The following is a 57,627-nucleotide window of genomic DNA, read 5'->3' on the forward strand; positions in this document are numbered from 1 at the left end:
AATGGATTGTATATTTTGTAAAATTGTTAATGGAGAAATTCCGTCAAATAAAATTTATGAAGATGATGATATAGTTGCATTTAACGATTTATCACCTCAAGCACCGATTCACTTTTTAGTAATTCCTAAAAAGCATATTGAGTCTTGTAATTTTGTAAATAAAGAAAATTCAGAAGTGGTTGGAAAAATATTTGAAAAGATTTCCGAACTTGCAAAAGAAATGGGATTTGATGAGTCAGGTTATAGAATTATTAATAATTGTAACGATGACGGTGGGCAAACAGTTAAGCATCTTCATTTTCATGTCCTGGCAGGACGTAGTTTAAATTGGCCACCGGGTTAAAATTTAATTTTAGTTAAAAATTTTTGAGTTTATATAAATTATATAAAAAAATGTTATGAATTTACTTGAATTTATATTGATTTTGTTGTATAATATGTATGATTATTTCTCAAGGCAGAGTTTGTCTGTATAAAGAGAGGGGGGATATCATGGCAGAAATCAGAGTTGGCGAAAACGAATCTTTAGATAATGCGTTGAAAAGATTTAAAAGACAATGTGCACGTGCTGGAGTGCTTTCAGAATATAGAAAAAGAGAACATTACGAAAAGCCAAGTGTAAAGAGAAAGAAAAAATCAGAGGCAGCAAGAAGAAAAAAGAAAAAATTCTAATTTAATAGCTGTATTAAAAAGTAACTAAAGTCCTTTTATTTAAGGGCTTTTTTTATTGCGAAGAATCGTGGAATGGTATGGGTATTATTGAATTTTATTTTAAAAATTTTCTAAAAAATATTGTTTTTATTATAAACTTTTGATATAATATAATTAACTGTTGTTTAAGGAGGGCTTATGACAAAGAGAGAACAAGAACTTTTAAATATAATTAAAGAAAATCCTTATATTTCTCAAAATGAATTGGCTGATTTGCTGGGTATAAAGAGGTCGTCTGTTGCAGTTCATATTTCAAATTTAATTAAAAAAGGATATTTAGTTGGTAGAGCTTATGTGATTAGCTCTAATTTATCGAAAGATGTTTGTGTCATTGGTGGTTGCAATATCGACTTTATCGCAAAGAGTTTCGATAAAATAAATATGAAAGATTCAAATCCCGGCACTTTGGAATATTCTTTTGGTGGTGTCGCTAAAAATATTGCTGAAAATTTAAAAAGAATGGGAATAGAAAATAAATTTATCAGCGTTTTTGGTGATGACGCTTATTCGAGAGAAATTAAAGAGTATTTAACTAAAGTGGGGATAGATTTTTCAAACAGTAAATTTTTAACAAATAGAGGAATGTCAAACTACATTTCAATTTTAGATGAAAATAATGATTTATTTACAGCTATTTCTGCAATGGAAGTTTTAGAAGAAATTAATATTGAATTCATTTCAAAACATATTGATTTAATAAAAAGCTTTAAGTTTATCGTTATGGATACAAATTTAAGTGAAGATGTGCTTGAATATATTTGCAAAAATTGTCCTAATTCAAAGATAATTGTGGATTGTGTTTCAAGAAAGAAATCTTTAAAAATTAAAAATTTACTAAATTATATTTATCTTATAAAGCCAAATATCTATGAGGCTGAAGAATTAACTGAAGTAGCTTATAATGATGAAAGAGATTTAAAAAATATTGTAGATGTCTTTTTGAAAAAAGGTGTTCAAAAAGTTTTTATCTCAATGGGAGAAAAGGGAATTCTTTATGCTGATAAAAATGATAGTGGAATTGTAAAGATAAATGAAACTGCAAAGGTTGAAAACACTTCAGGTTGTGGCGATGCGTCTATGAGTGGAATCATCTTTGGTGTAGTTAATGAAAAAAATATTTTAGAATGTGCCAAACTTGGCAATGTTGCCGGATTTATAACGGCACAATCAATGGATACAGTTAGTAAACATATTAGCGAAAAAAATCTATTAAATTTTGGAGGAAGTTATGAAATTAGAAAAATATTTAACAATTAGTGAAGAAGTACAAAATGCAATTAAAGAAAATAAACCGGTTGTTGCTTTAGAATCAACAATTATCTCACATGGTATGCCATATCCTAAAAATGTTGAAACAGCTCTTGAAGTTGAAAAAGTTATTAGAGAAAATGGTGCTATTCCTGCTACAATAGCTATTGTAAACGGAGAAATTAAAGTTGGTTTAACTAAAGAAGAAATCGAAGTAATCGGTAAAGCAGGTCTTAGCGTAACAAAAACTTCAAGAAGAGATTTACCTTATGTTGTAGCTAATAAATTAAATGGAGCAACAACAGTTGCCGGAACTATGATTTGTGCTGAACTTGCAGGAATTAAAGTTTTTGCAACAGGTGGAATAGGTGGAGTTCATAGAGGAGCAGAAACTACAATGGATATTTCAGCTGACCTTGAAGAATTAGGACAAACAAATGTTGCAGTTATTTGTGCGGGTTGTAAATCAATTTTGGATATGGGACTTACTTTAGAATACTTAGAAACAAAAGGAGTTCCTGTTTATGGATACCAAACAAATATTTTACCTGCATTCTATACAAGAGAAAGTGATTTTAAGGTAAATAAAATAAATTCAGAAGAAGAAATCGCAAAAGTTTTAAAAACTAAATGGGATTTAGAATTAAACGGTGGAGTTGTAATTGCTAATCCTATTCCGGAAGAATATTCAATGGATAGAGAGGCTATCGACAAAACTATCCTAGACGCTTTAAAAGAAGCAGACGAAAATGGAATAAAAGGAAAAGATACAACACCATTCTTACTTGACAAAGTTCAAAAACTTACACAAGGAAAGAGCTTAGAAGCTAACATCAGATTAGTATTCAACAACGCAAAACTTGCAAGTAAAATAGCAATAGAACTTTCAAACTTAAGATAAGAACTCAACCCATCCACGATGCTTTGCATCGGGTGGGTGCCCGGGAACCTTGTTGTTTCAAAATAAATTACAAAAAAAGTCGGAATAAATTTCTGACTTTTTTGTTTGACAAAATACATTAAAAATAGTAAAATAAACTTATCAAAAATATTAGGAGCTTAAGATGAAAAATAAATGTAAATTTAAAAATTATTATTTACCAATCGGTGCAATTTTTTTATCAATAGCATTAATTCTAAAAAGATATTCTAATATAAATGATATAGTATTAGGATTTTTATTCGGAATTTCTATTGGATTGTTGCTATTAAGTGGATTATATAAAATTAAAAAATAAAATATAGGGCGATGATGGGAGAATATATTATCTATTATAAAGAAAAAGTTGTAGGTGGAATATATGATGAATTACCTTTCCCAAAAGTTAAGAAGAAAATAAAAAGTAAAAATTTTGTTATAAATTAAAATGGATAGCATTTCGCTATCCATTATTTTTTATATTTCTTCTAGTTATAGTTTATTTACTTTGTTTTATTTTTGCTTGTGCTGCTGCAAGTCTTGCGATTGGCACTCTAAATGGTGAGCAGGATACATAGTCAATTCCAACTGCGTTTAGGAATTCTATTGTTTCAGGGTCGCCACCATGTTCTCCACAGATTCCAACGTGAAGATGTGGATTTGTTTCTCTTCCTAGTTTGAATGAAGTTTTGATTAATTTACCAACACCTCTTTGGTCTAGTTTTGAGAATGGATTAAAGTCAAATATTTTTTTGCTTTCATATTCGTTTAAGAATTTTCCGGCATCATCTCTTGAAAAACCAAATGTCATTTGAGTTAGGTCATTTGTACCGTAACTAAAGAATTCTGCTTCTGTTGCGATTTCATCAGCAAGTAGGGCAGCTCTTGGAATTTCAATCATTGTTCCAATTTTGTATTTAATATTTTCGTTTAATTCTTTTAATGTTAATTCGATTTCTTCAACGATTTCTTTTTTAACATATTTTAATTCTTCAATTTCTCCAACTAATGGAATCATTATTTCCGGCGTAATTGAGATATTTAAATCTTTTTGTGCTTTTATTGCAGCATTTATTATTGCTTTTGCTTGCATTCTATATATTTCAGGGAAAGTTACAGCAAGTCTGCAACCTCTATGTCCAAGCATTGGGTTTACTTCTTCCAATTCTAAGATTACATCTCTTAAATGACTTTCTTCGATATTCATTTCTTTTGCTAAATTTTTGATATCTTCATCTTCGTAAGGTAAGAATTCATGTAGAGGTGGGTCAAGTAATCTTATAGTTACTGTTTTTTCTTTTAATACACAGTAAATATCATAGAAGTCTTTTTCTTGCATTGGTCTGATTTTTTCTAATGCATCGATTCTTTGTTCGATTGTTTTTGAAAGAATCATTTGTCTTACAACAGGTATTCTTTCTTTGTCGAAGAACATATGTTCTGTTCTACAAAGTCCGATTCCTTCAGCACCAAATTCAACAGCTTGTTTAGCATCTCTTGGATTATCAGCATTAGCTCTAACGCCTAAATCTTTGATTTCATTTACCCAATCCATAAAGATTTTGAAGTTTCCTGTTAATTGTGGATTTAGTTTTTCGATTTCACCTTTGTAAATAATACCGGTTGTTCCATCAAGTGAAATTACTTCACCTTCTTTGACGATTTCATTTTGAGTTTTTATAACTTTTTCGATTTCATCAACTTTGATTTCACTAGCTCCGGCGATACAACATTTACCCATTCCTCTTGCAACTACGGCTGCGTGAGAAGTCATACCACCTCTAGCTGTTAAAATACCTTCAGCTTCAACCATTCCTTCAATATCTTCCGGAGAAGTTTCTTGACGAACTAAAATTACTTTTTCTCCTGCTTTAACAGCATCAACAATGTCTTTTGAGTGGAAGTAAACTTTACCACTTGCAGCTCCCGGAGAGGCAGCAAGACCTCTTGCTAATATAGGAGTATTCTTCATCATTTCAGCATTAAAGATAGGGTGAAGAAGTTGGTCTAAGCTCTTTGGTTCAACTCTTAAAATAGCCTCTTCTTTTGAGATTAAGCCTTCATTAACTAAATCTACTGCTACATTGATTGCAGCATCTGTTGTTCTCTTTCCGTTTCTTGTTTGTAATAAGTACAATTTACCTTTTTCAATAGTAAATTCCAAGTCTTGCATATCTTTATAATGATTTTCTAATGTTTTTGCAATTCTTAAAAATTCATCATAAACTTCCGGCATAATTTCTTTTAATTTTTCGATTGATTCTGGAGTTCTAATACCTGCAACAACATCTTCTCCTTGTGCATTCATTAAAAATTCTCCAAATAATTTGTTTTCTCCTGTGCTTGGATTACGAGAGAAAGCTACACCGGTACCACTTGTATTACCCATATTACCGAATACCATTGCTTGAACATTTACAGCTGTTCCTAAAGAATCGTCAATACCGTTTAATTTTCTATAAACGATAGCTCTTGGATTCATCCAAGATTTGAAAACTGCTTTAATAGCTATGATTAATTGTTCGATAGGGTCTTGTGGAAATTCTTTGCCAGTTTCTTGTTTAAAAATTTTCTTAAATTTTTCAACTAAGCTTTTTAAATCTTCTGCAGTTAATTCTGTGTCTAGTTTTACATTTTTTTCTTCCTTAATTTTGTCAAGTTCATTTTCAAAATAAACTTTTGGAATTTCCATTGCAACATCACTAAACATTTGGATAAATCTTCTGTAACTATCGAATGCAAATCTTTCATTACTTGTAGAGTTTGCAAGACCGATAACTGATTTATCATTAAGACCTAAATTAAGAATAGTATCCATCATACCAGGCATTGATATAACGGCACCACTTCTTACAGAAAATAATAGAGGATTTTCTGTACTTGAAAAACTTTTTTGTAGCTTGTTTTCACAGTCTTTAATGTGAGTTTTGATTTCTTCAATTAAATCATCAGAAATTTTTTCATCATTTTTGTAAAAATTATTACAAGCCTCAGTAGTAATAGTAAAACCAAAAGGAACATTTAGTCCAATATTAGTCATTTCGGCAAGGTTAGCTCCTTTACCGCCCAATAAAGCTCTCATATCTTTATTGCCTTCGTCAAAATTGTAAACAAATTTGCTCATTTTTTCCTCCAATTACTTATTAATTTTTAATAGATGTTTTAAAATAATATCTGCTGTTTCTTCAATAGCTTTTGTAGATACATCTATTACAGGACAACCTATTTTTTTCATTATTCGGCTAGAATATTCAAGTTCTTCAAGTATCCTATTTGAATTTGAATAAATACTATTATCAGGAAGACCTAAAGATTTTAGTCTTTCCTTTCTTATACTTTCCAACTTTTCTGGTGAATTAGTTAAGCCAATTATTTTTTTAGGCGAAACTTTGAATAATTCATCCGGAACCGGTGTTTCTGGAACCAAAGGAATGTTTGCAACTCTAATGTTTTTATTTGCAAGATACATAGACAATGGAGTTTTAGACGTACGAGAAATTCCAATAATTACAAGGTCTGCAATTAAAACTCCTCTTGGGTCTTTTCCGTCATCATAACGAACTGCAAATTCGATAGAGTCAATTCTTCTAAAATATTCTTCATTTAGTTTTCTAAGTGCTCCAGGAGTATTACCGGGAGTTGTGTTGCTTACTCTTTGAATAGCTAAAATAGACGCAGAAAGCAAATCTACATTTGTTATAGAATGTAGCTCTGAGAATTTTTTAACATAATCTAAAAGAGATGCGTCAACTAAAGAATAAAATAAAATAGAATTTTCAGTTTCTTTACATTTGTTTAATATCTCTGAAAGTTCTAAAAATTCTCTTGTATGAGAAAATCTTTCAAGAGTATATTCAACGCCATTAAACTGAGCAAGAGCAGCACGCGCAAGTTGCTCTGCTGTTTCTCCAGTAGAGTCAGAAATCAAAAAAATGTTAAGCATTTATCTTCCTCCTTACTAAATATATTATAAACTTTTAATTAAATAAATACAAGTTTTTTATCAATTTTACTTTTGAAATTAAATATGATAAAATAGATTAATAATATAAATTATTCATTTGTTTATTGTATAATATGAAAAATGATTATTTTATTTTAAAATGTGGTATTTAATATAATGTTATTTTTATGTTTAATAAAATGGAGGTGTGTTTTTTGATAAAGAAAAGTAAAAAAACAAAAACCGGTAAGTTTATAGGAAAGAAGATAGCAATATTTGTAGGAGCGTTATTTTTATCTATTTATTTACTTGGAGTTATTATTTTTTCTTTTGTAGCTTTACCTAACACAAAAATAAATGGAAATGATGTTAGTTATGTTATGATAGACGATGTGTTTAACAAAGACTGGACTGATACATCTATTAAATTGAATCGTGCTGATGGTAAAAGTGATTTTTTTAAGCCGGAAAAAATAAATTATAAAGAAGAATATTTGGCAGATAAGAAAATTTTACAAAATCAATTTGCTTGGCCGATTTCTTTCTTTACAAGCCGTAATTTAAAATTGGAAGTAAATGTAAGTTACGATAATGAAAAGTTCGAAGAGTTTTTGAAAAATACTTTGATTTTAAAGGGAGTAAAGCACCCTGAAGATGCAAAAATAATTTTTAAAGATGGACAATATATTATAAAAGATGAAATTTTAGGAACATATACTACTAAAGAAAAATTGAAAGAGGCAATTTTGATTGCTTTGTCTGAAAGAAAAGATAGTATAGATATGAGTAAAATTTCTGAACAGCCAAAAATAAAGAAAGACGATGCATCTTTGCAAGAGGCTCTTAAAAAATATGAAAAAATTTCAAAGTTAAAATATGAAATTTCCATAGGGTCAAATAAAGAAATATTAGACGGAGAAATTTTAGCTAATATTTTTACTTTTGTAGATGGTGAACTAAAACCTGATGAAGGAAAAGTAAAAGACTATATTAGAAGAATTGCGATAAAGTATGATACTTTCGGAATGGATAGAAAATTCAAAACTACCGGCAAAGGTGAAATTACAGTTCCCGGAAAAGATGGAATTTACGGTTGGCAAATTGATGTTAATAAAACGAAAGACCTTTTGATAGAGAAACTTTTAGCGTATGAATCAACTGCTATTGAGCCTGTATTTATACACAAAGGCTTGTCTTATGAAAATACTGACGATATAGGGAATACTTATATAGAAATAGATTTAACCAGACAACATATGTGGTTCTATAAAGATGGGAAACTTCTTTTAGATACTGATGTTGTTACTGGAGATGTTAGCAAAAAAGTTGAAACACAAATTGGTGTTATGAAAGTTTGGAGTCGTGAAAAGGATAGAAATCTTAAAGGCTTATCTCCGATAGGTTACGATTATGTTGCTCACGTTGATTACTGGATGCCTATAAATTGGAAAGGTGTTGGTATTCACGATGCTACTTGGAGAAATGGAAAATTTGGAGGAAATATTTATAAAACTTCAGGAAGTTATGGTTGTATAAATACACCACTAGAAAAAGTAAAACAAATTTATGAAAATGTCCAAATAAATACTCCGGTTATTGTTTATAAGAGTAATTAAATTTAAAAGCAAGTAGATAAAATCTATTTGCTTTTTTGATGCCACTAACAAAAAATAAATTACGTACAATAATTTTAATTGATAAAATGTTTACATTGTGATAAAATAATAATATAAAGATAGGAGAGTGATACTATGGGTAAGTTAGAAGAAATATATTTTAAGTCACTAAAATCATTAGATTTTTCCAGTCTTACTAAATTTTTCTTTGAAAACAGTATTATTTCTTATATTATTGGAATTGTTTTAATTTATATTCTTTTTAAATTATTAAAATTCCCTTTAAAAATTATAAAAAAGATTATTTTGAATTCTATAATTGGATATGTAATTTTATATATTCTGTTTCTTTTTAAGATTGTAATAGTACCATTTACTTATATAAGTTATTTTCTAGTTGGTACTTTTGGAATAGTAGGAATAATTTTATCATATTTATTTTATTCAATTTAGGGAGATAAAAAATGGGTTTATTTATTACTTTTGAAGGGCCGGACGGTTGTGGTAAGACTTCAATAATAAATTTATTGAAGGAATATTATAAAAATAATGAAAAGATAATTTTCACAAGAGAACCGGGTGGAACGAAAATATCAGAAAAAATTAGAGAAATTATTTTATCTAATGATAATAGTGAAATGTCAGCTCGTACAGAGGCGTTACTTTATTCAGCAAGTCGTGCCCAACATATTGATGAACTTATAAAACCGAATTTAGAAAAAGGAAATGTGATTATTTCAGATAGATTTGTTTTAAGTTCACTTGCTTATCAAGGTGGTGGTAGAGAACTTGGCGTTGAAAATGTTAAGAAAATAAATGATTTTGCAATAAATGGAGTTAATCCGGATATGGTGATTTTCTTTTATGTTGACCCTCTAACAACCTTGAAGAGAAAATCTTTAAGTGATGAGGCGGACAGGCTTGAACTTTCAGGAGATAATTTCCATAGTAGAGTTTATAATACATATATGGAACTTCTTGAAGAAATGAAAAATGAAAAATTTTTGAAAAAAGTTGATGCCACAAAGAGTATGATGGAAGTTTTTGAAGATGTAAAAAATATAATAGATGAGAAATTGGAGGAATTGCTATGAAGATGATAATTGCAATAGTTCAAGATCAAGACTTGAACCCTTTACAAGACGATTTAACTGAAAAAGGTTTTAGAATGACAAACCTTGCGTCAACAGGTGGATTTTTAAGAGCAGGAAACTCAACTCTTTTAATCGGTGTTGAAGAAGAAAAATTAGATGAATGTCTAAAGATTATTGAAGAAAATTGTAAATCAAGAGAAATTACAACCTCAGTTCTAAGCGTTACTATGCCTGGTGATGCATATATTCCATTCCCTATGGAAGTTTTAGTTGGAGGAGCAACAGTTTTTGTTCTTGATGTTGTAGATTTCGTTAGAATGTAGGTGATATTATGAAACTTATTATGGCTATTATACAAGACCACATTGTTCAAGATGTTTTAAACGAACTTTCTGAAAATAAGGTTAGAGCTACTAAATTATCTTCAACAGGGGGATTTTTCAAAAAAGGAAATACTACTGTTTTGATAGGGATAGAAGATGAAAAAGTAGATAGAGTTAAAGAAATGATTTTAAATATTTCAAAAAATAAAGAAACTGTTGATGATAAAACTGCTAATACTGTAATGTTTGTTTTAAATATGAATCAATTAGTAAGGATGTAGTTTATGAATTATGCTCTTTTTAAAGAGAAGTTGGATTCTTTGACTTTTTCTCAGAATTATATAGTTGAGGGAAGTGAAAGCTTTTTGGAAAAAGTTTCTAGTGAGCTTATAAAAAAAGTTTTAAATCCTGATGATGAATTTAAAAATTCAAGAGAAATTGAAGAAAATACTCACCCCGACTTGATGATAGTAGAACCTGAAAGGAATAATATTTCTATTGATTCTATTAGAAATATGATTGAGTATGTTCAAAAAAGACCTTTAGATTCAAAATATAAATTAGTTATCATAAAGGGTGGGCAGTTTTTAAGAACAGAATCTTCAAACGCTTTGTTAAAAACTTTAGAAGAATCTTTTGATTATGTTATAATCTGTATTTTAGTAGATTCAAGATACAAACTTTTGTCAACCATAAGAAGTAGATGTATCTTTGTTTCTGAAACGGATTTAACAGAAGTTTTTGATTACTCTGAGTATGGAAAACTATTAGAAATTTTATCAATGGCTTTAAAAGGAGATTTTTTAGCTATATATGATTCTAAGAATAAGGAGTATTTGTTAGGTTTAAAGGAAGATAGAAATTTCCTGCCACTACTATATGATTTCTTTAAAGAGTTTTATATGTTTTTAGAAACTAAAAAAGATAGTTCAAACAGAGATATTTTAAAAATATTTAAAAACAATGTTAATTTTGATAAAGAAAAATTGCTTAAAATTTTAAAATCGATAGAAATTGTTAGAGAAAATTTGTATAATAATGTAAATTTTCAACTATCTATTGAAAAAATATTTATAACAATTTTAAGATAGTTGGAGGAGCTTATGGAAAATTTTGCTAATATTATTACTCTTATGAATGTTAACAGCAGTAGAAAATTATTTTTAGCAGTAGGAGCTGTTAGTTTATTAGCAATGGGAGTAGTTATATTTTTAAAGAGAAAGAAATAGATAAATATAAAAAGGATATGATTTTAAAGTCATATCCTTTTTGAATTAAAGTAAATTTATTTTATTTTCTTTACATATATTTAGCATTTCATCAGACCAAAAGCTTGATTGCACTTCTCCAATATGTGCTTTTTGTAAAAAGAACATACATATTCTGGATTGTCCGATTCCACCACCAATTGTAAATGGTAATTCATCGTTTAGGAGCATTTTGTGATAGTCTAAGTTTTTTCTATCTTCATTTTTGCTAAGCTCTAATTGTTTTAAAAGTCTTTCTTTATCAACTCTTATTCCCATTGAAGAAAGTTCAAGAGATGAATCTAAAACGGGATTCCAAAATATTAAATCTCCATTTAAATTCCAATCATCATAGTCTGGACTTCTTCCGTCATGTTTTTTACCACTATTTAATATATCACCAATTTTTGTAATAAAAACTGCTTTTTTTGCCCTTGCGATTTTGTGCTCTCTTTCTTTTGGGGTATCGTTAGGGAACATATCTTCAAGCTCTTGTGTTGTGATAAAAAACACTTTTTCAGGTAAGATTTTTTTGTAATCTAAAAATCTTCTTGATAAAAATTCGTCCGTTCTTTTAAATACATTAAAAATCTTTTTTACAATATCTGTTAAAAATTTTTCATTTCTATCTTCGTTTTTTATAACTCTTTCCCAATCCCATTGGTCAACATATACGGAGTGAATATTATCCAAAGTTTCACAAGGTCTTATTGCATTCATATCTGTATAAATTCCTTCGCCAACCGGAATTTCATATTTTTTTAGAGCTATTCTTTTCCACTTTGCTAAAGATTGAACTATCTCAAGTTGCTGTGAATTTTCTTCTTCACTTAGTGAAAAGCTAACAGGAGATTCACTACCGTTTAAATTATCATTTATTCCCGTATTCTTTTTTACAAATAGTGGGGCAGAAACCCTCGTTAAATTTAATTCATTTGCTAAATTTGATTCAAAAAAATCCTTAATTTCTTTAATTGCTTTTTGTGTTTCAATAATGTTTAAGTCTGAGCAATACCCTTTTGGTATAATCACATTGTTCATAAAATCACTCCCTATAAATTTAAAAATATAACATAAATGATACTATAATTTACAAATATTGTCAACGCCATATTGAATTAAAATATTGAAACAAAAAAATAGAGTTGTTAAACAACTCTATAATAATTTCTCGATATATTCAAATTGAATATCCTCGTCTTTCTTTGCATAAGCCATATCTCTTTCTTTTGTAATAGCAATATCATCTACGAAAAATGGTTTAATACTTTCTGTATTTGCTTCTTCATTTACAATTTTTACTTTTACAATCTCAGATAGAGTATAACTATCTACAACAACACCTTTTCCTTCGTTAGTTATAACATAAGTTCCACAAGGTGGAATTTTTTTCAACTTTTCTTCATAGACATTTTGCTCATATTTTAAACAACACATAAGCCTACCACAAGTTCCTGAAATTTTATTTTGATTTAAAGAAAGCGACTGGTCTCTTGCCATTTTTATCGTTACAGGAGCAAATTCTCCTAAAAATCTTTTACAACAGCAAGTTTGTCCACAAGAACCGATAGCACCAACTATCTTTGCATGGTCTCTAACACCTATCTGTCTAAGTTCGATTCTGTTTTTAAATATATATGCAAGGTCTTTAACCAATTCTCTAAAATCAATTCTATTATCAGAAACAAAGTAAAAAATTACTTTTTGATTGTCAAAAGTATATTCACAATCAACTAATTTCATATCTAAGCCATGTTCAATTACTTTTACTTTGCAAATTTCAATTGCATCTTTAGCTTTTTTCTTGTTTTCCGTATGAATATAATCGTCCATACTGTCGGCAATTCTCAAAACAGGTTTTAATGAAGAAACAAGTTTTGATTCTTCGACTTCTCTCGGTGCTATTGCTACATGTCCGTACTCAACTCCACGAGAAGTTTCCACGATTACATTGTCATTTTGATTTATACTAAAGTTGCAAGGGTCAAAGTAATAAATTTTTCCGGCCTCTTTGAATCTTACCCCAACTACTTTTTTCATAGTTCCTCCTAAAAATTATACATTCATATTATATCATAATTTTCTGTTGAATACTAGATATATAGACTTAATAAAGGGAAAACCGGCGGGAGAAAATATTCAAAAAAATAACGGACAAAAAATCCGTTATTTTTGATTTTATTTTAAAACTAGGTAAACCATTAAATATTTATTTTTATTCTCTGTTTTTTAAAACTTCGCTGAAATTCATTTTGGATATTCTATAAAATTGTAATATACTTACAAACGCATAGGTTGCAATAGTTATTAGAACTGATAAAATTACTATTGTAAAAGAAATATAAAGCTCTAAATATCCTGAAAATTTAAGCATAGAGTAGTACATTATTTCTTTTACCACATATACTTCAAGAGGAATTAAAGCTAGCAAACTTATTAAGACTGTTATAGTTATCGGTCGTATATAAATTTTTGAAATTTCTCTGTTAGTATATCCGAAGATTTTTAAATAAGCTATTTGTAAAGTGTTCTTATCAGTTATTATTTTCATAAGGTTATACATAAAACCTGCCAAAAACACTGCAGATAAAAATACAAAAGTATTTATAAGAGGTCCCATAATTTCAGATAATTGTTTGGAAACATCGGTCATTGAATTTTCATCAATTGTAGTTGCGATGTATTTTTCATCAATATCCAATTTTTCATTGCTGAAATAGCCGTTAAAGAATTCTTTTTTTTGTTCTATTTCTTCGTTTAGGAATTCTTTTTTTACAAAAGCTGAAAGAGTAGATGATTTTTTGTAAATACCAACTATTTTATAAGTTTTTTCTTTATCTAACAATTTGCTTTTTATAGTTATTTCATCTCCTACATATTTTCTGAGTTTTTTTGAAAGATATTCACTTACAATGATTTCATTTTTGTTTTCCGGCAGTTTTGTATTTTGAAAATATTTTGAATTTTCACTAATTCCTAATAACAATATATCATCATCTGCTTTTCTGATAGGGTGATATACACTTGCAGATATTGTTGTATATTTTTCAGCCGTTTTACCTTCAATTTCTATCGGTGCTTTTAAGACATATTGATACTTACAAAACAAATTCTCTTTCAAGTTATTTCCATAGTTATCAAATGTTGGCTTTGCAGAAATACCGAAAATAAATAAGATTGAAGTAATAAAAATTCCAAGTATTATAGCTACATAATCACCTCTATTTGATTTTATAATAGATTTTCTAAAAGACCCCAAAAAATTTTTCTTTATTTTCGATTCACTTTCAGATTTTGATTTTATTTTATTTTTATAATGTTTTAAATTTTTTTTCAAAAAATCTAAAGGTGAAAAATTTAATTTCCTATAGATATATAAATAATTAAAAATCAAAATTATAGAAATTGGAATTATAGTTGTAATTATTAGTGCTTCCAAGTTGAAAGTAGGGGTAAAGTTAGGCAAGTTAAATGATTTGTAGTAAACAGCTTTGAATGAATCTGTAAAATATGTGTAACCTAAAATATTACCTAAAACTGCTGCCAAAAAAGTTATTATTACTGAATTTGCAATATAATTTAAAACAAGTTCCGATTTTTTATATCCATTTGCAAGTAGTATTCCGATTATTTCAGATTCTTCCTGTATTTTACTTACAATTGAAAGTGCGAATATAAAACTTAGTAAAATTACCATAAGACATAGCATTACAATCATCATAGGTCTATCTCCGCCCATGTCGTCTATCAAATAACTTATTGCATTATTGTCTTTTTTTGTAATCTGCTCCAAAACTGTTTTCGATTTATTTGCTGATTTTACTATATCTTTATTTTTTTCGTCAATTTCTTTTTCACTTAAGTTCCTATTATTAAATCTATAAGAAACTTGATATTTTAATTTGCTCTCATTAAAAATATCTTTTTCTTCTTCAGATAGCAATCCTGTTCCGAAATCCGTTGCATTAAATACTAAATCACTATGTTTTTGAAAAGATGAATTATAATCAGGAATAGAGGCAAATCCTACTATTTTAAAAGTATGTTCCTTATTGTCTTTAAAAAATTCTTTTTTAAATGTTATAGTGTCTCCGATTTTTAAATCATTTGTTTTAGCAAACAAATGATTTATGGCTATTTCATTCTTATTTTTTGCAAGAACTCCTTCATTAATTATAGGAAGATTAATATTTTTTCTATTTGTATAAAGTCTAATCGTCTTTTCATCTTTATTATCCTTATTTTCCTTAATTTTTGCATCAACATAAGGAGATTTTTCGACTTTTACATTTTCATCTTCAATAGATTTTATAATTTCATCTGTCGGATTAAATGCAAATAATAATTTTCCGTCTTCAACAACTCCTTTAGACATAAGTTCATAATATATAGTCTTTATACTTCCTGATGCAACCAACATACCGGAAGTTACGGAAATCATAGAACACATAAGGATAAAAAGCAATAAGTTTTTTGACCATTGAGTTTTTAAACTTCTGAAAATTCTTTTATTTAAGTTTCTCATACTACCACTCCAATTCTTGTGCATCCAGTACTTTTTCGTTTTCCATTTCTTGAGATATGACACCATCTTTAAGTCTTATAATTATATTAGACATCTTTGTTATCTCTTCATTATGAGTTGCAAGAATAATTGTAGTTTCATATTCTTTGTTTATTCTTTGAAGTAGGGATAAAATATCTTTAGAAGTTTTATAGTCCAAAGCACCTGTAGGCTCATCACAAAGCAGTATTTCAGGCTTTTTTATTAAAGCACGTCCGATTGCACATCTTTGTTGTTGACCGCCTGATAATTGTCTAGGATATTTATTTTTGTGTTCCCATAAACCTAAATCTTTTATTAATTTTTCAATATCCATAGGGTCATTGTGTATAAAAGAACCCACTTGAATATTTTCCGTTACATTTAAATCCGGAATTAGATTATAAAATTGAAAGATAAAACCTAAATATTTTCTTCTAAAATTTGAAAGGGGATTTTGTTTTAAACTTGAAATTTCACAATTATTTATCGTTATCAACCCACTGTCAATTTTTTCAAGTCCGCCAATAGCATTAAGCAATGTTGACTTTCCCGAACCTGATGGTCCCAGTAGAGTACAAAGTGCTCCTTTTTCTAAAGAAAAATTTATATCTTTTAAAACGGAAATTTTATTTTCGTTTGTACCATAAGTTTTATTCAAATTTTTAACAACTAAAAACATAAATACCTCCATAAAAATTTAATTTTATTACAGCCTAATTATAGCACTTTTGATATACACTATCAAGTTGTTTTATAATGGAAAGGAGTTTATATTCTGATTATTAAATAATTTTTTGCGGTATATTAATTATGTTATAGATAAAAAATATAGTATAATATAGGTGAATTATTTTTAATAAAAAAATTTTTTGATTAATATAAATTGGAGTACATTATGGAGTTTGTTTTAAAATCAAAATTTAAACCTACCGGCGATCAACCGGAGGCTATTGAAAAAATTTCGGATTCGATTAAAAAAGGAAATAAAGAAATAATTTTAAAAGGTGTTACAGGAAGTGGAAAGACTTTTACAATGGCAAATATTATTGAAAAAGTTCAAAAACCAACTCTTGTAATTGCACATAACAAAACTTTGGCTTATCAGCTTGCGAGTGAATTTAAGGAATTTTTTCCTAACAATGCTGTTGAGTTTTTTGTGTCCTATTATGATTATTATCAACCTGAAGCCTATGTTCCACAATCTGATACATATATTGAAAAGGATAGTTCCATAAATGATGAGATAGATAAACTTAGGCACTCTGCAACAATGTCTCTTTTTGAAAGACGTGATGTAATTATCGTTGCGTCCGTTTCTTGTATTTACGGTTTAGGCGATCCGATTGACTATGAAAATTTAGTAGTTTCATTAAGACCTGGAATGATAAAAGACAGAGATGAAGTTATAAGAAAACTTGTAGATATTCAATATGTTAGAAATGATATTAATTTTATTCGTGGAACTTTTCGTGTTAGAGGAGATAGTTTAGAGATTTTTCCCGTTTCATCTTCTGAAAATAGTATTAGAGTAGAATTTTTTGGAGATGAGATTGATAAAATTTCTGAAATAAATTCTTTGACAGGAGATGTAATTGGAACTCGTGAGCATATTGCAATTTATCCTGCATCTCACTTTGCTACAAGTTCAGAAAAAATTGAAAGAGCAGTCGGCACAATTTCAAAAGAATTGGAAGAAAGACTTTTAGTTTTAAATGAAGAAAATAAATTGGTTGAGGCCCAAAGACTTGAACAGAGAACAAAATATGATTTGGAAATGTTACAAGAAATTGGTTTTTGTAGTGGAATAGAAAATTATTCAGCTCATTTGAGTGGTAGAGAAAGAGGCTCAAGACCTTATACTCTAATAGATTATTTTCCTGATGATTTTTTAATTATCGTTGATGAAAGTCATGTTACCGTTCCACAAATAGGAGCAATGTACGAAGGAGATAGAAGTAGAAAACAAAATTTGGTAGATTATGGTTTTAGATTGCCGTCAGCTTTGGATAATAGACCTTTAAAATTTACTGAATTTGAAAATATGATAAATCAAATTTTATATGTTTCTGCAACTCCGGGTAAGTACGAAAAGAGTCATCACTTAGAAGAAGTTGAACAAATTATAAGACCAACAGGACTTTTAGACCCATTAATTGAAGTTAGAAAAACAGAAGGACAAATTGATGATATAATTGGTGAAGTAAATTCTGTTATAAAAAATGGCGAGCGTATTTTAATTACAACTTTGACTAAAAAAATGGCTGAAAATTTAACAGATTATCTAAAAAATGTAGGAATAAAAACAACTTATTTGCATAGTGATATTGATACGATTGAAAGAATGGAAATAATTAGAGATTTGCGTGTTGGAAAGTTTGATGTTTTAGTTGGAATTAACTTGCTAAGAGAAGGTCTCGACTTGCCCGAGGTTAGTTTGGTAATTATAATGGACGCAGATAAAGAGGGCTTTTTACGTTCTGAAACTTCTATGATACAGACTATTGGACGTGCTGCAAGAAATGTGAACGGTAGAGTAATTATGTATGCAGATAGAATTACAAAATCAATGGATATTGCTATAAGCGAAACAAATAGAAGGCGTGAAATTCAAAATAAATATAATATAGAGCATAACATTACACCAAAGAGTGTTAAGAAAGATATTAGAGAAATTATTCAGGCGACAAAGGTTGCTGAAGATATTTCTGAATACAAAACTGAAAATGTTGAAATAACAAATTATGAAAGTTTTATCGCCGACTTGGAAAATGAAATGTTATCTGCTGCAGATTCATTAGAATTTGAAAGAGCAGCATCAATAAGAGATGAAATAAAGAGATTAAAGGAAATGTGGGGATTAGATGTCTAAAAATACAATTAAAATTAAAGGCGCAAAGGCAAATAATTTAAAAAATATAGATTTAGAAATTCCAAGAGATAAAATGGTTGTTTTTACCGGTCTTAGTGGAAGTGGAAAATCTTCTTTAGCTTTTGATACGATTTATGCAGAAGGTCAAAGGAGATATGTTGAAAGTTTATCAAGTTATGCCCGACAATTTTTAGGTCAAATGGATAAACCTGATGTTGAATATATTGACGGACTTAGTCCTTCAATTTCTATCGACCAAAAAACTACAAACAGAAATCCGAGGTCAACTGTTGGAACCGTTACGGAAATTTATGATTATTTGAGATTACTTTTTGCAAAAATTGGGATTCCAAAATGTCCGAAATGTGGAACAGAGATAAAAAGTCAAAGTATTGACCAAATGGTTGACAGGGTTATGGCTCTTGAAGAAAGAAGTAAAATTTTTGTACTATCTCCCGTTATTCGTGGAAAAAAGGGAGAGCATAAAAAACTTTTAGAAAATATAAAAATTCAAGGTTTTGTTCGTGTAATCATCGATGAAAAAGAATATGAACTCAACGAAGAAATTGAACTTGATAAAAATAAAAAACACAATATTGATATTGTTGTAGATAGACTTATCGTGAAAAAAGGAATTGAGTCAAGACTTGCAGAAAGTTTGGAAACAGCTTTTAAGTTTAGCGATAGCATTGTAAAAGTTAAGGTTGTTAACGGGGAAGAAATTTTATTTTCAGAAAAAATGGCTTGTCCAAACGGACATATTTCATTTGATGAAATTGAGCCGAGAACTTTTTCCTTTAACAGTCCATTTGGAATGTGTGAAGATTGTAATGGACTTGGTAGTCATAAGATTGTTGACCCGGATTTAGTTGTTCCCGATATGAGTAAATCTCTTTTAGATGGTGCGATTGAGTGTTACAATATGACAACGGGAGAAGACGGCTACTACTATAAAATTTTTAATGAAATCATAAAATATAATGGTTTTGATGAAAATACTCCTTTTAAAAATTTGAGCAAGGAAACTTTGGACGAACTTTTTTATGGAACGAATGATAGATGCGTAAAATTTAGATTTGAAAGTAAATTTTCGAATGAAAATAAAGTTTTTAATAAGCCTTTTGAGGGAATTATAAAAAATTTAGAAAGAAGATATAATACAAATCCGATTTCGTCTTTTAGGGAAAAGATTGAAACAGTTATGACAGAAAAAACATGTGAAACTTGTAAAGGAAAAAGGCTTAATGAAAAGGCGCTTTCTGTTTATATAAGGGATAAAAATATTGCAGATATTACAGATATGTCTGTTGAAAAACTTAATGAATGGTTTTCAAACTTAGAGCTTACTGAAACTGAAAATATAATTGGAGAAAGAATTTTAAAAGAACTTAAAGAAAGATTAAAGTTTTTAAAAGATGTAGGACTTGAGTACCTGACTTTATCAAGGAGTGCAGGAACTTTGTCAGGCGGAGAAAGTCAAAGAATTAGACTTGCAACACAGATTGGGTCAGGACTTGTTGGAGTTGTTTATGTTTTAGATGAGCCGAGTATCGGGTTGCATCAAAGGGATAATGAAAAACTTTTAGGTGCTTTGAGAAATTTAACAAATCTTGGCAATACTTTGATTGTCGTAGAGCATGATGAAGATACAATTCGTCAAGCTGATTATATTGTAGATATTGGACCTAGAGCCGGTATTCATGGTGGAGAGGTAGTCGCTCAAGGAACTATAAAAGATATTATGAAAAGTAAAAAGTCAATTACCGGAGCATATCTTTCAGGAAAAAGTAAAATAGAAGTTCCTAAGACAAGAAGAAAATATACAGATACAATTAAAGTTTTTGGTGCCAGAGAAAATAATTTAAAAAATATTGACGTTGAATTTCCTATCGGTGTATTCACTTGTGTAACGGGTGTTTCAGGAAGTGGAAAAAGTAGTTTGGTAAATTCAATTTTAAATAAAGAATTGTCCAACAAATTAAACAGAAGTAAACAAAAAGTTGGAAAATTTGATAGGATTGAGGGATATGAAAAACTTGATAAGGTTATAGAGATAGACCAAAGTCCTATCGGAAGAACTCCACGCTCCAACCCCGCAACATATACAAAACTTTTTGATAATATTAGAGATGTCTTTGCAATGACAACAAAGGCAAAGATGAAAGGATATACTAAGGGTAGATTTAGTTTTAATGTTCATGGAGGACGTTGTGAGGCTTGTAAGGGCGACGGAACTATAAAGGTTGAAATGCATTTTTTACCCGATGTTTATGTTCCTTGTGAAGTTTGTAACGGACAAAGATATAATAGAGAAACATTAGAAGTAACATATAACGGAAAGAACATTTTTGAAGTTTTAGATATGACCGTTGAGGACGGACTTAAATTTTTTGAAAACCACCCGTCAATAAAAAGAAAGCTACAAACACTATATGATGTAGGTTTGGACTATATTAAAATAGGACAAAGCTCAACAGAACTTTCAGGTGGAGAAGCACAAAGGGTAAAACTTGCATCAGAACTTGCAAAACGTGGAACTGGAAATACAGTTTATATTTTAGATGAGCCTACAACAGGACTTCATATCGAAGATATAAAGAAATTGATTGAAGTTTTAAACACATTGGTTGAACAAGGAAATACAGTTATAGTTATTGAACATAATCTGGATATGATAAAAATCGCCGACCATATAATCGACTTAGGAGTTGAAGGTGGTGATGGTGGTGGAACTGTCGTTGTAACTGGAACACCGGAAGAAGTTGCTAAATGTGAAAACTCTTATACAGGACAATTTTTGAAAAAAATATTAGGGAAATAATACGTGAAATTAAATTTTGATAAACTCTTAAATTACTAATATGTTTAAAAAGGTAAACTCATTAATTTGTGTTTATCTTTTTTATTTTATATCTAAAATAAAATGATTTTATTTGCAAAAATATTATAATTGTGGTATAATATTCGGGTAAAGTAAAAGAGTTGTTTTAAATATTTTTAATTAACATTATTTAATTTAAATTATACGATTATTTACATTTTGATAACTTTAATTAAGGTAAATAATGCGTGAAATTAAATTCTCCTTTTGATAATTTCTTTAAAGTAAATTTAATTATAAACAATTAACAATATTTACACAGTCTTTTGAAATGATTTTAAAGATAAAAGATTACAAAAAAGTAACAAAAACAAAAAAGTTAAAATTTTTTTATAAAAAAACTTGACATGTTTTTTAAAATTATATATAATGTGTTATATAAATCAGATGATTGATTACACTAGATAATTTAAGGTAAATGTTTGTTTAGTTCAAATCCTTTTATTAAGTAACATATCTTTCTTATCGTTGTAGATTTAGATAAGTGAATATGCTACTTAATAAAACCAGATTGACTTGTGATTATTTTGAAACATATACTTTGTAGTAATTGTATCATTAGAGTCATTTAACTCGATTGGCTTTTGTTTTGTTAAGTAGTTTAGTTTGTAGGCTGGCCGATCGGGTCTATAAATTTTTTGGTTTTGTACATATCTTCAGTGTACAAGATTATGGAGGAAAACTCTAAATGTATTATGTGAGGTGATTTTATGAAGAAAAAAACAGTATTAGCTTTAGCATTAGCTTCAGCTATGGTAGTGCCAACAGTAGCTCACGTTGCTACAAAAGTTGTTTATGCCGAAGAAGAAAAATCTCTTGATGAGTTAAAAAAAGAAGTAGCAGAAAAAGCTAAAAAAGTAGATGAAGGCTTATCAGGAACAATATTTGAAAATTATGAATCAGAAGATAAGTTTAAAGATTTTACTAAAGAACAAGTTTTAAAATTTAAAGCTATCGTTGAAGATTTAAATGCTCTTTTAGGTAAAAAAATAGGAACATATGAAGCAAAAGAAGAAAGTGTTTATAAAGATTTTGATAAATTAGTAGCAAAAGCTTATGGTGAATCAAACTTCTTAGGTCAAGAAAGTATTACTAAATACAGAACAGCAAAAGAAAAAGCTATTGATGATAAAGAAGGTAAAGAAGTTAGAGATGCACAAAAAGTTTTAGACGAAAAGAAAGCTGCTTTTGAAAAAATAGCTAAAGATGATTACGCAGGACTAAAAACAGCTAGTGATGCAGTTCTTACTGCTCAAAAGGATCTTACAGAAAAACAACAAAAACTTTTAAAAGCACAAAATGATTTAGCAACTGAAATTAATGAAATTGAAAATTATCAAAAACTTAAAGATGTTGTTGATGCATTTAAAGATAGAGCAAACAAAGCTGTAGCTGAATTTGAAAAAGCTAATAAATTAGAAACAGAAAAGAACGCTTATGAAAAAGCAAAAAAAGACCATGAAAAATATGGAACAAAAGAAAAGATTGATGCAGCTAAGGCAGTTGCAGAAAAAAATCTTGCTGATGCAAAAGCAAAAATAGAAACAACATTAAAAACAAATACAGAACTTGATATTACTAAGGTAGATGAATATCTAAAAGAAAGCCACGGTACTCTTAAAGCAGAAGAAGTTACTTTAATCGAAGGACTTGTAGCTAAAGCAGATCTTGACGCTTATGCTGCAGCTAAAGTAGCTAAAGACGAAATTCCAACAGATCCAAAAGCAGAAGCTGATTCTAAAAATTATGAAGCTGCTTATAAAGCTGAAAAAACAGCTAAAGTAGCTTTAGATAAGGCTACTAAATCAGCTAAAGAAAAAGTTTCTGCACTTGGTATAGCTGTTGATTCAGAATTTTCAAAAGATTTTCTTTCTAAGTACAATGTTCAACAAAAAGCTCTTGAAACAATTAAAAAAACATTAGAAAAACGTCAAACTGAAGAAAAAGCTGTTCAAACTAAAGTTGATGAAAAACAAAAAGCTTTAGATGATTTAAATAAAGAATTAAAAGCTGATCCTGAAAATCCAGTAGTTAAAGAAAGAGTTGAAGTTGCAGAAAAAGAATTAAAAGATGCACAAAAAGAACTTGACGCTGCTAAAAAGGCTGTTGAAGAAGTTAAAGGAAATATAACTAAATTTGAAGCAAAATCAAAAGAATTATTTGAATCTTTCAAGAAATATAATAAAGCTGTTATAAACGGTGCTACTAAAGCAGAAATGGATATGATAAAAGCAAAATTAATGAGAGAACTTGAAGCTTATAATAATTTTGCTAAAGAAAATAACTTACCAACAATTGACATCAGCACTTCAGAAGTAGCTGAAAAATCTTGGGTTCAAGTTGACGGAGTTTGGTACTACAGAGACAAAGACGGAAAAGATGTTTACAAGAACGCTTGGGGTAAAATTAACGGACTTTGGTACAGATTTGATGAAAAAGGTGCTATGTTAGCTGACCAATGGGTTAAAGTTGGCGAAGAATGGTACTGGGTTAACGCAAATGGTAGATTATCTCAAAACGAATGGGTTTCTGTAAACAACGAATGGTACTTTGCTAATGCAAGCGGAAGAATCGCTCAAAACGAATGGTTCCTTGTAAATAATGAATGGTACTTTGCTAATCCAAGCGGAAGAATGGCTCAAAACGAATGGTTCGAAGTAGGTGGCGTTTGGTACTATGCAAAAGAAGACGGAAGAATGGCTTGCAATGAAACATTAGAAATTAACGGAACTAAATATAGTTTTGATGAATCAGGTGCTTTAGCTTAATAATTTTTAAAAAAGTTAAAAAACAAATAAAAGGACACAGTTTTTGCTGTGTTCTTTTTTATTTTTAACAGATTAATTTGTATTATTTAAATTTTTTTGTTTTTTTGGTATAATACTCATACAGCGTAAGTTTTAAATACATTGGTTGAACAAGGAAATACAGTTATAGTTATTGAACATAATCTGGATATGATAAAAATCGCCGACCATATAATCGACTTAGGAGTTGAAGGTGGCGATGGTGGTGGAACTGTCGTTGTAACCGGAACACCGGAAGAAGTTGCTAAATGTGAAAAATCTTATACAGGACAATTTTTGAAAAAAATATTAGGGAAATAAAATTCTAGACTATAATCGATAAAATTAAAAAATACTTAATAGTTTCGATTATAGTCGATAAATTTATTGATTTATGTTTTATTTTCGTTTATAATAGATAAAAGGAGATGAGCATATGAATTATATTACTAGACCTAAATATATTAATAAAATAAAAAAATTTATAGATAAGCCAATTGTAAAAGTACTAACAGGAATGAGAAGAGTAGGAAAATCAACCATTCTATCGATTATTAAAGATGAAATGTTAATTAATGTTGAAAGCGAAAGAAAGATATATTGCAATTTTGAATCTATGAAATTTCTAGAAATTAATAATTCGATAAAATTTTTAGAATATTTAAAGCCTTATTTGAAAAACTCAAACAAAAAAATGTATTTTTTTTTCGATGAGATACAGATGGTTAAAGATTGGGAAAAAGTTGTTAACGGATTGTTAGTAGATTTTGATTGTGATATTTACATTACAGGTTCAAATTCAACTTTAATTTCAGGAGATATTTCTACTTTACTTGCTGGACGATATGTAGAATTTGAAATTCAGCCATTTACATTTAGTGAGTTTGTTTGTGTTTTTAAAGAAGAAAATTTATCGAAAGAAGAATTATTTGATAGATTTATAAAAATAGGGGGAATGCCTTTTTTAAAATATTTTAATTTAGAAGAAATGCCAAGTTATAAATATTTAACGGATGTCTATAATACAGTTCTTATAAAAGATGTTTTGGAATATAATAGTATAAGAGATGTCGATTTGTTTAATAGAATTTTATCTTATGTAATTGAAAATATAGGTATGAATTTTTCTGCGAATAGTATAAAAAAATATTTTAAAAATGAAAATAGAGATGTTTCAGTTGATACAATTTTAAATTACTTGGAATATTGTAAAAAAGCATTTATTATAAAAAAAGTTTCAAGATATGATACTTTCGGGAAAAAACTTCTTAAAGTTGATGAGAAATATTATCTAACAGACCATGGATTTAGACAGGCTGTGGGATTTTCTAATATTAAGGATATTGAGCGTTCTCTTGAAAATATAGTTTTTATTGAATTGATTTCAAGAGGATATAATGTTGAAGTTGGTAGAGTAAAAGATAAAGAAATTGATTTTATCGCTAAGAAAAATGAAGAAATTTTTTATTATCAAGTTTCTTATTTAATGCCGACAGAATCAACAAGAGAAAGAGAATTTGGTGCATATAAGTTTGTAAATGATAATTATCCAAAATTTGTTTTGTCACTCGATAGTTTTGACTTTAGCCAACAAGGAATAATTCATAAAAATATAATAGATTTTTTATTGGAAGATTTAGATTAATTTAGGAGGAGAATATGGAAAAATATATGTTAATATTAACAGATACTTTTGAAGAGGTTGAGGCGCTAACTCAAGTTGATTTTTTGAGAAGAGCTGATATAAAAATTGATATGATTTCGATTACCGGAAAACTTCAAGTAACAAGTAACAGAGGAGTAACTGTTTTAGCTGATGATTTAATTGAAAATATAAGTTTAAAAGAGTATGCTGGAATAATTATTCCGGGTGGACTTCCTGCGGCTTTTGATATTAGAGATGATAAAAGGGTTTTGGATATTGTAAAGAAATTTAATGATGAGAAAAAACTTGTTTCTGCAATTTGCGCAGGGCCTTGTGTTCTTGCAAAAGCTGGTGTGTTATCTGGTAGAAATGCAGTAATATTTCCGGGAATGGAAAGTGAGTTGTTAGATGCAAATGTAAAAGAAGATGCAATTTGTATTGACGATAACATAATAACTGCAAGAGGAGCAGGGCTTGCTTTAGAATTTGCATATACTCTTATTAGAAAGATTAAAGGAAAAGTTCAAGAAAAACAAATTAGATTTGCATCTGTTGACCATTTGCTTAAGAGCTTTATCTTAAAGGAAGAAAATAAATAAATAAATGAAAAATGAAAAAATAGAATTTAATTCGATGAAACTTGAAGAGCTTGAAGATTTATTTTTGAGTTTAGGAGAAAAAAAGTTTAGAGCTGAACAATTTTTTAGATTTATGCACCAAAAGAAAAATTATGAGATAGAAAATTGTAAACAACTTCCTAAGACTTTGATTGAAAAACTTAAAGGTATTGGATATATAAATACTTCAACAATTTACACAAAGTACGAATCGAAAATAGATAATACAAAAAAATATTTGATAAAACTTTTTGACAACAGAATAATAGAAACTGTTTTTATGGACTATGGTAGTTACTGTACTGTTTGTATTTCAAGTCAGGTCGGTTGTAGAATGGGTTGTACTTTTTGTGCATCTACAAAGGAAAATTTTAAGAGAAATTTAACTTCGGCAGAAATGTTAAACCAGATTTATTTAATAGAAAATGATTTGAATTTAACTGTAAATAATATCGTAATTATGGGAATTGGTGAGCCACTTGATAATTATAAAAATGTAATTGGCTTTTTAAAACTAATAAATTCTGAAAAAGGAAAAAATTTATCTCTTAGAAATATTACAATTTCAACTTGTGGTTTGGTTCACAATATTTATAAACTTGCTGATGAAAAGTTACCGGTAACACTTACTATTTCACTTCATAATCCTTTCCAAAAGGAAAGAAGAGAGATAATGCCGATTACAGATAGTTTTTCTATCGATGAGATATTAAAGGCTTGTAAATATTATTTTGATAAAACTTCAAGACGTGTTAGTTTTGAATATACGATAATAAAAGGACAAAATGATACAAGAGAGCATGCTTTGGAATTAAAAAATATTTTAAAAGGATTAAATTGCCACATAAATATAATTCCATTAAATTCCATAAAAGAATTTGACGGAGTTGCTCCAAGTACGAAATACATTTACGCATTTAAGTCAATGTTGGAAAATTATGGAATAAATGCAACGATTAGAAAAAAACAAGGTGATGATATAAATGGAGCTTGTGGACAACTTCGACAAGGTGTTTTGAGTAAAGAAAAAAACTAGATGGAGAAAATCATCTAGTTTTTTTTTTTTGTTATTTAGAAATCTTATATTTTTTTACATTGAATGTGAATGTAGTCTTACACATACCCATCCCGCTTTTACCTCCAAGGCTACCGCTTTGACCACCATAAAATTCATTAGAAGATTTTACCTTTAAAATTTTAGGGGTTTCAAATTTTTTTTTCATTTTTTACCTCCTGCTTAATATATTTTTATAATGAAATACTTTTGTTAAAGTATTTATTATCTATACTTTTGTGATCTATAAATATAATTGTTTTATCTTTTAAATAATTTATAATATCATCTACAATTTCATTAAACAACTTTTCATCAAGTCCTGTACTAATTTCATCAAAAATATATAAATCACTATCTTTCAATAATGCTCTGGCAATCAATATTCTAGTCCTTTCTCCACCTGATAATTTATTTGCTCTATCCCCAATATTTTCATTTTCATGTTTTTGAATTATTTCATTTACTCTGGCTATTTCTATAACTTTATAAAATTTTTCATCATCTACATTTTCTAAAAACCTTATATTATCTTCTATTTTTGCATCAAATAAATAATTTGATTGAAATACAGAACTAATAGAAATTTTTTCTTTTTTGTTGCCGTTTATCAATATTTCTCCTGAACTTACAGAATATAAATCTGTCAATAATTTTGCAATAGAAGATTTTCCACTACCAGTTTTTCCTTCAATTCTTATAATATCACCTTTATTTATTACAAAATTAAAGTTATCTAATATTTTTATATCCCCAAAATTTAAGGTTACTTTGTAAAATTTGATATTTTTTAAAGGTGAAAAAATTTTTTCTTCTCTTTTTTTAATTAAATTCAAATTGTAATCAATTCTTGCTAGAGAATTTTTTATATTTAATAAATCTTTTTGATGATTTACAAAATTAAAAATTGGATCGGTAATCATACTGTTATACATCAAAATAGCAACTAATCCTCCAATTGTAAGTGAAGCATTAACAACTCTAAATCCTCCAATAAGTACTAACAAGCCAATTATAACATTAAATGATAAGTTTGTAATTAACTGAGAAATGTTTTGAATATTTATTGCCTTTTTTGATATTTGATTTGATTTATTTTGTAAATTTGCAAATTTTTTTAAAAAAATCTTTTCTTTACAAAATATTATTATATCTCTGGATCCAATTATACTATCATAAAAAAACTTGTTCGTTTCAAATTTAGCTTCTTTTTCTAATTCTATTACTTTGTTAGAATACTTATACGAATATTTAATTAGTAGTGTTGAAATAAATGTAATAGGGAAAATAATTATAGTAATAAAAATGTCATTTTGTAATAAGATTAAAATACCTATGATAAAATTTGATATTGAGAATGTAAAATCAAGTAATAAATTTATCATATTATTTTCAATTACAATTAAATCTTCAATAAATTTTTGAGATAAGGTGTTTTCTCCAATCTTTTCAATACTACTACTTTTAGCATTTAAAATAGATGTAATAATTATATTTCTTAATTCTCTAATAAAGTTTATTTCCCAGTACTTAGCCTTATTGTAAGTTAATATTTTTAGTATATATGTAATTATATAAATTAATATGTATGTTGTAGCTAATTTTATAAAAACATTTAAATTTTTTTGAACAATTAAAGTATCTATTGCTTTTTGCATTATTATCATCGGATATATGGATAACATACCCAAAACTATGTTAACTAACAGTATTAAAGATAAACTTAAACTTCTTTTTTTTATAATTTTTATGATCATAAGACATATTCTCCTGTAGCTAAAAAAAATTTAAAATACTCAATTAAAATACTAGGCTTATCTATGCTTGATATATATATTTTGTTATCGTTATATGTAAATATTGAGTTAAAAATCTTTTTATCAAATTTATATTTTACATTTTTTGATAGGCAAATAAGGTAAACTGTATTATCTATTGATTTAAGAATAATATTTTTTGTTAAAATAATTTCTTTAAATCTATTTGTTAGGAATATCATCATGTTTCTACAGTACTCTGATCTATCTAAATATAATCCGAGTTTACATTTTGAACATAAATAGTAAAATTTACAAGACTTACAGATGTTTTTAATTTTTTTATTTGTTTTTATATAGTATTTTTCTGGACCACAAGAAAAAATATTGCCTCTATTATCAGAGTAAAATATTAAATTATTAGGATTACATATATCTTCATTGATATTTTTACCATAAATATATAAAATTAATGGGGTAGTATCTATTACATAATTCATAATATTACTACTCATTAATTTGTTTAAAAATTCACAATAATTCATATAATAGTTAAAATCTAATTTATTATAAATATTATTTTCTAAATTAAAATTCATAATAGTTGAGAATAAATAATTATCTACACTGAAAATATTAACAAAATTTAGTTTTTTTAGCTCACAACTATTTTCAGGAGTTATAACAGTAGCAAGTGTTACTTTGAAATCTAAAAAATTATTTTTTTTAAATTTCAGTAAATAATTTAAATTCTCTTCTACTATATCAAAAGTACCAGAACCTCTGACAGAATCGTTTGTAATTTGAGAAAATCCATCTATACTTATAACCCATTCCTTTATATTATCTCTAAAGTATCCTTTTTCAATGAATTTTTTTATCAACGAACCATTAGTATTTATTGAAAAATATACATCTTTATTTTCATCTATTAGCCTATTGATATTTTTATGTAAGAGAGGTTCTCCTCCTAAAAGATGTAAATGATCAATATTAAATTTTTTTATAATGGATTTTATTTTATTTACATTTAAATCTGAATCTTCGGATAAATTTTTAGAGTTATAACAATGTTTACATCTAAAATTACAATTATAAGTAACATCTAATAGAAGTGTATTTATTTTTTTAATCATAAAAAAACCTGCCTATAAGATCTTTTTTAAAATTTTGTATTATTTCTATCGAATTTTTGGGAACGTCATCGAAAGTAGTTTCTATTTCATTAAGAATTTTATAATCATCTAATTCAATATTAGTAAATATTATTTCAGCCGTTTTATTTAATACAAATTCTTCATCGTTAATTATATTATGTATCACAAAGTTATTTTGTTTAATATATGTTATTATTTCATCTCTTAACTTCATATTAAATTCTCCTTTTTTAGTTTTAAAAATGTTCCAATTGTAACAGTTGAATGTTTAATTTTATTAAAATTTGAGGATTTTAAGATGTTCTCGATTCTATATTTTACATATTCACAATCTGAATAATCTAGACTATCTTTAAATTGAAATGGACAAGGTTCACATATTGATTTTAATTCACAACTTTCACAAAAAGAAAAAGCATATCGTTTTTTATTAGCTAATACAAACATGTTATCAAAAAAATTTAAGAATTTAGAAATTTTTAAATCTAAATTTTTATCAAATATATTGACGTTATATGAATTATAAGTATCTAAATCAAAGTTTGTTTTTTCATTAAGTATATACACGTTACATGGGTGGATTCTTCCGTTTGATTCTATATACTTCAATCCAGATTTATAGGCACATTTAGAGTACAGTAAATTATTTGTAAGGTTAACATCATACATATTCTTCATGAAATATATATACATTGGTCTTAAATTTAGTTCTATTTCTATTTTTTTACCATAATATATAGAAACGTTTTTTATAACCTTTTCTATTTCACTATAGAATGAAAGTTGCTTTTTATTGATTTTCATTGAATCAGAATCAGTTTGATTTACATCTAAAAAAGTACCAATTATAAATTTATTTATGTCTAAATTATACATATATCTTATAAATTCAAATAAATCGCAAACGTTATTTTTTGTTATAGTATAAGAAATTCTTATTGCTTTTTTAGGATGATTACAGTTTTTTATTGCTTTCAAGTTATCGCAAACTTTATCAAATGTTCCTTTTCCCCTTAAAAAATCGTTATTATTTTTTAAACCATCTAAACTTACATCAATTTTACCAATACCAGAGTGTAATAATTCATTATATAGTTTGTTATTCAATAAAATTCCATTTGTGGTTAAAGAAGTATATATATTCAATTTTGAACAATATTCTATAATTTCTACTATATCTTCTCTAATCAAAGGTTCTCCGCCAAGAAAATTTATTCCTTCACAATTATTCTTATGTAAAATATTTATTAGATTTATTATCTCTTTGTTTGATAATTGTCTATAGTCAGAATTTTCGGAATATTTTAATTTGTTATAACAATGTTTACAATTTAAGTTACATTTATTTGTTATATCGAGTGTTACATATTTCATAAAATCCCCCCTAATGTTTATCATTGTTTATATTATATGTTATAACATCTTTATTGTCAATGGTTTTTGTTATATTAATATTTATACTTTTTGTGTATAATTGGTTAATTTATATTTCTATCGTATATTTGAAAGCGTTTTTAAAATTTTTCAATAAAACTATTGAATTGTTTTTATAATAATGGTAAAATATATGTATAGTTTAAATATAAAATTTTTAGGAGGCGTATTATGGTAGAGAAAAACGTTACAATAAAAAATGAAACAGGTTTACATGCAAGACCTGCAGCATCTTTAGTTCAATTTGTTAAGAAGTTCGATGAAAGCATTGAAATTATTTTGGATAACAAGGTTGCAGATGCTAAGAGTATTTTTAATGTTATGAGCTTAGGTATTTCTAAAGGTACTGAAGTTACATTAAGAGTTGATGGGGAAAATGAAGAAAAAACTTTGGAAGAAGTTTTTAATTTCATTGAAAATTTAGCTGATTAATTTTTGAAATATAGCTTCTCTTTTTGAGGAGCTTTTTTTGGTGGTGCGTTATGAAAGTGTATGAGGGATTTTCTGTTTCTGACGGAATAGCTTATGGCAAGGCGATAACTCTTTGTTATGAGAGAAAATTTGTTCGTGATGAAATTTCTGATGATGAGAAAGAAAATGAAATAGCGAGATTTGAAAGTTTGTTGTCAAGTTATTTGGAGTCTGAAAGGGTAAAGGTTGTTGACAAAAAACTTGAGAGTCTATTGAATGTTCATATTGAACTTATAGACGACCCGTATTTGAAAAATACGATAAAAAGTAAAATTTTAGAAGAAAATAAGTCTTTAGAAAAGGCGATTGAGGAAACTTTTAATCAAATTTGTTTTGAGTTAAATAATCTTGAGTCTGACTATATGAGAGATAGGATTTATGATTATATTTCTATTCAAGAGGAGTTTATTAGGACTTTAACTTCAGCAAAAGATGTTGAAATTACTGAAAATAAATTTATTTTATTTATAGAAAATTTATCTCCTAAAATAATTGATAAGTATAAAAATAGATTGCTTGGAATTGTATCTACAAATGGTGGAAAGACTTCTCATGCGTCTTTGTATGCAAAAAATTTACAAATTCCTTATATGATTTGTGATTCTTTGGATTTGAAAGAATTAAAAGATGAGAATTTTGATTGTATTTTAGACTGTGATAGTGAAAAAATATTTTTAAGTCCAAATGAAGATACAATCAGTTGTTATAAAAACTTACTTAAATCATCACAAAAAGAATTTTTAGATACTAATATAGTGAGAACAAGAAATAATAGATATATTAGAGTTTGTAGTAATATTTCAAGTTTTGAAGAATTTGAAGTTTCATTAAAAAACGGAACAGACGGCTGTGGATTGTTTAGAACAGAGTTCTTGTATATGTCTGACGATTCTCCGACTGAAGAATATCAATTTGAAATTTTTAAAAAACTTGCAGAAAGTACAGATAAACCAATTATTATTAGAACTTTTGATATTGGTGCTGATAAAAAGTCTAAATTTTTTAGATTAGATGAAGAAAAGAATCCGTTTTTAGGACTTCGTGGTTTTAGAATTTATAAAGAGTTCCATAAGGAGCTTAGGAAACATTTAAGAGCCATTTTAAGGGCGTCAGCTTTTGGAAATTTAAAGATTATGATTCCTATGATAACTACTTTGGAAGAAATTTTGTGGATAAAAAATGAAATATTAAAAATCAAAGATGAATTGAAAGAAGAAAGAGTTGATTTTGATGAGGATATTGAATTTGGGATAATGATTGAAACACCGGCATCTGTTTTTCTTTTTGATATTTTAGTTAAAGAGGTTGATTTTGTAAGCATTGGAACTAATGACCTTGTTCAATATATGCTTGCTTGTGATAGAGAAAATTCCAAGATGCAACTACTTTATGATTGTTATGACCCTTCTGTTATTCGTTCTATTCATAGGGTTGTCGATATTGCACATAGAAATGGAAAGAGAGTTTCTATGTGTGGAAATTTTGCAAGTGAATTGGACGCTGTTGAGCTTTTAATTTTACTTGGAATTGATGAATTTAGTGTTACTAATGATGTTTTACAAAAAATAAAGAAGAGAATAAAATTGTTCGACCAAAATAATTATTTAGACTTCTTTGAAAATATAAATAAGTTTAAAACAGGACGTTCTGTACTATATTATTTTGACAACAAATAGAACAAACCTAGCAAATATTAAGTTATTGAAATATTTTTGTAATGTTTTTGTAACTTTTTTTGCTTTTTTTACTACATTTTGTAATTTTTGTGTTATAATAATACCGATGATTAATTAAAATAAATTTGAGGTGATATTTTGTTAGAATTTATAGAAGTAAATAAAACATATACAAATGATGTTTGTGCTTTGAAGAATCTTAGTTTTAAAATAGAGGACGGAGAGTTTGTGTTTTTAATAGGAGCAAGTGGTGCGGGAAAAACAAGTATCATAAAAATGCTTTTAAGAGAAATTAAACCTACTTCAGGACAAATAATTGTTGATAATGTAAATATAGTTGAATTGAGAAATAGAAAAATTCCACAACTTAGAAGAACAATGGGAGTTGTATTCCAAGACTTTAGATTGTTAGAGGGAAAGACGGTTTTCGACAATATAAAGTATCCATTACAAATTCTAGGTGTTTCAAAGAAAGAAATTAACGAAAGAGTAACTGAACTTTTAGAATTAGTTGGTCTTTCTGATAGGGCGAATGCATTCCCTAATCAATTATCAGGTGGGGAACAACAAAGAATTTGTATTGCAAGAGCCATTGTAAATAAACCAAAATATTTAATCGCTGATGAGCCTACAGGTAATTTGGACCCTAATACTTCAGAAGAAATTATGAGGGCGCTGTTAGATGTAAACGCAAGTGGAACTACTGTAATTGTTTCTACACATGATAAGGATATAGTTAATAAACTTAAAAAGAGAGTTATTAGTATGAATCATGGAGAAATGGTAAACGATGAAGAGCATGGAGGTTATTTTGATGAGTTCAATTAGAAGATTTTTCTCTGCAATAGGAGAGGGCTTAGTTGGTATTTGGAGAAATAAATCTATGGGTCTTGCGTCAATAGTTTCTATTTGTTCGATGCTTTTAATCCTTGGAGGAATTACTTTTGGGGTTTTTGTTGCAAATAATATTGTAAATGATATGAAAACAAAGGTTGACCAAATTGATATTATTTTGGAACCGGAAGTTGCTCCTGCTAGAGTTAGAGAGATAAAAAAAGAATTACAAAAAATTGAAAATATAAAAGATGTTAAATATGTTTCAAAAGAAGAAGCACTTTCTAAAATGAAAGAACAATGGAAAGAAAATTCATTTCTATTAGATGGAATGGAATCTGCGCTTCCTGAAAGTTACGAAGTAAAAGTTGAAAGTATAGAAAATTCAACAACTGTTGCATCAAGTATTTCTAATATAAAAGATGTTGAAAAAGTTGTTTATTATAAGGATATAGTTGACAAGATAACAAAGATGTCTCAAATTGTAAAATATGTTGGGATTTCATTAGTAGGCGTACTGTTATTAGTTAGTTTCTTTATAATGTCTATAACAATAAAACTTACTGTTATTGCAAGAAGAAAAGAGATAAGCATAAAGAAGTACATAGGAGCAACAAATATGAGTATAACGGGACCTTTTGTTGTCGAGGGAATGGTACTGGGTTTGCTTGGTGCCGGAGTATCTTTTTCTATGATATTCTTTGCTTATAAATATGTTTATGAAAGTCTTACTTGGGGAATCGGAAATATATTTTATAACTATCTTCTACCTTTAAATACATTTGGATATTATGTAGCCGTTGCATATTTTGGAATAGGTATAGGTATTGGAGTTTTAGCATCAATATTCTCAAGTAGAAAGTATATGAAAGTATAGGTGATTGATATGAAAAAGAAAAGATTTTTAGCGTTATTACTTTTGTTTTCAATGTTAGGTTCTGGAGCAGTTTCTTATGCTGACAAAGTTGAAGATTTAAAGAAAGAAAAACAAAATCAAGAACAAAATTTAGAAAATAAGAAAAAATCAATTGAAGATATGACTACTGAAAAAGATTCAGCTTTTAAAGAAATTGTTGAAAAGCAAAAACTTATTGATCAGTTAGATAAAGATCTTACAGATTTGGAAGATGCGATAAATAAATTATCCGATGAAATTCAAGCGTCAAAAGAAAAGATTAAAGTTTTAGAGGAAAGAATTAAAAAGAATGAGGACCTTTTCAAAAAAAGAGTTCGTGTAATGTACGGAAATAAAGATTTGAATTCTATTGAAGTATTATTTTCTGCATCAGATATAAGAGATTTTATTTCAAGATATTTTATGATGCAATCAATCGCTGATTATGATAAAAAATTAATTACAAGTTTAAAAAATGATAAGGCAACTTTGGTTAAAGAAAAAGAAAATCTTGAGGCTAGAAAAGAAGAAAAAGTGGCTAAAAAGAAAGAAATGGAAATAAAATATCAAACATATACTGAAGAAGTTGCAAAAAATAAACAACGTATTGCAAAGTTGGAAGAAAGTATAGAGTTTACAAAATCAGAAGTTGATAAATTACAAAATAAAGTTAAGAATTTAGATGCAAATATAAGTTTTGAGGAAAAAGTAAAAGCTGATATTTTAAGAGGAATGAATGAAAAGAAAATTCAACAAGGTATAGATAGTGGAGAAATAAAAGCACGTCCTTCAAACGGAGAAATGATGTGGCCATTAAGTGGATATTATTCAATCTCAAGTCCATTTGGATGGAGAAATGCACCTATTGGTAGTGGTGGAGAAAGACATAGAGGAATTGATATTCCTGCTCCAACAGGAACTCCTGTATATTCAGCAACTGACGGAGTTGTAATTTCATCGGGTTGGAATGGAAGTTATGGTAATGCTGTTATGATTCAATATACAAATAATATTGTTATTGTATATGGACATAACTCTAGCTTAATAGCTTCAGCAGGACAAAGAGTAAGTAAAGGACAAGTTATTTCTTTGGTAGGTTCTACAGGAAATTCAACAGGACCACATTTGCATTTTGAAGTAAGATACAATGGGTATCCGGTTGATCCTCTTAAATATTTGAATCACTAGGAGAAATTTATGATAAAAAATAAAAAATTGGTATCTTTTTTAGTTTTATTGATATTTGTGTGTTCGTTTATATCATATAAGGCTGGAAAGAATTCATCAACATTATCAATTCAAAACAGTTCGAGTGGGGGAGCCTTAGATTATGGAAGTTTCCAACCTTTTGTAGATGCTATAAAAGATAAATATTATTTTGATATTGATTATGATAAGATGAATACTGAAATAAAGAAAGCAATATTTTCTTCTTTAGGAGATCCTTATACTCAATATATGACTGAAAAAGATATGAAGGAACTTAAAAAGACTAGTACAGGTAAATTTATTGGGATAGGTGTTCAGGTTAGTGTAAATGATAAAGGAGAAGTAGTTGTTGTTGCTCCTATAAAAGGAGGTCCAAGTCAAAAGGCAGGTATTCAGTCGGAAGATGTTATTGTAAAGATTAATGACGAAGCACTAAATAAAAATGATTTGGAATCAGCTGTTAAACTTATGAGAGGAAATGAAGAAATTGGTTCAGAGGTTAAGGTTACAATTAAGAGAATTGTAGATTCTGAAGAAAAGATTATTGATTTTACTATAAAAAGAGAAGAAATAACTACTGAATCTGTAATTTCAAAACTTTTAGATAATGGAATATTATATGTTCAAATTACTAATTTTGCTGAAAAAACAGGAGTGGATTTTGAAAAAGCTATAGATGAAGGTCTAAGCAAAGGAGCAAAATCTTTAATCATCGACCTTAGAAATAATCCGGGTGGACTTTTAACGGCGGTTAAACAAGTAGCTGATAAACTTTTACCAGAGGCTACTATAATGAAAATTGTAGATAGTAAAGGAAAAGAAACTTTTGAAAAGGCAACAGGCAAAGGACTTAATATTCCAATTGTTGTTTTGATTAATAAAGGTTCAGCATCAGCCTCAGAGGTTTTAAGTGTTGCACTTCATGACAACAAAAAAGCTACATTAGTTGGAGAAAAATCTTTTGGTAAAGGAATTATTCAATCAATCTTCCCTATAAATAATGGTGGAAAGACTGAAGGAATAAAAATGACTGTTGCTGAATATTTTGGACCTAACGGAACAAAAATTCATAAAGTAGGATTGGAACCTGATTATAAGATTGAACAAAAAAATAATTCTAAAATTGGAATAGAACATTTGAATGAAGATAAACAATTACAAAAAGCGTTGGATTTATTAAAATAAACTTTGCAAATTATTGTTAGTTGTTAAATTGAAAAAAAAATGATATAATACCATTATAAAAATTTTAAATTTTTATAATGGTTTTTTTTTAGGAGGCGTTTTATGTCTTTTTATATGAATTCAGATAAAGGAAATGTTAGAAAAAATAATGAAGACAGTTTTCTTTTTGAAAGTTTTGAAAAATTGAATATATTAATTTTAGCTGATGGTATAGGAGGACACGAAAGAGGAGAAGTTGCGTCTAATTGTGCAGTTAATGTAGTTATGAATTATATAAAAGATAATTATAAATTGTATGCAAACTATTCACATTTGTTAGTTGATGCTTTTTGTGAGGCAAATAAAATTATTTATCAAATGAATTTAGAAGAAATTTCAGAAGGTGAACCAATTTCTCGAAAGACGATGGGGACAACTTTGGAAACTCTTTTGATAGACGGAGATACTTTATATTTTGCTCATGTTGGAGATAGTAGAATATATATTAAAGATGATAATTTTAAAATGTTGACTAAAGACCATTCTTTAGTTCAATATTTATATTCAAGTGGAGCGTTGACAGAAGAAGAAGTAGAGAATTATAGTGACAAAAATTCTCTTTTAAGAGCAATAGGAACAGAAAAATATATAGAAGTAGATGTTGATAGTATGAAGATAAAAACTAATGATATTTTGCTTGTATGTTCTGATGGACTTACAAATGAAATGAGTGATGATGCGATTTCAGAAATGTTAGACTTGAAATATAGTGCAAAAGAAATGGTTGATAATATTATATCTACTGTTAAAAATGGTTTAGCAAGAGATAATGTTACTGTTGGAATTTTTAAAAATGATGAGGTGATTTTATGTTAGGTTCAGTTTTAAATGGTAGATATGAGATACTGGAAAAAGTTGGCATTGGTGGAATGGCCATTGTATATAAAGCAAAAGATATTTATTTAAAGAGAATTGTTGCGATTAAAGTTTTAAAAGAACAATATCTTGAAGATAAGGAATTTATTAAAAAATTTGTTATAGAGGCACAATCTGTTGCGAATTTAAATAATCAAAATATAGTTAAAATTTACGATGTTGGACAACATATCGAGAATGATAAGACATATAACTATATTGTTATGGAATATATAAATGGTAAAACTTTAAATCAGTTAATAAAAGAAAAAGGAAGATTAAATTCAAATGCGGTTGTTGCTGTATCTAAACAAATAGCAAATGCTCTTGATTGTGCACATAAGCATCATATAATACACAGGGATATAAAACCACATAATATTATTATAGATGAAAATTTGAATGTTAAGGTTACAGACTTTGGTATTGCAAGAATTGCTACAAGTTCAACAATAACTTATACTTCTTCAGTTCTTGGAACTGTTCATTATATTTCTCCTGAACAAGCAAAGGGGAAATTTATTGATGAGAAGTCAGACCTTTATTCTTTAGGGGTTGTAATGTATGAAATGGTAACAGGTAGAGTGCCTTTTGATACAGATAATGCAGTTGGAATAGCTATGCAACATATAAATGAGCCGTTAGTTGAGCCGATTAGACTTGTTCCAAATTTAGAGCCTTGGATAAATTCTATAATTGTTAAATGTATGGAAAAAAAACCAAATGATAGATTTGATAGTGCTGAAAGTTTGATAAAAGCTTTGGAAGATAGAAAAATTGAAAAAAATCAAAAGGTTACATTTAACGACAATAGTGATAGAGCATTGTATAAGGAATCTGTTTACAAAACTAATAAGCAAAAAGACTTTGTTTCCAGTAAACCACCGGTTAGAAATACTAATAAAAATAGGGAAATACTTGATAAGAAAAAAGGAATTTTTGATCACAGTATAACCTATGTTATTTTAGCACTACTTATAGTTGTTTCTGTTTTCTTTATTTATAGACTAGCTGTTTCAAATAAAGCCGGAAATACTGTAAAAGTGCCACCGGTTGTAGGTTTAGAAAAAAATGAGGCTATAAAGGTTTTAAAAGATAAAAAACTTAATGGACTTATTGTAAAAACTGTTAGCGATGATTCTGTTGAAGCGGGTAAAGTTGTTAGTCAATCTCCAAGTCCAAATGCAGAGGCAAAAGAGGGAACAAATGTTGAACTTACAGTTAGCGTTGGAAAAAATAAAACAATAGTTCCAAATCTTTCTAATGTTGAGTATGATAAAGTTGAAGGATTGTTAAAGAAGAGTAATTTAACTTTAGGCAATGTTGAAAGAAAATATGACGATAAAGTTGAAGAAAATAAGGTAATTAGTCAAAGTATAAATTATGGTGAAGAAGTTGAAAAAGATACTAAGATAGATATTGTCGTTAGTAGAGGAAAAGAAGATAAGAAAGTTGAAGTTCCTGATTTAGTCGGTAAAACTGAGGCAGAGGCAGTTAAAATGTTATATGATATCGGACTTTCAGTAGGAAAAACTGAAAAGAAAGAATCTGAGCAAAAAGCTGGAACTGTAATATGGCAATCTTATGGAAAAGGGACTAAGGTTGATGCTGAAACTAAGGTTGATATAACAGTTAGCTCAGGAAAATCTGCTAAAGAAAACACTTTAGATATTACTTCTTCTAATGATCCGGGATTTGTTATAAAAAAATATACTATTGATGAACCTAAGAAAAATTATGTTTTATTAGTTACTAGAGATATGGGACCTAATGAAACAAGATTATATGAAAAAACAATGGTTACAAGTGGTGGAAAACTTACTATAAATATTAAAGCTAGGTTTGAAGAAAAATTCCACATTTATGTAAATGATAAGCTTGTACTATCAAATGAGAATTAATATGTTTGAAAATGGAATAATATTTGATATTTCAAAAGATTTATATTATGTAAAAACTGAAAATGGAAACTATATGTCTAAGGCTAGGGGTGTTTTTAGAAAGCAAAAATTTTCTCCGATGGTTGGAGATAATGTTAAGATTGAAATTTTTGATGATAATACTGCATATATTGTAGAGGTATTTGAAAGAAAAAATGAAATTTTAAGACCTCCGGTTGTAAATGTTGACCAAGCCATTGTGGTTTTTTCACTAAAAAATCCTGAAATTTCATATAAGATTATAGATAGATATATAATGTATTATGAAATAATGAATGTTCCGATAATTTTGTGTTTGAATAAATGCGATTTGATTGGCGAAGAACTTGAAAGAGAGTTTAAAAGCATTTATGAAAAGCTGGGATATAAAATTATATTTAATAGTGTGAATTTAGATAATAAGAAATTATTTGAAGAACTATGTGGGGACAAAATTTCTGTTATTACAGGCCCGTCTGGAGTGGGAAAAAGTACAATTTTGAACTATTTGAATCCGAATTATAATATTTGGGTTGGAGAAATTAGTAATAAGACAAAAAGAGGTAAGCATACTACAAGGTCTGCAACTTTATATGAGATTTTCGAAAATTCTTTTATAATAGATACGGCAGGTTTTACTTCTTTGGACATTACTAAATTTATAGAAAATGAGAGCCAAATTAGAGATGCTTTTATAGAATTTAAGTACAATTTAGAATGCAAATTTTCAGATTGTAAACATATAAATGAGCCAAGTTGTTATGTGAAAAATGAACTTGAAAATGGGAATATAAGTAAGAGTAGATATGACAGTTATCTATTCTACTTAAATGAGTATTTGAAAAATAGGAGGTACTAAATGTTAGAATTATCACCATCATTGTTGTCAGCTGATTTTACAAATTTAAAATCAGATTTGGAGGTGCTTGATAAAAACGGAGTTAAATATTTACATTTAGATGTAATGGACGGTATGTTTGTTCCAAATATTTCTTTTGGGCCAATGATAATTAAACAGTTAAGACCTTTAACAAATATGGTTTTTGATGTTCATTTGATGATTGAAGAGCCGGATAGATATGTTCAAAATTTTAAAGACTGTGGAGCTGATATACTAACTGTTCATTATGAGGCTTGTAAGCATCTTCATAGAACTATATCATATATAAAATCATTGGGAATGAAGGCAGGAGTTTCATTGAATCCTGCAACAAATATTGATGTTTTGGATTATGTTTTGGAAGATTTAGATTTGGTTTTAATTATGAGCGTAAATCCAGGTTTTGGTGGACAAAGTTTTATTCCGTCAGCTATTGATAAGATAAAAAATTTAAGAAAAAAAATAGATGAGAGAAATTTGAATGTAATAATAGAAGTTGACGGTGGAGTTAAAACTACAAATGTTAAAGATGTAATAGAGGCAGGAGCAGATTTAATAGTTTCAGGCTCTGATGTTTTTGTTGACAAAGAAAATAGAATTAAGGCTTACAAAGAGATTTTTGAAAATTATAAAAAATAATTTTTTGTGAGTTATCATACAAAAAAGATTGAACTCTCAATCTTTTTTATAGTTGAAAAAAGAAAAAGAGGTAAATATGTTTATAGATATTGCAAAAATAGAATTAAAAGCCGGAAAAGGTGGCGACGGTTGTGTATCTTTCAGAAGAGAAAAATACGAACCGGACGGAGGTCCTTATGGTGGCGACGGTGGTGATGGTGGTAGTGTAATTTTTATATCTGATGAAGGAGTTAGAACTCTTATGGACTTTAGATATAAGAAACATTATTTCGCACAAAACGGAGAAAATGGAAGAACAAAAAGACAATACGGTAAAAAAGGCGAAGACTTAATAGTTAAAGTTCCTGTTGGAACATTGATTAAAGACTTTGAAACTAATAGGGTAATTCACGATTTCAAAGTTAAAGATGATGAATTTGTCGTTGCAAAAGGTGGTCGTGGAGGTAAAGGAAATGCAAGATTTGCTACAAGTACAAGACAAGCTCCAAGATTTGCACAACCCGGTAAAAAAGGTGAAGAAAGAACAATTAAGTTAGAATTAAAATTAATTGCAGATGTCGGTCTTGTTGGACTTCCAAATGTTGGAAAATCTTCTTTGCTTTCTGTATTAAGTGATGCAAAACCAAAGATTGCAAATTATCATTTCACAACTTTAGAGCCAAACTTAGGAGTTTGTAGAGTTGAAGAAAATAAATCATTTGTGATTGCAGATATTCCGGGGCTTATTGAAGGAGCAAGTGACGGAGTGGGACTTGGTTTTGAATTTTTAAAACACGTTGAAAGAACTAGACTTTTGGTTCATGTTTTGGACGTTTCAGGAATTGAAGGAAGAGATCCAATCGAAGACTACAATACAATTTATAAAGAATTAGAACTTTATAATGAAAATATAAAAAATAAAAAAGAAATAATTGTTGCTAATAAAATGGACTTGCTAACTTCTAATGAAAATTTAGAAAGAGTTAGAGAATATTTTAAAGATAGAACAATATTAGAACTTTCAGCAGTTACACAAATGGGTGTAAAGGAATTAAAATATAAAATATTTGATGAATTATCAAAAATTGAAATAGATTATGAAACTTTTGATGAAGAATATGAATATGTAGAAGACCCTGAAAAAGAGGCTTATGAAATTTATAGTGAAGATGGAACTTTCTACATTGAAGGACCACTTATCGATTATTTAGTTTATATAACAAATTTTGAAGATTATGACTCATTAAAATATTTCCAAAAAGTTTTGGCTGATAAGGGAATAATTGAAGAATTAAAACAAAAAGGTGTAGAAGAAGGACAATCCATTGTAATCGGTGAAATGGAATTTGAATTCTTTGAATAAAGGAGAGTATATGATAAATCCAAAACAAAGAGCATTTTTAAAATCTTTGTCGCACTCTATGGAGCCTGTTATGAATATAGGTAAATATGGAGTTAACGATGAAACTATAAGACAATTAGATTTAGCTTTAGAAAAAAGAGAACTTATAAAAATAAAAATTTTAAATAACAATTTAGATGATAATAAACAACTTGTTGAACTGGTTTTACAAAAAACTAGAGCAGAGTTTGTTCAACATATCGGAAATAAATTTGTTATTTATAGAAGAAAAAGAAAAGATGAGAACAGAATAGAGTTACCATAATGAAAATAGGAATTTTTGGTGGGAGTTTTTCTCCCGTTCATAATGGACATTTGCAAATTGCTGAGGATTGTTTAATTGAAATGGGACTTGATAAAATTATTTTTCTTCCCAATTCTAAACCGCCACATAAAAATGTAGAAAAGTTTTCTTTTGAAAATAGAGTTGAGATGTTAAAACTAGCAATAGAGGATAATGAAAAATTTGAGATTTCTCTTGTTGAAGAAGATTTTTTAAAAACGCATTATTCATACAATACAATGAAAGAAAATTTTTGTAATGGTAAAGATAAATTTTATTTTATTATGGGTGATGATGAATTTTTAAATATTAGTTCTTGGTATGAATATGAGAAATTTTTAGAAATAACTTCAGTTATAGTTTTTTTGAGAAAATATAATTTAGATTTTATTTTAGATAAAAATAAATATTTAATAGAAAAATATGATATTAATATCGTGAAAAATTCTGTAATTTCAATTTCTTCAACAGATATTAGAAATAGAATGAATGAAAAAAAATCTATAAAATATTTAATCCCTAAAAAAGTCTATAAATATATCTACGAAGATTTGAATTATTTTGATATTAATAAAATAAAAAAAGATTTAAAAGAAAAACTTTCAAAAAATAGATATGAACATTCATTAAGAGTTGCAGATTGTTGCAAAAGACTTGCTAAAATTTATAAAATTGATGAGAATAGAGCGTATTTATCTGGACTTGTTCATGATTGTGCCAAAAATTTGGAAGAATTTTATATGTTGAATAAAAAATTAAATTCTGATATAATATTTGATACCGAAGAAAAAGATAATGAAAATCTTAAACATGCTCCGATAGGTGCAATTGTTTGTAAAGATTTATATGGAATTTTTGATGAAGAAATAATTTCAGCTGTTCGTTATCATACAACAGCAAAAGAAAATATGACTTTGCTTGAAAAGATTTTATTTATATCTGATAAAATTGAGCCTGGGAGGAAGTATGATACAGTTGATGAGCTTAGAAGACTTGCTGATTTTGATATAGATAGAGCTATTGTAAAATTTTTAAATGATAGTTTTGAATATTTAGAAAAAAAATCACAAAAAGTTCATCATCTATCTGTTAAGGCAAGAGATTATTTAATAAATAAGGAGTAGTTTTATGGAAAAACTTGATATTATATTAAAAGCATTAGATGATAAAATTGCAGAGGATGTTGTAACGATAGACTTAAAAGGAAAATCATCTATTGCTGAATATTTTGTTATTGCAACCGGAAGTGTAATTAATCACAATCAAGCTATTTGTGATGAAGTTGAATTCCAATTAAAAAAGAATGATATGGACTGTTTCGGTACAGAAGGATATAAAGACGGAAATTGGATTTTGTTGGACTGTGGAGAAGTTATAGTTCATATTATGACAAAAGATTATAGAAGCTATTACAATCTTGAAAGATTGTGGGCATAGATTTTAGGAGGGAAAGAAATGAGCGTAGAATTTTTAAAAACTGAAAAGGCTCCAGCAGCTATTGGACCTTATTCACAAGCTGGAAAAGTTGGTAATTTAATATTTGTTTCTGGACAATTACCAATAACTAATGGAGAATTACAAACTGAAATAAAAGCAGCTACACTTGCTAGTTTAACAAATGTTTTAGAAATAATTAAAGCAGGTGGTGGATGTTTAGAAAGTATTGCAAAAGTTAATGTATTTGTAAAAGATATGAATGACTTTGAAGCAATCAACGGAGTTTATGCAGAATTTTTTGGTGACCACAAACCGGCTAGAGCTTTAGTTCAAGTTGCAAAATTACCAAAAGATGCTTTAATCGAAATTGAAGCAATAGCAGCTGTTTAAAAAATATTTTTAATACTGATGTGAAAGCATCAGTATTTTTTTATGTAAAATATAAAAATTTTTGAAAAAGGCTTGACAAAATTAAATAAATGATTTATACTATTTGAGTATTAGATTTGCACCTTTAGCTCAGCTGGCAGAGCACCTGACTCTTAATCAGGGTGTCCAGGGTTCGAACCCCTGAAGGTGCACCAAGATTAACAGCTATTTTATATAGCTGTTTTTTTACTATTGTGAAATAATAAATTTTCATGATACTGACCTGATGTGAAGAATTTTGTGATATAATATTATTCTCAAAAGAGACTTTCATTCTTGCTTTTTAGTTAATTAGATGGTATTATATCTTTAATATGATTAATATTATTCTGATAATTTTTTAGTTTTATTTAAAGTTTCTATTGTAAAATTATTTAGGATAATTTTGTGGAGTTTTTAAAAATTTTAATATTTATATAGATTTTTAAAAAATCTATAATTTTTTTGAGTATTGTACGATGTTAATGTCGTAAATTAATATATAATAATTTTTAGGGGGGTTATGAAGAGGTTAAAAGCGTTAAGTGTAGCAATAATTTTATCTTTAATCATTTCTTCTACATTTTTACATTTTTATACTAAAAAGGAGAAAAAAGAGTTTGATGAATTATCCGTTCATAATAATTCTATAAGATATAATGATTCTCCAAATAAATATAAATCTCATGATGCTATAACGAAAAATATAGGGAAAGGTACTATAATACTTTTAGGTTCTTCTGAACTTATAGTAACAAATGATTGGAAGGAGCATCCAAGACAATTTTTAGATTATTCAGATAAAAATATTATGCAAATTGGAGAGGGATTTTATCAATCTATAATTCAAGCTGTAACTTTGGGCTCGATTGGAGAAAAATCACCGGTAAAAACTGTAAATTTAATTTTATCTATGCAATGGTTTGAAAAAAATGGAATGAGTCCTGAAGCTTTTCAACCTAGATTTTCAATAGATCACTTGTATAATTTATATAAAAACAAAAAAATTTCTAAAGAAACAAAAGATAAAATCTATAATAGAATTTTGGAGCTTTCAAAAGATAATTCTGCTGTAACCGGAATGGTTGAAAGATTAAAAAGAGATAATCCTGTTGATAATACAGTAAACAGTGCTAATGCTGAAAAGTACAAATTGATTGCAAATAGTAAGTTTCTAAAATCATATCATAGGGATGACAGTATAAATGATAAAAAAGCTCCTGAAAGTTTTGACTGGGAAAAGTTTAGAAAAGAAGCTTTTGAAACAGCAAAAGAAGAATCAAATGACAATAGATTTTTTATGTATAATAAATATTTTGACAATAATTTTAAGAAAAATTTTGCAAAATTAAAAAATTCTGCAAAGAATACAAAATATAGAAGTGAAGAAGAATATGGAGATCTACAATTGTTTTTAGACGTTGCAAGAGATTTGGGCTTTAAAGTTAATCTTATTTTAGTTCCTCTTCAGGGATATTGGGCTGATTATACCGGAGTTCCAAAGGATGAAAGAGAATACTTTTATAAAAGAATTAGAGATATTTCAGCAAAAAATAATGTAAATTTAATTGATTATAGTAAATATTCTTATACAAAATATTTTTTTAAAGATGCTACACATTTAGGAAGGATTGGACTTTTACAATTACAGGAAGATTTATTAAAGTATAATAATGATTAAAATAAAATATATTTTAAATTCAACAAATTCTCCTAAATGATTGCAAAAAAATTTTAAATGGTATATAATAAGTAGCCGATAAAATTTTAGGAGGACGTTATGGATTTAAAATCAAAGATTAGAGTTATTGAAGGATTTCCGAAGGAAGGAATCAGTTTTAAAGATATAACTACATTAATTAGTGATGGAGATGCTTTTAAAGAAGCTGTAGATATTATAAAGAAAAATTTAGAAAATAGAAACATAGATTACATAGTTGGACCTGAGGCAAGAGGTTTTCTATTTGGTTCAGCGGTTGCTTATGCTTTAAACATTGGATTTATTCCTGTTAGAAAGCCCGGAAAATTACCGGGAGAAACTGTTTCTTTTGAATATTCACTTGAATATGGAACAGATGTTTTAGAAATTTGCAAAGGAGCATTAAAAAGTGGAGATAGAGTTGCAATAGTTGATGATTTACTTGCTACTGGTGGAACGATTAATGCTTGTGCTAAATTGATTGAATCACAAGGTGCAAAAGTTGTTTCAATGCAATTTTTAATGGAATTAACTGAGCTTAAAGGTAGAGAAAAGAATAAAGACTACCAAATAGATTCTGTTTTGGAGTATGATATTTAATGAGAATTGATAAATTTTTAAAAAACTCACGTCTTATAAAGAGAAGAACTGTTGCAAAAGAGGCTTGTGAAAAGGAAAGAATTTTTAGAAATGGTAAGGCGATGAAACCTTCTGACGAAGTTAAGGTTGGAGATATTATTGAATTAAAATTTGGAAATTCTGAAGTAAAAATTAGAGTTTTGGATATAACAGACAGTCAAAAGAAGGAAGATGCTCAAAAAATGTACGAAAATCTTTAAAAATCTGTAAAAACTGTTGAAAAATTATATTTTTTAGTATATAATCATATTAGATAGGGGTGATAGCTTGATGAATAAGAAACATAGAGGTCGAGTTAGACTTTACTCTTTAATATTTTTAGTTTTTTGTATCGTTTTTGGAAAAACTTTTATTTATCAAGTTCGTGAAAAAAATAGATTAAATGCTAAAATTAATTCTTTGGAAGAAAGAAAAGATAAGTTGAATAGTGAAATTATTGAGGCTAAGGATAATCTTCAAAAGGTTGATAGTGAAGAATTTGTTAAAAAAGTAGCTAGAGAAAAACTTAAAATGATAGAAAAAGATGAGATAGTAGTAAAGTATAAGGATTAAGACTAATTTAAATTAATATGGAAGGGAGCCGAGTATTTTTGCTCGGTTTTTTTGATTTTATGAAGAATAGATTTTTAAGAATTTTAAAAAATTATAATTTTAATAATGTGGGAATTTTACTTGCTGTTTCAGGTGGTAAAGATTCTATGACGATGTTAGATTTGTTTAATTCTTTTAAAGATGAATTTAAACTTAATTTGATTGTTTGCCATTTCAATCATTCTTTGAGGGATAATGCCGATAGAGATGAGAACTTTGTTAGAGAACAATGTGAAAAGTATGGTTTGAAATTTTATTCTAAAAAGGAAGATGTAAATAAATTTTCAGTTGAGAACAAACTTTCTACTGAAGAGGGTGCAAGAATTTTAAGATATAAATTTTTTGATGAAATTAAGAAAAATGAAAATTTAGATTATATTGCAACTGCTCATAATAAAAATGATTTGGCAGAAACTGTTATTATGAGAATTTTAAGGGGAACCGGTATTAACGGTTTGGTTGGAATACAGTCTGAAAGAGGAGATTTGATTAGACCTGTTTTAGATTTTTCAAGAGTAGAAATAGAAAATTATATCAAAGAAAATGATATTTCTTTTGTTGAAGATGAAACTAATTTTGAAGATATTTATAATAGAAATAAAATTAGGTTAAATCTTTTGCCTATGTTGGAAAGGGAATATAATTCTAAGATTTGTGATGCACTTTGTAGATTGTCAAACATTGCCTCAGATTATAGTAATATTTCAAGAGAATATATTTTTTCTAAAAAAGGAAATTTATGGGATTTTGATGGAGATAAAATTGTTGTTGATATTTCTAAATTACGTTTAGAATCTGTTTCGTTTAGAAATATTTTATATAGAGAATTTTTTGAGTTTATAAGTAAAAATCCAAATGGAATAAGTTATAAAATAATTGAAGAAATAGATAATTTGATTTTTGCAAAAACGGGTAAATATATAGAGATAAAAAATGTTGTTTTTAAAATTGAATATGATAAATTGTTCGTTTACAGTAAAAATATTTTGAAAAATTCAGAAAATGATTTTTATTTTGAAAATTTAGATTTTTCTTTGTATTCTACAAAATTTTTTGATATAATTATAGAGTATTCAAATTTTGAAGAATTTAAAAACTTAAAACAAAATAAAGATATGTTTTTTATAAATAAAAAATATCTTAGTTTGTTAAAAATTAGGAATAGAAAAAATGGAGATTTTTTAGAGTTTGAATTTGGCAAAAAGAAACTTAAAGATATATTTATTGACGAAAAAATAAGTAAAGATATTAGAGATGATATACCTATTTTTGAAATCGAAAATAATATTGTTTGGGTTTCTAATATTAGAAGGTCTAATAAATATTTGGTTGATAGATTAGATGATATTGTAAAAATTAGAGTTTTATTAAAGGAGAGATTATGAAAAGATTAGATTGTATCGTTAAATCAGATATGAAAGAATTGCTATTAGATGAAAAAACTATTAAAAATAGAGTTGAAGAGCTTGGTAAAAGTATAACTGAATATTATGAAAATGAAGATGCTGAGCTTGTTGTCGTTGGTATTTTAAGAGGGTCAAGTTTGTTTTTTGCAGATTTGATTAGAAATATAAATTTACCAATTTTAATAGATTTTATGGCTATTTCATCTTATGGAAGTTCATCAGAAAGTGGAGTTGTAAAAATTGTAAAGGATTTAGAGGCTGATGTTACAGGAAAAAATATTTTAATAGTTGAAGATATTATAGATACAGGTAAAACTTTAAAATATCTTTTTAATTACTTTAAAGAAAGAGGAGCCAAAACAGTTAAGGTTTCCAGTATGTTAGATAAGCCTGAAAGAAGACTTGTTGAGATTTCCGGAGATTTTATCGGTTTTGAAGTTCCAAATGATTTTATAGTTGGTTATGGTTTAGATTATAATCAATCATACAGAAATTTACCATATATAATTTCGTTAAAAGAAGAAGTTTATAAATAAATTAATTAGGAGGGAAAGCGTGAATAAGAAAACTAAAGCGTATCTTATATATTTGATACCGGTTTTATTTTTAGCTGTATATTTCTTTGCTATAAAGACTTCAGCTCCTGTCGTTAAGGAATATACTGTTACAGAAATTGTATCAAAGATAAAAAATGATGAAGTTGCTGAGGTAACTACTCAAGGAGCTTATATAACAGGAAAATTAAATGATAAAGATAAAACAGAATTTAAAACTTATTTGCCACAAGAATTTAGATTTAAATTTTATGATAACTATCTAAAGGCTAAGGTTGATAATAATACTTTAAAATATAATGGTAAAGCTGAACCTACAAAACCATTTTATCTTGAAATTTTACCAACTCTTATAATTCTAATAGGGCTAGGTGTACTTTGGTTTATGTTTATGAGACAAGCCCAAGGTGGTGGAAAGGTAATGAATTTTGGAAAGAGTAAAGCCAGACTTCATAAGGATAAGAAAAATGAAGTTACCTTTGGAGATGTTGCAGGACTTGAAGAAGAAAAAGAAGAATTACAAGAAGTTGTAGATTTCTTAAAATCTCCTAAAAAGTACAGCGACATTGGTGCCAGAATTCCAAAAGGTGTATTAATGGTTGGACCTCCGGGAACAGGAAAAACTTATCTTTCAAGAGCTGTTGCAGGAGAGGCAAAAGTTCCTTTCTTTAGCATAAGTGGTTCAGATTTTGTTGAAATGTTCGTTGGGGTTGGTGCTTCAAGAGTTAGAGATTTATTCGAAGAAGCAAAGAAAAATGCTCCTTGTATAATTTTTATAGACGAAATTGATGCTGTTGGTAGAAGAAGAGGTGCTGGACTTGGTGGTGGACACGATGAAAGAGAACAAACATTAAACCAATTACTTGTTGAAATGGACGGTTTTGGTGTTAATGAAGGAATTATCGTTATGGCTGCAACAAACAGACCCGACATACTTGACCCGGCTATATTAAGACCTGGTAGATTTGACAGACAAATTTATGTTGGTATTCCAAATGTAAGAGAAAGAGAAGCAATACTTATGGTTCATACTAGAAATAAGAGATTGGCTCCAGATGTTGACCTTAAGGTTATTGCTAAACATACAACAGGATTTACTCCGGCAGACCTTGAAAACTTGTGTAATGAGGCCGCACTTTTATCAGCAAGATATGGTCAAAAAACTATCACTATGAAAGTTTTTGAAGAGGCCTCAATAAAAGTTGTTGCAGGTCCTGAAAAGAAATCAGCAGTTGTTACAGATAGAGATAGAAAGATTACTGCATATCATGAGGCAGGGCATGCTATTGTTTCAAGATTTGTACCATTATCAGACCCTGTTCAAATGATTACTATTGTTCCAAGAGGAAGAGCTGGTGGATTTACTGCTTATACTCATGATGAAGATAGTCAATATATGACTGTAAACGGAATGAAATCAAGACTTGCAATGATGCTTGGTGGACGTTCAGCTGAACTTATAATCTTTGAAGATTTTACAACAGGTGCATCAAACGATATTGAAAGAGCTACAAAACTTGCAAGAAATATGGTTACAACTTATGGAATGAGTAGTAAGATTGGCCCTATAAATTACGATATGGGCGAAGAAGAAACTTTCTTAGGCAGAGATTTTGGTAAAGGAAGAACTTACTCAGAAGATATTGCAAAACTTATTGACGGAGAAGTTAAGGATTTACTTGATGAGGCTTATGCTACTGCTCAAAGAGTTTTAAATGAAAATATTGAATTTTTACATGCTGTTGCTAAAAAATTACTTGAAGAAGAAACTGTAAGTGGAAAAGATTTCGAAGATATGTATAAAAAACATATGGGTATCGAAGAAAAAGTCGAAGTTACAGAAGAAGTTAAAACAGAAGAAGTAAATAGTGAAGTAGTTGAAGAAACTGTTGAAAAAGTAGAAATAGAAGAAAATAAGGAAAATTAGAATTAAGTAGAAGTTCGCTTCTACTTAATTTGTATGGAGGATTTTATGAATAGTGGAGATTTGTTATTAATAGTATTTGGAGTAGTTTTAATATTTGTAATAAAGAAAATAGTTGCTATGTTCCAAACAAGAAAAAAATTAGAAGGAGAAATATCAACGATTAAACTTAGAGGAAGAACTGTTTTACTTGCTTTGTCCATCTCTTTAGTCGGATTTGGAGTTGTTTACACAATAAAAATTAGAGATATTTACAGTATAGTATATGTTTTAATCGGACTATGTTATTGTATCGTTTCTCTTGATAAATTATACATTGCAGAAAATGGATTTTGTTTTGACGGAAAATTTGCTGAATTTAAAAAAATAAAAAAATGGACTCCTATTAGCAATAAATTTTATGAAGTTGTTGTTGCAGGAGATATGAAAGATGAAACTTTAACTATTCCACTAGATAAGGAAAATTCTGAAAAACTTTCTATTATAATAAAACAAAATAAGGCAAGACCAAAGGCTAAAAAGTAATGAAGTTATACGAAGAAAATAATTTAGTAATTTTAGAAGATGTCGAAAATTTTGATGCCAGAGCAATATTTACTTGTGGTCAGGCTTTTAGATGGTATGAGGAAAAAGACGGAAGTTTTACAACTGTCCATTTAGGTAGAGTTTTAAATGTTTTAAATGAAAAGGATAGAGTTGTTTTCAAAGGGACTAATTTAGAAGAATTTAAGGAAATTTGGGTAGATTATTTCGATTTGAATACAAACTACAAAGAAATAAGAAAAACATTATCTGGTAATGAAATTTTAGTAAATGCAATGGAATATGGTAAGGGAATTAGAATACTTAATCAAAATCATTTTGAAATGCTTATCAGTTTTATAATTTCTGCAAATAATATGATTCCAAGAATAAAAAAATCCATTGAAGTAATTTCTATGAGATATGGAAAATTTATCTGCGAAGATGAAAATAGAAAATATTATTCATTTCCAACAGTTGAAGAGCTTAGTAATGCAACAGTTGAAGATTTAAGAGAATTTGCAAAAGTCGGCTTTAGAGATAAAAGAATTTTTGATACGGTTAATATGATTTTAAACGATAAAATTGATTTAAATAGTTTTGAAAGTTTAGAAACAGATGTTTTAAGAGAAGAACTTTTAAAATTTTCTGGAGTAGGAAATAAAGTTGCCGATTGCATTATGCTATTTTCATACAAAAGAGGAGAGGTTTTTCCCGTTGACGTTTGGATAAAAAGAGTTATGGAAAAACTTTTCATAAAACAAGAAACACCTGTAAAAAAAATAGCTAAAGAGGCTGACAGAATATTTGGAAAGTATGCAGGATATGCACAGCAATATCTTTTCTACTATGGAAGAGAAGAAAAAATAGGTAAATAGAAAATTGTAAATGAAGGGGAAACCCTTCATTTTTTATTTAACTCTGAAAAATACTTGACAATATATATAAAAATACTTGACAATACATATATATATATATATAATAGTATGTGTAAAACGTTATTTACAAAGGAGGAAGAAACGAAAGGAGGCGTATGGATAAAATTAATTCCATACAAAAAGTTGGTATGAAAAAGTCTAAAAGAATATTTGCATTTTTGTTTGCATTAGTAATGTTAATGCAGACTACGTTTGTATCGTTTGGAAGTTTTGCAGAAGAAGCTCCAAAAAAGTTTAAAGCATACACTAATGCTAGGACTCCGGAATTTATAGAAATTGGAGAAATAGATGGAGGACAAGTAAAGAACCCTATGGTTGCGTATTGCTTGAATTATAAATTTGCATATCCTAAAGTTAAAGAATTAAAGGATAAGTCAGCTGAATACACTAAATTAGATTCAAAAGATTTGAAGGATTTAGAAACAACAAAAAAGGATAAAGATTTGTACGAAAATTTGAGAAGAGTTTTGTATAATGGTTATCCTACTGACGGAGCTCATTTTGTTGAATTTGGTAAGGTAAGTGAAAATAGAATGAGATTTTTAACTCAATATGCTATTTGGCATTATACAGATGAAAAGAGTGCTCAAGATTTTAAATTATCAGGATCTGAAAAGGAAATTTTTGAATCTTTAATAAATCCTAATTCTGAAAATTTAAGAAAAGTTCCGGATAGTTTTAATCCAACTTTATTTAAAAATGATAAGAGCATAAAAGCAGACAATTCTGCTAATGCTCATAAACCATATTTTCAAAATTTAATAGGTTCTCCTAAGTCTGACGATAAGACTTATGATATTTATGCTCAAAAAGTTTGGGAAGGAATGACAGGTTCAGATAAACCTGTTGTTGAATTTGAATTACAAGAAAAAAATGGAGATAAAAAAGTTGATATTGCTAACAATCCAGTAGAAATGACAGTTTCTAAAGATAAAGAAATGTCTGATGTAGTTGTTTGGAAAGATTTAAAGAAATCACCAACTGAATATAAAGTTGTTGAAAAATATAAATCTGATGCAGATTCGAAAAAATATATTTCATCTTCATTAACAGGAAATGGTAGAAAGGAATCTCCTTACACAATAACTAATGGTAAATTAAATTCTTCATTTATTTTACAAATAAAGATAAACAAACGTTGGGAAAATGTTGGTGGAGTTGAAAAACCGGAAGTTTATTTAGGTTTATTTAGGAAAACTGCAACAAAACAAGAAGAATTAGTTACTAAAGATATGTTAAAATATGGAATGGGACAAAAAAACCACCCAAATTTTGAGAATCCTATAAAAGTAGATTCTTCTCAAAGTATATTTACAAAAGATCTTACTCAACTTAACTTATTAGGTAAAGTTGACGGAAACGATGAAAATAGCGAATCTTATATTTACTTTATGAAAGAGTTGAAAAAAGTAGGAGAAAAATTTGAAGATTTTGATGCTAAAGGTTTTACTAGTAAATTAGAAACTAATAATTTAAAGGATACTAACCCTATATTTACTTTTACTAATACTTATACGGGTAAATTTAAAATAAATATAAGTAAGAAAAAAATAGTAGGCGAAGATGAATTACAAGGAGCAGATTTAAGAGTTCTTAAATCAACGGGAGAAAATGTAATAAGTTGGACTTCTTCTAATAAGCCAAAAGAAATAGAACTTACAGAAGGTGATTATAAGTTAGTTGAAGATACTGCACCTGCTGGATATGAAAAAGTTTCAGTATTTGAATTTTCAGTTAATAAAAAAGGTGAAGTAACTTTGAAAAATAATGTTGAGGGAGTTAATGTTGATAATTCAAAGAGTACTTTAATCGTTAGAGATAAAGACGAAAAAGTTAGTAAAAATATAAAAATCAGCAAAATTAGTAATGATCAAACACCACTTAAAGATGTTGAAATAAAGATTACTAAGATTAATGATAAAACTAATCTTGATACAGATATTTCTTTAAATCCAGATAAAGATATTGTTGCTAAATTTATAACAACAGGAACAGATGAAGAAATTTCATTAAAACCAGGTTCATATAAGCTTGAAGAAATTTCAACTCCTGAAACTCATGAAAAGTTAGAGAAAGTAATATATTTTGATGTTGATGAAAATGGAACAATAACTCTTAAAGCTGGTGAAGATTATAATAATATTGCTGTTGCTGATAAAGATAAATTAACAGTAATAAATAAGAAAAAACCAGAAGAATTAAAGGAAATTTCTATAAGTAAGCAAAACTTAGCGGGAGAAGAAATTGAGGGAGCGAGGATTCAAATAAAAACTCTTGACGGACAAGTAGCTAAGGGTAAATTAGGAGAAGAGTCTGATAAAGAATTAATTTGGACTTCCGGAAAAAATTCTCAAAAGATTTCCTTAAAAGCTGGAACATATATATTCCATGAAGAAACAGCTCCAAAGGGATATACAACTGTAACAGATATTAAGTTTACGGTTAGTAATGACGGAAAAATTTCTGATTTAAAATTCTTTGAAAACGGAAAAGAAACGAAAGCTCCGACAGAAAACGAATCAAAAGTTGAAGGAGAAACTAAACTTGTTGTAAAAGATAAGATTGAAGAAAAAGCTGTCATAAATACTTCAATAGGATTTGATGGAAACTTTGCTCAAGCTGGACAAGAATTGAACTTGACTAAAGATAAGGCTGGAACTGATAAAACTGTTGAAGATAAAATAAATTATGCAAATTTACCAAGTGGTCAAAAATATACTTTCAAGGCAGATTTATATGAATTCCCACTAGATGCTAATGAATGGAAAAATGTAGGTTCTACTCAGGAGACTGTTGATGTTCCAGAAATTGGAAGTGGAGAAATTAAAGTTAAGTTTGAAAAAGTTACATTAAATGTTGGAAGTAAATACACAGTTGTAGTAAAAGTTGAATCAAATAATAATTTATTGGAAAAAGAAAGTAAATTAGAAAAACATATCATCAATCATAATGAAGACAAAAATGATAAAGCTGAAACTATAATAGTTGAAAAAGATATTCCGCAACCAGAAGAATTAAAGGAAATTTCTATAAGTAAGCAAAACTTAGCAGGAGAAGAAATTGAGGGAGCAAAAATTCAAATAAAAACTCTTGACGGACAAGTAGTTAAGGGTAAATTAGGAGAAGAGTCTGATAAAGAATTAAGTTGGACTTCCAGAAAAACTTCTCAAAAGATTTCCTTAAAAGCTGGAACATATATATTCCATGAAGAAGCAGCTCCAAATGGCTATAAAACTGTAACAGATATTAAGTTTACAGTTGATAATGACGGAAAAATTTCTGATTTAAAATTCTTTGAAAATGGAACAGAAAAGAAAGCTCCGACAGAAAACGAATCAAAAGTTGAAGGAGAAACTAAACTTGTTGTAAAAGATAAGATTGAAGAAAAAGCTGTCA

General features: G+C 28.0%; 54 protein-coding genes, 1 tRNA gene and 1 pseudogene. 45 read left to right on the forward strand and 11 right to left on the reverse strand.

Translation table 11 applies throughout. From position 1 onward, the window contains the following. The first annotated feature begins 1 nt into the window (after position 1). From IBJ83_RS00910 to IBJ83_RS00930, 5 genes are all read left to right on the forward strand, one after another. Entirely contained in the window at positions 2-343 is a 342-nt protein-coding gene (locus tag IBJ83_RS00910) for a histidine triad nucleotide-binding protein (protein WP_082713889.1), read from the forward strand. Between the two features lie 149 nt (positions 344-492). After that, the gene (rpsU, locus tag IBJ83_RS00915; RefSeq protein ID WP_004832359.1) at positions 493-672 is read left to right on the forward strand and encodes a 30S ribosomal protein S21; all 180 of its coding nucleotides are present in this window, start codon (positions 493-495) and stop codon (positions 670-672) included. A gap of 177 nt (positions 673-849) precedes the next feature. Then, entirely contained in the window at positions 850-1,968 is a 1,119-nt protein-coding gene (locus tag IBJ83_RS00920; protein WP_068473033.1) for a carbohydrate kinase, read from the forward strand. Next, positions 1,940-2,860, forward strand: a complete 921-nt coding sequence (locus tag IBJ83_RS00925; protein ID WP_068473031.1) for a pseudouridine-5'-phosphate glycosidase — start codon at positions 1,940-1,942, stop codon at positions 2,858-2,860. Before IBJ83_RS00920 ends, IBJ83_RS00925 begins: the two co-directional genes overlap by 29 nt. A gap of 163 nt (positions 2,861-3,023) precedes the next feature. Continuing rightward, entirely contained in the window at positions 3,024-3,197 is a 174-nt protein-coding gene (locus IBJ83_RS00930) for a hypothetical protein (protein WP_197415917.1), read from the forward strand. Between the two features lie 180 nt (positions 3,198-3,377). Here the strand turns inward: IBJ83_RS00930 and ppdK are convergent, their stop codons facing one another. Next, positions 3,378-6,002, reverse strand: coding sequence for a pyruvate, phosphate dikinase (gene ppdK / locus IBJ83_RS00940; protein ID WP_201274982.1), 2,625 nt, complete (start codon positions 6,000-6,002; stop codon positions 3,378-3,380). Between the two features lie 12 nt (positions 6,003-6,014). Beyond that, positions 6,015-6,821, reverse strand: a complete 807-nt coding sequence (locus IBJ83_RS00945) for a pyruvate, water dikinase regulatory protein (protein ID WP_201274983.1) — start codon at positions 6,819-6,821, stop codon at positions 6,015-6,017. Between the two features lie 206 nt (positions 6,822-7,027). Between IBJ83_RS00945 and IBJ83_RS00950 the strand changes: the two genes are divergently transcribed. The 7 genes from IBJ83_RS00950 to IBJ83_RS00980 all read left to right on the forward strand — a co-directional run bounded on the left by IBJ83_RS00950 (position 7,028) and on the right by IBJ83_RS00980 (position 11,083). Then, positions 7,028-8,437 carry a L,D-transpeptidase family protein gene (locus IBJ83_RS00950; RefSeq protein WP_333473010.1) on the forward strand — a complete coding sequence of 470 codons (1,410 nt, stop codon included), beginning with the start codon at positions 7,028-7,030 and terminating at the stop codon, positions 8,435-8,437. Positions 8,438-8,572: 135 nt separating this feature from the next. Continuing rightward, positions 8,573-8,890, forward strand: coding sequence for a pro-sigmaK processing inhibitor BofA family protein (locus tag IBJ83_RS00955; RefSeq protein WP_201274984.1), 318 nt, complete (start codon positions 8,573-8,575; stop codon positions 8,888-8,890). 11 nt (positions 8,891-8,901) lie between these two features. Beyond that, positions 8,902-9,531 carry a dTMP kinase gene (tmk, locus tag IBJ83_RS00960; protein ID WP_068473017.1) on the forward strand — a complete coding sequence of 210 codons (630 nt, stop codon included), beginning with the start codon at positions 8,902-8,904 and terminating at the stop codon, positions 9,529-9,531. Further along, positions 9,528-9,854 (forward strand): cyclic-di-AMP receptor, encoded by a 327-nt coding sequence (locus tag IBJ83_RS00965; RefSeq protein WP_068473014.1) that lies wholly within the window; start codon positions 9,528-9,530, stop codon positions 9,852-9,854. Before tmk ends, IBJ83_RS00965 begins: the two co-directional genes overlap by 4 nt. Positions 9,855-9,862: 8 nt before the next feature. After that, positions 9,863-10,135: a cyclic-di-AMP receptor gene (locus IBJ83_RS00970; protein ID WP_068473011.1), complete on the forward strand. Its 273-nt coding sequence runs from the start codon at positions 9,863-9,865 to the stop codon at positions 10,133-10,135. Between the two features lie 3 nt (positions 10,136-10,138). Beyond that, positions 10,139-10,945 carry a hypothetical protein gene (locus tag IBJ83_RS00975; RefSeq protein ID WP_068473008.1) on the forward strand — a complete coding sequence of 269 codons (807 nt, stop codon included), beginning with the start codon at positions 10,139-10,141 and terminating at the stop codon, positions 10,943-10,945. A gap of 12 nt (positions 10,946-10,957) precedes the next feature. After that, the gene (locus IBJ83_RS00980) at positions 10,958-11,083 is read left to right on the forward strand and encodes an LPXTG cell wall anchor domain-containing protein (protein ID WP_231698822.1); all 126 of its coding nucleotides are present in this window, start codon (positions 10,958-10,960) and stop codon (positions 11,081-11,083) included. A 45-nt stretch (positions 11,084-11,128) separates the two neighbouring features. Here IBJ83_RS00980 and asnA read toward each other — a convergent pair whose 3' ends face one another. The 4 genes from asnA to IBJ83_RS01000 form a co-directional block, all read right to left on the reverse strand. After that, positions 11,129-12,142, reverse strand: coding sequence for an aspartate--ammonia ligase (gene asnA, locus IBJ83_RS00985; RefSeq protein ID WP_068473005.1), 1,014 nt, complete (start codon positions 12,140-12,142; stop codon positions 11,129-11,131). A 117-nt stretch (positions 12,143-12,259) separates the two neighbouring features. After that, positions 12,260-13,141 carry a PSP1 domain-containing protein gene (locus IBJ83_RS00990; protein WP_068473003.1) on the reverse strand — a complete coding sequence of 294 codons (882 nt, stop codon included), beginning with the start codon at positions 13,139-13,141 and terminating at the stop codon, positions 12,260-12,262. A gap of 175 nt (positions 13,142-13,316) precedes the next feature. Continuing rightward, entirely contained in the window at positions 13,317-15,626 is a 2,310-nt protein-coding gene (locus IBJ83_RS00995) for an ABC transporter permease (protein ID WP_201274985.1), read from the reverse strand. Between the two features lies 1 nt (position 15,627). Further along, a complete protein-coding gene (locus IBJ83_RS01000) occupies positions 15,628-16,326 on the reverse strand; it encodes an ABC transporter ATP-binding protein (RefSeq protein ID WP_201274986.1) in 699 nt (232 codons plus the stop codon). 216 nt (positions 16,327-16,542) lie between these two features. On the opposite strand from IBJ83_RS01000, the gene uvrB reads away from it, so the two are divergent. The 7 genes and pseudogenes from uvrB to rlmN all read left to right on the forward strand — a co-directional run bounded on the left by uvrB (position 16,543) and on the right by rlmN (position 27,481). Then, positions 16,543-18,516, forward strand: coding sequence for an excinuclease ABC subunit UvrB (gene uvrB / locus IBJ83_RS01005; protein WP_201274987.1), 1,974 nt, complete (start codon positions 16,543-16,545; stop codon positions 18,514-18,516). Next, positions 18,509-21,337 carry an excinuclease ABC subunit UvrA gene (gene uvrA, locus IBJ83_RS01010; RefSeq protein ID WP_201274988.1) on the forward strand — a complete coding sequence of 943 codons (2,829 nt, stop codon included), beginning with the start codon at positions 18,509-18,511 and terminating at the stop codon, positions 21,335-21,337. Before uvrB ends, uvrA begins: the two co-directional genes overlap by 8 nt. Before the next feature lie 770 nt (positions 21,338-22,107). Next, on the forward strand, positions 22,108-24,165 hold the full coding sequence (locus IBJ83_RS01015) for a hypothetical protein (RefSeq protein WP_201274989.1): 2,058 nt from the start codon (positions 22,108-22,110) through the stop codon (positions 24,163-24,165). Between the two features lie 129 nt (positions 24,166-24,294). Then, positions 24,295-24,504 (forward strand): annotated as a pseudogene (locus IBJ83_RS01020) (excinuclease ABC subunit A); the annotation flags it as partial. A gap of 115 nt (positions 24,505-24,619) precedes the next feature. After that, positions 24,620-25,828 carry an ATP-binding protein gene (locus IBJ83_RS01025; RefSeq protein ID WP_201274990.1) on the forward strand — a complete coding sequence of 403 codons (1,209 nt, stop codon included), beginning with the start codon at positions 24,620-24,622 and terminating at the stop codon, positions 25,826-25,828. 14 nt (positions 25,829-25,842) lie between these two features. Continuing rightward, on the forward strand, positions 25,843-26,427 hold the full coding sequence (locus tag IBJ83_RS01030; protein WP_201274991.1) for a DJ-1 family glyoxalase III: 585 nt from the start codon (positions 25,843-25,845) through the stop codon (positions 26,425-26,427). A gap of 4 nt (positions 26,428-26,431) precedes the next feature. Then, complete coding sequence (rlmN, locus tag IBJ83_RS01035; RefSeq protein WP_201274992.1) at positions 26,432-27,481, forward strand: 23S rRNA (adenine(2503)-C(2))-methyltransferase RlmN; 1,050 nt, start codon at positions 26,432-26,434, stop codon at positions 27,479-27,481. Positions 27,482-27,512: 31 nt separating this feature from the next. Here rlmN and IBJ83_RS01040 read toward each other — a convergent pair whose 3' ends face one another. The 5 genes from IBJ83_RS01040 to IBJ83_RS01060 are packed head-to-tail and all read right to left on the reverse strand — an operon-like array spanning position 27,513 to position 31,787. Next, positions 27,513-27,668 (reverse strand): hypothetical protein, encoded by a 156-nt coding sequence (locus tag IBJ83_RS01040; protein ID WP_201274993.1) that lies wholly within the window; start codon positions 27,666-27,668, stop codon positions 27,513-27,515. Between the two features lie 25 nt (positions 27,669-27,693). Next, entirely contained in the window at positions 27,694-29,256 is a 1,563-nt protein-coding gene (locus tag IBJ83_RS01045; protein ID WP_201274994.1) for an ABC transporter transmembrane domain-containing protein, read from the reverse strand. Next, positions 29,253-30,392 carry a radical SAM protein gene (locus tag IBJ83_RS01050; RefSeq protein ID WP_201274995.1) on the reverse strand — a complete coding sequence of 380 codons (1,140 nt, stop codon included), beginning with the start codon at positions 30,390-30,392 and terminating at the stop codon, positions 29,253-29,255. The genes IBJ83_RS01045 and IBJ83_RS01050 overlap by 4 nt, the downstream gene beginning before the upstream one ends. Then, a complete protein-coding gene (locus tag IBJ83_RS01055; RefSeq protein ID WP_201274996.1) occupies positions 30,385-30,627 on the reverse strand; it encodes a hypothetical protein in 243 nt (80 codons plus the stop codon). Before IBJ83_RS01055 ends, IBJ83_RS01050 begins: the two co-directional genes overlap by 8 nt. Continuing rightward, the gene (locus tag IBJ83_RS01060) at positions 30,624-31,787 is read right to left on the reverse strand and encodes a radical SAM protein (RefSeq protein ID WP_201274997.1); all 1,164 of its coding nucleotides are present in this window, start codon (positions 31,785-31,787) and stop codon (positions 30,624-30,626) included. Before IBJ83_RS01060 ends, IBJ83_RS01055 begins: the two co-directional genes overlap by 4 nt. Before the next feature lie 231 nt (positions 31,788-32,018). Between IBJ83_RS01060 and IBJ83_RS01065 the strand changes: the two genes are divergently transcribed. The 26 genes from IBJ83_RS01065 to IBJ83_RS01190 all read left to right on the forward strand — a co-directional run. Then, positions 32,019-32,279 carry an HPr family phosphocarrier protein gene (locus tag IBJ83_RS01065; RefSeq protein ID WP_068472963.1) on the forward strand — a complete coding sequence of 87 codons (261 nt, stop codon included), beginning with the start codon at positions 32,019-32,021 and terminating at the stop codon, positions 32,277-32,279. A 50-nt stretch (positions 32,280-32,329) separates the two neighbouring features. Next, positions 32,330-33,994, forward strand: coding sequence for a phosphoenolpyruvate--protein phosphotransferase (gene ptsP / locus IBJ83_RS01070; RefSeq protein WP_201274998.1), 1,665 nt, complete (start codon positions 32,330-32,332; stop codon positions 33,992-33,994). Between the two features lie 138 nt (positions 33,995-34,132). After that, a complete protein-coding gene (gene ftsE / locus IBJ83_RS01075; RefSeq protein ID WP_201274999.1) occupies positions 34,133-34,822 on the forward strand; it encodes a cell division ATP-binding protein FtsE in 690 nt (229 codons plus the stop codon). Beyond that, a complete protein-coding gene (gene ftsX, locus IBJ83_RS01080; RefSeq protein WP_201275000.1) occupies positions 34,809-35,705 on the forward strand; it encodes a permease-like cell division protein FtsX in 897 nt (298 codons plus the stop codon). The genes ftsE and ftsX overlap by 14 nt, the downstream gene beginning before the upstream one ends. Before the next feature lie 9 nt (positions 35,706-35,714). Next, positions 35,715-36,911, forward strand: coding sequence for a murein hydrolase activator EnvC family protein (locus IBJ83_RS01085; protein ID WP_201275001.1), 1,197 nt, complete (start codon positions 35,715-35,717; stop codon positions 36,909-36,911). Positions 36,912-36,920: 9 nt separating this feature from the next. Next, positions 36,921-38,117 (forward strand): S41 family peptidase, encoded by a 1,197-nt coding sequence (locus IBJ83_RS01090; RefSeq protein WP_231698824.1) that lies wholly within the window; start codon positions 36,921-36,923, stop codon positions 38,115-38,117. A 102-nt stretch (positions 38,118-38,219) separates the two neighbouring features. After that, positions 38,220-38,972, forward strand: a complete 753-nt coding sequence (locus IBJ83_RS01095) for a PP2C family protein-serine/threonine phosphatase (protein WP_201275002.1) — start codon at positions 38,220-38,222, stop codon at positions 38,970-38,972. Next, positions 38,966-40,912, forward strand: coding sequence for a Stk1 family PASTA domain-containing Ser/Thr kinase (gene pknB, locus IBJ83_RS01100; RefSeq protein ID WP_201275003.1), 1,947 nt, complete (start codon positions 38,966-38,968; stop codon positions 40,910-40,912). Before IBJ83_RS01095 ends, pknB begins: the two co-directional genes overlap by 7 nt. 1 nt (position 40,913) lies before the next feature. Then, a complete protein-coding gene (rsgA, locus tag IBJ83_RS01105) occupies positions 40,914-41,789 on the forward strand; it encodes a ribosome small subunit-dependent GTPase A (RefSeq protein ID WP_201275004.1) in 876 nt (291 codons plus the stop codon). After that, positions 41,790-42,449 carry a ribulose-phosphate 3-epimerase gene (rpe, locus tag IBJ83_RS01110; RefSeq protein ID WP_201275005.1) on the forward strand — a complete coding sequence of 220 codons (660 nt, stop codon included), beginning with the start codon at positions 41,790-41,792 and terminating at the stop codon, positions 42,447-42,449. 76 nt (positions 42,450-42,525) lie between these two features. Continuing rightward, the gene (obgE, locus tag IBJ83_RS01115) at positions 42,526-43,791 is read left to right on the forward strand and encodes a GTPase ObgE (RefSeq protein ID WP_201275006.1); all 1,266 of its coding nucleotides are present in this window, start codon (positions 42,526-42,528) and stop codon (positions 43,789-43,791) included. A gap of 10 nt (positions 43,792-43,801) precedes the next feature. Then, positions 43,802-44,095, forward strand: a complete 294-nt coding sequence (gene yhbY, locus IBJ83_RS01120; protein WP_068472933.1) for a ribosome assembly RNA-binding protein YhbY — start codon at positions 43,802-43,804, stop codon at positions 44,093-44,095. Further along, on the forward strand, positions 44,095-45,237 hold the full coding sequence (gene nadD / locus IBJ83_RS08360) for a nicotinate (nicotinamide) nucleotide adenylyltransferase (RefSeq protein WP_231698825.1): 1,143 nt from the start codon (positions 44,095-44,097) through the stop codon (positions 45,235-45,237). The genes yhbY and nadD overlap by 1 nt, the downstream gene beginning before the upstream one ends. Positions 45,238-45,241: 4 nt before the next feature. Then, positions 45,242-45,550: a ribosome silencing factor gene (rsfS, locus tag IBJ83_RS01130; protein WP_201275007.1), complete on the forward strand. Its 309-nt coding sequence runs from the start codon at positions 45,242-45,244 to the stop codon at positions 45,548-45,550. An 18-nt stretch (positions 45,551-45,568) separates the two neighbouring features. After that, a complete protein-coding gene (locus IBJ83_RS01135; RefSeq protein WP_068472928.1) occupies positions 45,569-45,940 on the forward strand; it encodes a RidA family protein in 372 nt (123 codons plus the stop codon). 118 nt (positions 45,941-46,058) lie between these two features. Further along, positions 46,059-46,134 (forward strand) — tRNA-Lys (locus IBJ83_RS01140). 347 nt (positions 46,135-46,481) lie between these two features. Further along, positions 46,482-47,639 carry a D-alanyl-lipoteichoic acid biosynthesis protein DltD gene (gene dltD / locus IBJ83_RS01145; RefSeq protein WP_201275008.1) on the forward strand — a complete coding sequence of 386 codons (1,158 nt, stop codon included), beginning with the start codon at positions 46,482-46,484 and terminating at the stop codon, positions 47,637-47,639. A 99-nt stretch (positions 47,640-47,738) separates the two neighbouring features. Further along, positions 47,739-48,257 (forward strand): adenine phosphoribosyltransferase, encoded by a 519-nt coding sequence (locus IBJ83_RS01150; RefSeq protein WP_201275009.1) that lies wholly within the window; start codon positions 47,739-47,741, stop codon positions 48,255-48,257. Continuing rightward, positions 48,257-48,496, forward strand: coding sequence for an RNA-binding S4 domain-containing protein (locus IBJ83_RS01155; RefSeq protein ID WP_068472921.1), 240 nt, complete (start codon positions 48,257-48,259; stop codon positions 48,494-48,496). Before IBJ83_RS01150 ends, IBJ83_RS01155 begins: the two co-directional genes overlap by 1 nt. A 70-nt stretch (positions 48,497-48,566) precedes the next feature. Further along, positions 48,567-48,848: an FtsB family cell division protein gene (locus tag IBJ83_RS01160; protein ID WP_068472919.1), complete on the forward strand. Its 282-nt coding sequence runs from the start codon at positions 48,567-48,569 to the stop codon at positions 48,846-48,848. A 38-nt stretch (positions 48,849-48,886) separates the two neighbouring features. Beyond that, entirely contained in the window at positions 48,887-50,272 is a 1,386-nt protein-coding gene (gene tilS, locus IBJ83_RS01165; protein WP_231698826.1) for a tRNA lysidine(34) synthetase TilS, read from the forward strand. Beyond that, on the forward strand, positions 50,269-50,829 hold the full coding sequence (gene hpt / locus IBJ83_RS01170; RefSeq protein ID WP_231698827.1) for a hypoxanthine phosphoribosyltransferase: 561 nt from the start codon (positions 50,269-50,271) through the stop codon (positions 50,827-50,829). Before tilS ends, hpt begins: the two co-directional genes overlap by 4 nt. A gap of 19 nt (positions 50,830-50,848) precedes the next feature. Then, positions 50,849-52,774 (forward strand): ATP-dependent zinc metalloprotease FtsH, encoded by a 1,926-nt coding sequence (ftsH, locus tag IBJ83_RS01175; protein ID WP_201275010.1) that lies wholly within the window; start codon positions 50,849-50,851, stop codon positions 52,772-52,774. Positions 52,775-52,819: 45 nt separating this feature from the next. Further along, the gene (locus tag IBJ83_RS01180) at positions 52,820-53,296 is read left to right on the forward strand and encodes a DUF5673 domain-containing protein (protein ID WP_231698828.1); all 477 of its coding nucleotides are present in this window, start codon (positions 52,820-52,822) and stop codon (positions 53,294-53,296) included. Next, a complete protein-coding gene (locus IBJ83_RS01185) occupies positions 53,296-54,171 on the forward strand; it encodes a DNA-3-methyladenine glycosylase family protein (protein WP_201275011.1) in 876 nt (291 codons plus the stop codon). Before IBJ83_RS01180 ends, IBJ83_RS01185 begins: the two co-directional genes overlap by 1 nt. Before the next feature lie 155 nt (positions 54,172-54,326). Further along, the coding region (locus IBJ83_RS01190) for a SpaA isopeptide-forming pilin-related protein (RefSeq protein ID WP_201275012.1) at positions 54,327-57,627 on the forward strand (3,301 nt) is incomplete at its 3' end.

Origin of the sequence: Parvimonas parva, assembly GCF_016552165.1 — a bacterium.
Classification (GTDB): domain Bacteria; phylum Bacillota; class Clostridia; order Tissierellales; family Peptoniphilaceae; genus Parvimonas; species Parvimonas parva.

Bases quoted from the DNA above. Each gene is read 5' to 3' on its own strand.
- IBJ83_RS00910 (WP_082713889.1), top strand. From the start codon at position 2: ATGGATTGTATATTTTGTAAAATTGTTAATGGAGAAATTCCGTCAAAT.
- rpsU (WP_004832359.1), top strand. From the start codon at position 493: ATGGCAGAAATCAGAGTTGGCGAAAACGAATCTTTAGATAATGCGTTG.
- IBJ83_RS00920 (WP_068473033.1), top strand. From the start codon at position 850: ATGACAAAGAGAGAACAAGAACTTTTAAATATAATTAAAGAAAATCCT.
- IBJ83_RS00925 (WP_068473031.1), top strand. From the start codon at position 1,940: ATGAAATTAGAAAAATATTTAACAATTAGTGAAGAAGTACAAAATGCA.
- IBJ83_RS00930 (WP_197415917.1), top strand. From the start codon at position 3,024: ATGAAAAATAAATGTAAATTTAAAAATTATTATTTACCAATCGGTGCA.
- ppdK (WP_201274982.1), bottom strand. From the start codon at position 6,002: ATGAGCAAATTTGTTTACAATTTTGACGAAGGCAATAAAGATATGAGA.
- IBJ83_RS00945 (WP_201274983.1), bottom strand. From the start codon at position 6,821: ATGCTTAACATTTTTTTGATTTCTGACTCTACTGGAGAAACAGCAGAG.
- IBJ83_RS00955 (WP_201274984.1), top strand. From the start codon at position 8,573: ATGGGTAAGTTAGAAGAAATATATTTTAAGTCACTAAAATCATTAGAT.
- tmk (WP_068473017.1), top strand. From the start codon at position 8,902: ATGGGTTTATTTATTACTTTTGAAGGGCCGGACGGTTGTGGTAAGACT.
- IBJ83_RS00965 (WP_068473014.1), top strand. From the start codon at position 9,528: ATGAAGATGATAATTGCAATAGTTCAAGATCAAGACTTGAACCCTTTA.
- IBJ83_RS00970 (WP_068473011.1), top strand. From the start codon at position 9,863: ATGAAACTTATTATGGCTATTATACAAGACCACATTGTTCAAGATGTT.
- IBJ83_RS00975 (WP_068473008.1), top strand. From the start codon at position 10,139: ATGAATTATGCTCTTTTTAAAGAGAAGTTGGATTCTTTGACTTTTTCT.
- IBJ83_RS00980 (WP_231698822.1), top strand. From the start codon at position 10,958: ATGGAAAATTTTGCTAATATTATTACTCTTATGAATGTTAACAGCAGT.
- asnA (WP_068473005.1), bottom strand. From the start codon at position 12,142: ATGAACAATGTGATTATACCAAAAGGGTATTGCTCAGACTTAAACATT.
- IBJ83_RS00990 (WP_068473003.1), bottom strand. From the start codon at position 13,141: ATGAAAAAAGTAGTTGGGGTAAGATTCAAAGAGGCCGGAAAAATTTAT.
- IBJ83_RS00995 (WP_201274985.1), bottom strand. From the start codon at position 15,626: ATGAGAAACTTAAATAAAAGAATTTTCAGAAGTTTAAAAACTCAATGG.
- IBJ83_RS01000 (WP_201274986.1), bottom strand. From the start codon at position 16,326: ATGTTTTTAGTTGTTAAAAATTTGAATAAAACTTATGGTACAAACGAA.
- uvrB (WP_201274987.1), top strand. From the start codon at position 16,543: ATGGAGTTTGTTTTAAAATCAAAATTTAAACCTACCGGCGATCAACCG.
- uvrA (WP_201274988.1), top strand. From the start codon at position 18,509: ATGTCTAAAAATACAATTAAAATTAAAGGCGCAAAGGCAAATAATTTA.
- IBJ83_RS01015 (WP_201274989.1), top strand. From the start codon at position 22,108: ATGAAGAAAAAAACAGTATTAGCTTTAGCATTAGCTTCAGCTATGGTA.
- IBJ83_RS01025 (WP_201274990.1), top strand. From the start codon at position 24,620: ATGAATTATATTACTAGACCTAAATATATTAATAAAATAAAAAAATTT.
- IBJ83_RS01030 (WP_201274991.1), top strand. From the start codon at position 25,843: ATGGAAAAATATATGTTAATATTAACAGATACTTTTGAAGAGGTTGAG.
- rlmN (WP_201274992.1), top strand. From the start codon at position 26,432: ATGAAAAATGAAAAAATAGAATTTAATTCGATGAAACTTGAAGAGCTT.
- IBJ83_RS01040 (WP_201274993.1), bottom strand. From the start codon at position 27,668: ATGAAAAAAAAATTTGAAACCCCTAAAATTTTAAAGGTAAAATCTTCT.
- IBJ83_RS01045 (WP_201274994.1), bottom strand. From the start codon at position 29,256: ATGATCATAAAAATTATAAAAAAAAGAAGTTTAAGTTTATCTTTAATA.
- IBJ83_RS01050 (WP_201274995.1), bottom strand. From the start codon at position 30,392: ATGATTAAAAAAATAAATACACTTCTATTAGATGTTACTTATAATTGT.
- IBJ83_RS01055 (WP_201274996.1), bottom strand. From the start codon at position 30,627: ATGAAGTTAAGAGATGAAATAATAACATATATTAAACAAAATAACTTT.
- IBJ83_RS01060 (WP_201274997.1), bottom strand. From the start codon at position 31,787: ATGAAATATGTAACACTCGATATAACAAATAAATGTAACTTAAATTGT.
- IBJ83_RS01065 (WP_068472963.1), top strand. From the start codon at position 32,019: ATGGTAGAGAAAAACGTTACAATAAAAAATGAAACAGGTTTACATGCA.
- ptsP (WP_201274998.1), top strand. From the start codon at position 32,330: ATGAAAGTGTATGAGGGATTTTCTGTTTCTGACGGAATAGCTTATGGC.
- ftsX (WP_201275000.1), top strand. From the start codon at position 34,809: ATGAGTTCAATTAGAAGATTTTTCTCTGCAATAGGAGAGGGCTTAGTT.
- IBJ83_RS01085 (WP_201275001.1), top strand. From the start codon at position 35,715: ATGAAAAAGAAAAGATTTTTAGCGTTATTACTTTTGTTTTCAATGTTA.
- IBJ83_RS01090 (WP_231698824.1), top strand. From the start codon at position 36,921: ATGATAAAAAATAAAAAATTGGTATCTTTTTTAGTTTTATTGATATTT.
- IBJ83_RS01095 (WP_201275002.1), top strand. From the start codon at position 38,220: ATGTCTTTTTATATGAATTCAGATAAAGGAAATGTTAGAAAAAATAAT.
- pknB (WP_201275003.1), top strand. From the start codon at position 38,966: ATGTTAGGTTCAGTTTTAAATGGTAGATATGAGATACTGGAAAAAGTT.
- rsgA (WP_201275004.1), top strand. From the start codon at position 40,914: ATGTTTGAAAATGGAATAATATTTGATATTTCAAAAGATTTATATTAT.
- rpe (WP_201275005.1), top strand. From the start codon at position 41,790: ATGTTAGAATTATCACCATCATTGTTGTCAGCTGATTTTACAAATTTA.
- obgE (WP_201275006.1), top strand. From the start codon at position 42,526: ATGTTTATAGATATTGCAAAAATAGAATTAAAAGCCGGAAAAGGTGGC.
- yhbY (WP_068472933.1), top strand. From the start codon at position 43,802: ATGATAAATCCAAAACAAAGAGCATTTTTAAAATCTTTGTCGCACTCT.
- nadD (WP_231698825.1), top strand. From the start codon at position 44,095: ATGAAAATAGGAATTTTTGGTGGGAGTTTTTCTCCCGTTCATAATGGA.
- rsfS (WP_201275007.1), top strand. From the start codon at position 45,242: ATGGAAAAACTTGATATTATATTAAAAGCATTAGATGATAAAATTGCA.
- IBJ83_RS01135 (WP_068472928.1), top strand. From the start codon at position 45,569: ATGAGCGTAGAATTTTTAAAAACTGAAAAGGCTCCAGCAGCTATTGGA.
- dltD (WP_201275008.1), top strand. From the start codon at position 46,482: ATGAAGAGGTTAAAAGCGTTAAGTGTAGCAATAATTTTATCTTTAATC.
- IBJ83_RS01150 (WP_201275009.1), top strand. From the start codon at position 47,739: ATGGATTTAAAATCAAAGATTAGAGTTATTGAAGGATTTCCGAAGGAA.
- IBJ83_RS01155 (WP_068472921.1), top strand. From the start codon at position 48,257: ATGAGAATTGATAAATTTTTAAAAAACTCACGTCTTATAAAGAGAAGA.
- IBJ83_RS01160 (WP_068472919.1), top strand. From the start codon at position 48,567: ATGAATAAGAAACATAGAGGTCGAGTTAGACTTTACTCTTTAATATTT.
- hpt (WP_231698827.1), top strand. From the start codon at position 50,269: ATGAAAAGATTAGATTGTATCGTTAAATCAGATATGAAAGAATTGCTA.
- IBJ83_RS01180 (WP_231698828.1), top strand. From the start codon at position 52,820: ATGAATAGTGGAGATTTGTTATTAATAGTATTTGGAGTAGTTTTAATA.
- IBJ83_RS01185 (WP_201275011.1), top strand. From the start codon at position 53,296: ATGAAGTTATACGAAGAAAATAATTTAGTAATTTTAGAAGATGTCGAA.